This window comes from Paenibacillus sp. TCA20, from assembly GCF_000732325.1.
GTDB classification, from domain to species: domain Bacteria; phylum Bacillota; class Bacilli; order Paenibacillales; family Paenibacillaceae; genus Paenibacillus; species Paenibacillus urinalis.
On the sequence record NZ_BBIW01000001.1, the window covers coordinates 634388 to 692058 of the forward strand.

The 57671-nt window shown below is 44.9% G+C and carries 59 protein-coding genes and 1 other annotated feature (2 of these 60 running past the window's edge); of the genes, 16 read left to right on the forward strand and 43 right to left on the reverse strand.

Annotated elements, in window-relative coordinates:
* From TCA2_RS02950 to leuB, 3 genes are all read right to left on the reverse strand, one after another.
* Nucleotides 1-399 carry the 5' portion of a hypothetical protein gene (locus tag TCA2_RS02950; RefSeq protein WP_047910026.1) on the reverse strand. Its footprint begins 18 nt before the window's first position, so the window shows 399 of its 417 coding nt (coding positions 1-399); the start codon lies at nucleotides 397-399; its stop codon lies beyond the left edge, outside the window.
* Between the two features lie 298 nt (nucleotides 400-697).
* A complete protein-coding gene (locus TCA2_RS02955) occupies nucleotides 698-1237 on the reverse strand; it encodes a peroxiredoxin (RefSeq protein WP_047910027.1) in 540 nt (179 codons plus the stop codon).
* Nucleotides 1238-1529: 292 nt separating this feature from the next.
* A complete protein-coding gene (gene leuB / locus TCA2_RS02960; RefSeq protein WP_047910244.1) occupies nucleotides 1530-2609 on the reverse strand; it encodes a 3-isopropylmalate dehydrogenase in 1080 nt (359 codons plus the stop codon).
* A gap of 231 nt (nucleotides 2610-2840) precedes the next feature.
* On the opposite strand from leuB, the gene TCA2_RS02965 reads away from it, so the two are divergent.
* Nucleotides 2841-3821: an aldo/keto reductase gene (locus TCA2_RS02965; protein WP_047910028.1), complete on the forward strand. Its 981-nt coding sequence runs from the start codon at nucleotides 2841-2843 to the stop codon at nucleotides 3819-3821.
* Nucleotides 3822-3939: 118 nt separating this feature from the next.
* On the opposite strand, the gene ilvC is transcribed toward TCA2_RS02965, so the two are convergent.
* The 3 genes from ilvC to ilvB form a co-directional block, all read right to left on the reverse strand.
* Nucleotides 3940-4932: a ketol-acid reductoisomerase gene (gene ilvC / locus TCA2_RS02970; protein WP_047910029.1), complete on the reverse strand. Its 993-nt coding sequence runs from the start codon at nucleotides 4930-4932 to the stop codon at nucleotides 3940-3942.
* Between the two features lie 200 nt (nucleotides 4933-5132).
* Nucleotides 5133-5615 carry an acetolactate synthase small subunit gene (ilvN, locus tag TCA2_RS02975; protein WP_047910030.1) on the reverse strand — a complete coding sequence of 161 codons (483 nt, stop codon included), beginning with the start codon at nucleotides 5613-5615 and terminating at the stop codon, nucleotides 5133-5135.
* 3 nt (nucleotides 5616-5618) lie between these two features.
* A complete protein-coding gene (gene ilvB, locus TCA2_RS02980) occupies nucleotides 5619-7364 on the reverse strand; it encodes a biosynthetic-type acetolactate synthase large subunit (protein ID WP_047910031.1) in 1746 nt (581 codons plus the stop codon).
* A 638-nt stretch (nucleotides 7365-8002) separates the two neighbouring features.
* On the opposite strand from ilvB, the gene TCA2_RS02985 reads away from it, so the two are divergent.
* Entirely contained in the window at nucleotides 8003-8455 is a 453-nt protein-coding gene (locus tag TCA2_RS02985) for a GNAT family N-acetyltransferase (RefSeq protein ID WP_047910032.1), read from the forward strand.
* A 47-nt stretch (nucleotides 8456-8502) separates the two neighbouring features.
* Here TCA2_RS02985 and TCA2_RS02990 read toward each other — a convergent pair whose 3' ends face one another.
* The 9 genes from TCA2_RS02990 to TCA2_RS03030 all read right to left on the reverse strand — a co-directional run bounded on the left by TCA2_RS02990 (nucleotide 8503) and on the right by TCA2_RS03030 (nucleotide 16903).
* Entirely contained in the window at nucleotides 8503-8919 is a 417-nt protein-coding gene (locus TCA2_RS02990) for a hypothetical protein (RefSeq protein ID WP_047910033.1), read from the reverse strand.
* Nucleotides 8920-9061: 142 nt separating this feature from the next.
* A complete protein-coding gene (locus TCA2_RS02995; protein ID WP_047910034.1) occupies nucleotides 9062-10036 on the reverse strand; it encodes an ABC transporter permease in 975 nt (324 codons plus the stop codon).
* Between the two features lie 2 nt (nucleotides 10037-10038).
* Entirely contained in the window at nucleotides 10039-11118 is a 1080-nt protein-coding gene (locus TCA2_RS03000) for an ABC transporter permease (RefSeq protein ID WP_047910035.1), read from the reverse strand.
* Nucleotides 11111-12655, reverse strand: a complete 1545-nt coding sequence (locus TCA2_RS03005; RefSeq protein ID WP_047910036.1) for an ABC transporter ATP-binding protein — start codon at nucleotides 12653-12655, stop codon at nucleotides 11111-11113. The genes TCA2_RS03000 and TCA2_RS03005 overlap by 8 nt, the downstream gene beginning before the upstream one ends.
* Nucleotides 12656-12794: 139 nt before the next feature.
* Nucleotides 12795-13829: a BMP family protein gene (locus TCA2_RS03010; protein WP_047910037.1), complete on the reverse strand. Its 1035-nt coding sequence runs from the start codon at nucleotides 13827-13829 to the stop codon at nucleotides 12795-12797.
* A gap of 437 nt (nucleotides 13830-14266) precedes the next feature.
* On the reverse strand, nucleotides 14267-14626 hold the full coding sequence (rplT, locus tag TCA2_RS03015; protein WP_047910038.1) for a 50S ribosomal protein L20: 360 nt from the start codon (nucleotides 14624-14626) through the stop codon (nucleotides 14267-14269).
* Nucleotides 14627-14667: 41 nt separating this feature from the next.
* A complete protein-coding gene (rpmI, locus tag TCA2_RS03020) occupies nucleotides 14668-14868 on the reverse strand; it encodes a 50S ribosomal protein L35 (RefSeq protein ID WP_047910039.1) in 201 nt (66 codons plus the stop codon).
* 30 nt (nucleotides 14869-14898) lie between these two features.
* Entirely contained in the window at nucleotides 14899-15393 is a 495-nt protein-coding gene (gene infC, locus TCA2_RS03025; RefSeq protein WP_047910040.1) for a translation initiation factor IF-3, read from the reverse strand.
* 56 nt (nucleotides 15394-15449) lie between these two features.
* Nucleotides 15450-15592, reverse strand: a sequence feature (ribosomal protein L20 leader region).
* A gap of 72 nt (nucleotides 15593-15664) precedes the next feature.
* Nucleotides 15665-16903 carry a glycosyltransferase family 2 protein gene (locus TCA2_RS03030; protein WP_047910041.1) on the reverse strand — a complete coding sequence of 413 codons (1239 nt, stop codon included), beginning with the start codon at nucleotides 16901-16903 and terminating at the stop codon, nucleotides 15665-15667.
* 619 nt (nucleotides 16904-17522) lie between these two features.
* Between TCA2_RS03030 and TCA2_RS03035 the strand changes: the two genes are divergently transcribed.
* Nucleotides 17523-18050, forward strand: coding sequence for a phosphatase PAP2 family protein (locus tag TCA2_RS03035; RefSeq protein ID WP_047910042.1), 528 nt, complete (start codon nucleotides 17523-17525; stop codon nucleotides 18048-18050).
* A 53-nt stretch (nucleotides 18051-18103) separates the two neighbouring features.
* Entirely contained in the window at nucleotides 18104-19237 is a 1134-nt protein-coding gene (locus TCA2_RS03040) for a UDP-N-acetylglucosamine--LPS N-acetylglucosamine transferase (RefSeq protein ID WP_047910043.1), read from the forward strand.
* A 143-nt stretch (nucleotides 19238-19380) separates the two neighbouring features.
* Here the strand turns inward: TCA2_RS03040 and trmB are convergent, their stop codons facing one another.
* Together trmB and TCA2_RS03050 are read right to left on the reverse strand one after the other, a co-directional pair.
* Nucleotides 19381-20109: a tRNA (guanosine(46)-N7)-methyltransferase TrmB gene (gene trmB / locus TCA2_RS03045; protein WP_047910044.1), complete on the reverse strand. Its 729-nt coding sequence runs from the start codon at nucleotides 20107-20109 to the stop codon at nucleotides 19381-19383.
* 182 nt (nucleotides 20110-20291) lie between these two features.
* The gene (locus TCA2_RS03050; RefSeq protein ID WP_047910045.1) at nucleotides 20292-20489 is read right to left on the reverse strand and encodes a hypothetical protein; all 198 of its coding nucleotides are present in this window, start codon (nucleotides 20487-20489) and stop codon (nucleotides 20292-20294) included.
* A 300-nt stretch (nucleotides 20490-20789) separates the two neighbouring features.
* Between TCA2_RS03050 and TCA2_RS03055 the strand changes: the two genes are divergently transcribed.
* The 4 genes from TCA2_RS03055 to TCA2_RS03070 are packed head-to-tail and all read left to right on the forward strand — an operon-like array spanning nucleotide 20790 to nucleotide 24337.
* A complete protein-coding gene (locus TCA2_RS03055; RefSeq protein WP_047910046.1) occupies nucleotides 20790-21743 on the forward strand; it encodes a TIGR01212 family radical SAM protein in 954 nt (317 codons plus the stop codon).
* Nucleotide 21744: 1 nt separating this feature from the next.
* The gene (locus TCA2_RS03060; RefSeq protein ID WP_047910047.1) at nucleotides 21745-22329 is read left to right on the forward strand and encodes a class I SAM-dependent methyltransferase; all 585 of its coding nucleotides are present in this window, start codon (nucleotides 21745-21747) and stop codon (nucleotides 22327-22329) included.
* Between the two features lie 56 nt (nucleotides 22330-22385).
* Nucleotides 22386-23357 carry a type I phosphomannose isomerase catalytic subunit gene (locus TCA2_RS03065; RefSeq protein ID WP_047910048.1) on the forward strand — a complete coding sequence of 324 codons (972 nt, stop codon included), beginning with the start codon at nucleotides 22386-22388 and terminating at the stop codon, nucleotides 23355-23357.
* Nucleotides 23358-23401: 44 nt separating this feature from the next.
* Nucleotides 23402-24337 (forward strand): alpha/beta hydrolase, encoded by a 936-nt coding sequence (locus tag TCA2_RS03070; protein ID WP_047910049.1) that lies wholly within the window; start codon nucleotides 23402-23404, stop codon nucleotides 24335-24337.
* Between the two features lie 96 nt (nucleotides 24338-24433).
* On the opposite strand, the gene TCA2_RS03075 is transcribed toward TCA2_RS03070, so the two are convergent.
* The 4 genes from TCA2_RS03075 to TCA2_RS03090 all read right to left on the reverse strand — a co-directional run bounded on the left by TCA2_RS03075 (nucleotide 24434) and on the right by TCA2_RS03090 (nucleotide 31405).
* Nucleotides 24434-24961 carry a YfiT family bacillithiol transferase gene (locus TCA2_RS03075; protein ID WP_047910050.1) on the reverse strand — a complete coding sequence of 176 codons (528 nt, stop codon included), beginning with the start codon at nucleotides 24959-24961 and terminating at the stop codon, nucleotides 24434-24436.
* A 110-nt stretch (nucleotides 24962-25071) separates the two neighbouring features.
* Nucleotides 25072-26334, reverse strand: coding sequence for a 2-oxoglutarate dehydrogenase complex dihydrolipoyllysine-residue succinyltransferase (gene odhB, locus TCA2_RS03080; protein ID WP_047910051.1), 1263 nt, complete (start codon nucleotides 26332-26334; stop codon nucleotides 25072-25074).
* Between the two features lie 6 nt (nucleotides 26335-26340).
* Entirely contained in the window at nucleotides 26341-29253 is a 2913-nt protein-coding gene (locus TCA2_RS03085) for a 2-oxoglutarate dehydrogenase E1 component (RefSeq protein WP_047910052.1), read from the reverse strand.
* 430 nt (nucleotides 29254-29683) lie between these two features.
* A complete protein-coding gene (locus TCA2_RS03090) occupies nucleotides 29684-31405 on the reverse strand; it encodes an ABC transporter ATP-binding protein (protein ID WP_047910053.1) in 1722 nt (573 codons plus the stop codon).
* A gap of 328 nt (nucleotides 31406-31733) precedes the next feature.
* Between TCA2_RS03090 and TCA2_RS03095 the strand changes: the two genes are divergently transcribed.
* Both TCA2_RS03095 and TCA2_RS03100 read left to right on the forward strand, forming a co-directional pair.
* Complete coding sequence (locus tag TCA2_RS03095) at nucleotides 31734-32819, forward strand: Gfo/Idh/MocA family protein (RefSeq protein ID WP_047910054.1); 1086 nt, start codon at nucleotides 31734-31736, stop codon at nucleotides 32817-32819.
* 114 nt (nucleotides 32820-32933) lie between these two features.
* Nucleotides 32934-33476: a cysteine hydrolase family protein gene (locus TCA2_RS03100; protein WP_047910055.1), complete on the forward strand. Its 543-nt coding sequence runs from the start codon at nucleotides 32934-32936 to the stop codon at nucleotides 33474-33476.
* A 151-nt stretch (nucleotides 33477-33627) separates the two neighbouring features.
* Here TCA2_RS03100 and TCA2_RS03105 read toward each other — a convergent pair whose 3' ends face one another.
* The 4 genes from TCA2_RS03105 to TCA2_RS03120 form a co-directional block, all read right to left on the reverse strand.
* Nucleotides 33628-34080 carry an N-acetyltransferase gene (locus TCA2_RS03105; RefSeq protein WP_047910245.1) on the reverse strand — a complete coding sequence of 151 codons (453 nt, stop codon included), beginning with the start codon at nucleotides 34078-34080 and terminating at the stop codon, nucleotides 33628-33630.
* Between the two features lie 55 nt (nucleotides 34081-34135).
* Nucleotides 34136-34438: an antibiotic biosynthesis monooxygenase gene (locus TCA2_RS03110; RefSeq protein ID WP_047910056.1), complete on the reverse strand. Its 303-nt coding sequence runs from the start codon at nucleotides 34436-34438 to the stop codon at nucleotides 34136-34138.
* 34 nt (nucleotides 34439-34472) lie between these two features.
* A complete protein-coding gene (locus TCA2_RS03115; protein ID WP_052511696.1) occupies nucleotides 34473-34958 on the reverse strand; it encodes a DinB family protein in 486 nt (161 codons plus the stop codon).
* 86 nt (nucleotides 34959-35044) lie between these two features.
* Nucleotides 35045-36118, reverse strand: coding sequence for an undecaprenyldiphospho-muramoylpentapeptide beta-N-acetylglucosaminyltransferase (locus tag TCA2_RS03120; RefSeq protein ID WP_047910058.1), 1074 nt, complete (start codon nucleotides 36116-36118; stop codon nucleotides 35045-35047).
* A gap of 125 nt (nucleotides 36119-36243) precedes the next feature.
* Between TCA2_RS03120 and TCA2_RS03125 the strand changes: the two genes are divergently transcribed.
* The 4 genes from TCA2_RS03125 to TCA2_RS03140 all read left to right on the forward strand — a co-directional run bounded on the left by TCA2_RS03125 (nucleotide 36244) and on the right by TCA2_RS03140 (nucleotide 41378).
* Nucleotides 36244-37434, forward strand: coding sequence for a MalY/PatB family protein (locus TCA2_RS03125; protein WP_047910059.1), 1191 nt, complete (start codon nucleotides 36244-36246; stop codon nucleotides 37432-37434).
* Nucleotides 37435-37835: 401 nt separating this feature from the next.
* Nucleotides 37836-38798 carry a sugar ABC transporter permease gene (locus TCA2_RS03130; RefSeq protein ID WP_047910060.1) on the forward strand — a complete coding sequence of 321 codons (963 nt, stop codon included), beginning with the start codon at nucleotides 37836-37838 and terminating at the stop codon, nucleotides 38796-38798.
* A gap of 15 nt (nucleotides 38799-38813) precedes the next feature.
* Entirely contained in the window at nucleotides 38814-39683 is an 870-nt protein-coding gene (locus TCA2_RS03135; RefSeq protein ID WP_047910061.1) for a carbohydrate ABC transporter permease, read from the forward strand.
* 66 nt (nucleotides 39684-39749) lie between these two features.
* Nucleotides 39750-41378: an extracellular solute-binding protein gene (locus TCA2_RS03140; protein ID WP_047910062.1), complete on the forward strand. Its 1629-nt coding sequence runs from the start codon at nucleotides 39750-39752 to the stop codon at nucleotides 41376-41378.
* Nucleotides 41379-41449: 71 nt separating this feature from the next.
* Here TCA2_RS03140 and TCA2_RS03145 read toward each other — a convergent pair whose 3' ends face one another.
* The 3 genes from TCA2_RS03145 to TCA2_RS03155 form a co-directional block, all read right to left on the reverse strand.
* Entirely contained in the window at nucleotides 41450-42091 is a 642-nt protein-coding gene (locus TCA2_RS03145; RefSeq protein WP_047910063.1) for an alpha/beta hydrolase, read from the reverse strand.
* A gap of 158 nt (nucleotides 42092-42249) precedes the next feature.
* Nucleotides 42250-43716, reverse strand: coding sequence for an N-acetylmuramoyl-L-alanine amidase family protein (locus tag TCA2_RS03150; RefSeq protein ID WP_047910064.1), 1467 nt, complete (start codon nucleotides 43714-43716; stop codon nucleotides 42250-42252).
* Between the two features lie 157 nt (nucleotides 43717-43873).
* Nucleotides 43874-44296: a VanZ family protein gene (locus TCA2_RS03155; protein ID WP_052511700.1), complete on the reverse strand. Its 423-nt coding sequence runs from the start codon at nucleotides 44294-44296 to the stop codon at nucleotides 43874-43876.
* A 242-nt stretch (nucleotides 44297-44538) separates the two neighbouring features.
* Between TCA2_RS03155 and TCA2_RS03160 the strand changes: the two genes are divergently transcribed.
* Nucleotides 44539-45981: an amino acid permease gene (locus TCA2_RS03160; protein ID WP_047910065.1), complete on the forward strand. Its 1443-nt coding sequence runs from the start codon at nucleotides 44539-44541 to the stop codon at nucleotides 45979-45981.
* A 24-nt stretch (nucleotides 45982-46005) separates the two neighbouring features.
* On the opposite strand, the gene TCA2_RS03165 is transcribed toward TCA2_RS03160, so the two are convergent.
* The 15 genes from TCA2_RS03165 to TCA2_RS03235 form a co-directional block, all read right to left on the reverse strand.
* The gene (locus tag TCA2_RS03165) at nucleotides 46006-46494 is read right to left on the reverse strand and encodes an NUDIX hydrolase (protein ID WP_047910066.1); all 489 of its coding nucleotides are present in this window, start codon (nucleotides 46492-46494) and stop codon (nucleotides 46006-46008) included.
* Between the two features lie 24 nt (nucleotides 46495-46518).
* On the reverse strand, nucleotides 46519-46947 hold the full coding sequence (locus TCA2_RS03170) for a hypothetical protein (RefSeq protein WP_047910067.1): 429 nt from the start codon (nucleotides 46945-46947) through the stop codon (nucleotides 46519-46521).
* A gap of 206 nt (nucleotides 46948-47153) precedes the next feature.
* Complete coding sequence (locus tag TCA2_RS03175; protein WP_047910068.1) at nucleotides 47154-47936, reverse strand: Cof-type HAD-IIB family hydrolase; 783 nt, start codon at nucleotides 47934-47936, stop codon at nucleotides 47154-47156.
* 92 nt (nucleotides 47937-48028) lie between these two features.
* Nucleotides 48029-48676, reverse strand: coding sequence for a ribonuclease H (gene rnhA, locus TCA2_RS03180; protein WP_047910069.1), 648 nt, complete (start codon nucleotides 48674-48676; stop codon nucleotides 48029-48031).
* A gap of 123 nt (nucleotides 48677-48799) precedes the next feature.
* Nucleotides 48800-49420, reverse strand: coding sequence for a class I SAM-dependent methyltransferase (locus TCA2_RS03185; protein WP_238546266.1), 621 nt, complete (start codon nucleotides 49418-49420; stop codon nucleotides 48800-48802).
* A 76-nt stretch (nucleotides 49421-49496) separates the two neighbouring features.
* Complete coding sequence (locus TCA2_RS27070) at nucleotides 49497-49973, reverse strand: NUDIX domain-containing protein (RefSeq protein WP_047910071.1); 477 nt, start codon at nucleotides 49971-49973, stop codon at nucleotides 49497-49499.
* Between the two features lie 262 nt (nucleotides 49974-50235).
* A complete protein-coding gene (locus TCA2_RS03195) occupies nucleotides 50236-50877 on the reverse strand; it encodes a histidine phosphatase family protein (protein WP_047910072.1) in 642 nt (213 codons plus the stop codon).
* A gap of 13 nt (nucleotides 50878-50890) precedes the next feature.
* Entirely contained in the window at nucleotides 50891-51235 is a 345-nt protein-coding gene (locus TCA2_RS03200) for an SdpI family protein (protein ID WP_047910073.1), read from the reverse strand.
* 113 nt (nucleotides 51236-51348) lie between these two features.
* Complete coding sequence (locus TCA2_RS03205; protein ID WP_047910074.1) at nucleotides 51349-52194, reverse strand: nucleotidyltransferase domain-containing protein; 846 nt, start codon at nucleotides 52192-52194, stop codon at nucleotides 51349-51351.
* A gap of 24 nt (nucleotides 52195-52218) precedes the next feature.
* Nucleotides 52219-52644: a GNAT family N-acetyltransferase gene (locus tag TCA2_RS03210; RefSeq protein WP_047910075.1), complete on the reverse strand. Its 426-nt coding sequence runs from the start codon at nucleotides 52642-52644 to the stop codon at nucleotides 52219-52221.
* Between the two features lies 1 nt (nucleotide 52645).
* Nucleotides 52646-53374, reverse strand: coding sequence for an FAD-dependent thymidylate synthase (thyX, locus tag TCA2_RS03215; RefSeq protein ID WP_047910076.1), 729 nt, complete (start codon nucleotides 53372-53374; stop codon nucleotides 52646-52648).
* A gap of 190 nt (nucleotides 53375-53564) precedes the next feature.
* On the reverse strand, nucleotides 53565-54026 hold the full coding sequence (locus TCA2_RS03220) for a DinB family protein (RefSeq protein WP_047910247.1): 462 nt from the start codon (nucleotides 54024-54026) through the stop codon (nucleotides 53565-53567).
* 28 nt (nucleotides 54027-54054) lie between these two features.
* Nucleotides 54055-54636 (reverse strand): DJ-1/PfpI family protein, encoded by a 582-nt coding sequence (locus TCA2_RS03225; protein WP_047910077.1) that lies wholly within the window; start codon nucleotides 54634-54636, stop codon nucleotides 54055-54057.
* A 408-nt stretch (nucleotides 54637-55044) separates the two neighbouring features.
* Nucleotides 55045-55326, reverse strand: a complete 282-nt coding sequence (locus TCA2_RS03230) for a DUF6171 family protein (protein WP_047910078.1) — start codon at nucleotides 55324-55326, stop codon at nucleotides 55045-55047.
* Between the two features lie 18 nt (nucleotides 55327-55344).
* Complete coding sequence (locus tag TCA2_RS03235; protein WP_047910079.1) at nucleotides 55345-56826, reverse strand: alpha-N-arabinofuranosidase; 1482 nt, start codon at nucleotides 56824-56826, stop codon at nucleotides 55345-55347.
* Nucleotides 56827-57155: 329 nt separating this feature from the next.
* On the opposite strand from TCA2_RS03235, the gene TCA2_RS03240 reads away from it, so the two are divergent.
* A protein-coding gene (locus TCA2_RS03240) for an ABC transporter ATP-binding protein (protein ID WP_047910080.1) crosses the window boundary here: on the forward strand, nucleotides 57156-57671 show its beginning. The gene runs 1221 nt beyond the window's last position; 516 of the gene's 1737 nt are visible here — the first part of the coding sequence; its start codon is at nucleotides 57156-57158; the stop codon falls past the right edge of the window.

The following is a 57671-nucleotide window of genomic DNA, read 5'->3' on the forward strand; positions in this document are numbered from 1 at the left end:
TGGCTTGATCTTGGATCGTCTCTTGCTCATGACAGCAAGTCTTCGTTTAAGCTCACTTTCCCATTTATGATCTTCGATGCTCTTAGCAATAGATAGCAAATCCAATGAAGTATCGATCTGACGCTGTATAATTTCTAGAGGATCTTCGTTCTCCCGGTTTACGCAGTTCTCATAAATCGTATCTTCATCTTCCATAACATAATCCTGAAAATCAATCTCTGAAGCACCATCACCATGTGCATACTCAGCCAATATTTCATACTCATTCTCAACCTTATAGTGAACCTCCACCCGATTACATACCGGACAAAAGAGCAGGGGAACATTGTGGACTTGCGTTCGGTAATGCTTTAATGTTCCCTTAGTTCCGATCATACTTGCTCCACAACAAAAACTCATTTTGCTCACCCTCCTTGTAGACACAAAACCGGAAGCATTGTATACATTATGTTCAATAGCGTATTCTTTTACCCTATTCGTTATGACAATCCTAATTCCTCTTTCTTAATCGAATCTCCATAAAAAAAGGGCCTCACTCGTTATAACACGAAAAAAACGCACTTTAAACGCTATATAGTTAAGAAAATCGTAATAATCCTTATATAAACATGACCATATAAGTCTATACGGTGAAAAAAGCCCTCTCAGCGGAAATATCCGCTTTGAGGGCTCACTTAACTTAAAACCGATTCACGATTTACAGGTTGTTGTCGCCTGGCTTCCAGTTCATTGCGCACAATCCGCCGGATTGCAGAGCTTGAAGCACACGAAGTGTTTCTTCTACAGAACGACCCACATCGTTGTGGTTAACAACTTGATATTTCAACTCGCCTTCAGGATCAATGATGAAGAGACCGCGCAGTGCTACGCCTTCTTCTTCGATCAATACACCGTAGTCACGAGCAACTTGCTTCGTAATGTCGGAAGCGAGCGGGAAGTTGATTTGACCCAAGCCGCCGCTGTCTTTTGGAGTGTTGATCCAAGCTTTGTGGCTATGGATCGAGTCTACACTCACACCAAGAATTTCTGTATCCAAAATTTTGAAATCATTATAAGCATCGCTAAGTGCTGTAATCTCAGTTGGGCATACAAATGTGAAATCTAGCGGGTAGAAGAAAAATACCAGCCATTTACCGCGATAGTCAGACAATTGAACCTTACCAAAATCTTGACCATCACCAGTTACGGTCTCCATTACGAAATCCGGAGCTGTTTTTCCAACCAAACGTTCTGCCATAATAAAAGTCCTCCTTCTCCTATGTAACCAAAATCGTTTTCTCTTTAGATTGTGAAGAGTATGTGAAACTCTTAAAATAAATGAAGAGTTTATGAAACTCTCAAAAAGAGCACATTTAAAATCCTATCATCGCCAAGTTTCAAAGTCAATATTATAAACCTTATTTGTTGATAATTATTATAATTAAGAAGAAAAGGAGCACAGTGTGGCCGTTAACCTCTCCTACTGTACTCCTGATCTATCATTGTAAATTTAACTTCTCTTCATCTTGTAAAGCTTTGATGAAAAACTATTATTTGACAATCGCCGCTACAATCAGGTCTCCCATCTCGGAGGTGCTGATGGCAGTGCTCTTATCTACAGCAATATCACTGGTCCGATGTCCTGCATCCAGCACCTGTGCTACAGCTCTCTCAATCGCATCAGCTGCATCGCTGTAACCAAATGTCAAACGGAACATCAAGGCAACCGACAAAATCGTCGCAATCGGATTCGCTAAGCCCTGACCAGCGATATCCGGAGCTGATCCGTGTACGGGTTCATATAGACCAAAGCTTCCCTCACCCATAGACGCGGATGCCAGCATTCCGATCGAGCCTGTAAGCATAGCCGCTTCGTCACTTAGAATGTCACCAAACATATTTTCCGTAACAATGACATCAAAGCTAGATGGACGGCGCAGCAGCTGCATTGCACAGTTATCTACGAGTACATGCTCAACTTCAACATCTGGGTATTCGGGAGCGACCCGGTTGACCACTTCACGCCATAAGCGGGAGGTTTCAAGCACATTAGCTTTATCAACTGAAGCCAATTTCTTTCTGCGTTTTTGTGCAATTTCAAAAGCTTGTCGAACAATCCGCTCTACTTCTGCTACATTATATACGCAGGTATCTACCGCTTCTTCTCCATGCTCTCCCTCTCTGCGGAACTTCTCTCCAAAATAGATTCCGCCTGTCAGCTCTCTAACGACCATTAGATCCGTGCCCTCAAGCACTTCCGGCTTTAGTGTAGAAGCATCTTTGAGACAATCGAACACCACCGCAGGTCTCAGGTTGGAGAATAATCCGAGTGCTTTGCGAATCCCCAGCAATCCTGTTTCTGGCCGAAGCTCCTTGGCATTGTTATCCCATTTCGGACCACCAACCGCTCCAAGCAGTACTGCATCCGCACTTTGACATACCTCCAGTGTTTCTTTCGGCAAAGGGGTTCCTGTCTCATCAATCGCAATTCCGCCAAACAAAGCGTGTTTCGTTTCAAAAGTGTATCCGAACACTTCCTCGGTTCGTTTCAACACTCTCTCCGCTTCTGCAACAACCTCTGGTCCAATGCCATCTCCTGCAATGACGGCGATTTTTTTGACTTCTGACATGACTGCACGCTCCATTCTAAATAATATCTGCTATATATCTTTGTAACATAATCACGGTAGATTTGACCAAGATATAGAAGCTATCGAGTCTATAGGTATAGGCTATAAGACCACTTTTAACTCTACCGATCCTTACTATCTACGGGAATGAAGTTGAAAGAGATGGATGAATCCGATTACAATAGACTTGTGATGATGGTTCAATTTCCCTGAATGAGAGGATGATAGTGGGTGCAGTATACGTATTTAGGAAGATCAGGACTCAAGGTAAGCCGTCTGTGTCTGGGTACGATGAACTTTGGACCAGCAACAGATGAGAAGGAAGCATTTCGCATTATGGATGCTGCCGTTGATGCAGGCCTCAATTTTTTTGACACAGCAAACATCTATGGATGGGGTGAAAATGCAGGACTGACAGAAACGATCATCGGTAAATGGTTTAAGCAAGGCGGCGGACGCAGAGAAAAAGTCGTACTTGCCACCAAAGTATACGGATCCATGCATGACAGCAACGATGGACCCAATGATGAAGCAGGCTTGTCAGCCTACAAAATCCGTCGTCATCTTGAAGGCTCACTTCAACGTCTTCAAACCGATCATATTGAGCTCTATCAAATGCACCACGTCGATCCTAATGTCTCCTGGGAAGAATTATGGGGAGCTTTTGAGGTTGGAATTCATCAGGGAAAAATCGGCTATGTCGGCTCAAGCAATTTTGCTGGGTGGCAGATAGCACTCGCTCAAATGGAAGCCAAGAACCGTAATTTTGTGGGGCTTGTATCAGAGCAGCATAAATACAGCCTGAATTGCCGGCTTCCTGAGCTCGAAGTGCTACCTGCAGCACATAAGCTTGGACTTGGCATCATTCCTTGGAGTCCCCTTGATGGTGGTCTGCTCGGAAGAAATGCACTCAAGAAGATCGAAGGAACTCGCAGTGGTGGAATTGCCGAGCGTGTGGAGCAGCATCGCACTCAGTTGGAAGAATTCGCCGCGCTCTGCCGTGAGCTTGGAGAACCACAGGATAATGTCGCTCTGGCTTGGCTCCTTGCGAACCCTGCGGTTACCGCCCCAATTATTGGTCCTCGCACACTCGAGCAATTCGAGAACACACTGGATGCACTGGAGATCCAGCTGAACGAGTCTGTTCTCAAACGACTGGATGAAATATTCCCTGGTCCAGGCGGTCAGGCACCGAACGCTTACGCGTGGTAATAAATTTTTAACTCTATCACAGCATTCAAATACAGCAGCAAAAAAGCGGCCTAAGCTATTACAGCTTGGCCGCCTTTTGTTATTGGCATAACGATTCTTAGAGAATAGAGAGCTATGCTTATTTATGAGTCCAGTGCATCATTTCACGCAATTGTGCGCCGACAACCTCGATTGGATGATTCGCTTCATTACGGCGAGTCGCTGTCAGGAATGCACGTCCGGATTGATTCTCCAGGATGAAGTCGCGTGCGAATTTACCTTGCTGAATATCGCTGAGGACCGCTTTCATTGCGATCTTCGTATCCTCAGTTACAACGCGTGGTCCAGTAACGTAGTCACCGTATTCCGCTGTATTACTGATGGAATCACGCATGCTGGCAAGTCCGCCTTCATACATCAAGTCAACGATCAGCTTCAGCTCATGCAAGCATTCAAAGTAAGCCATTTCTGGAGCATAACCAGCTTCTGTCAATGTTTCGAAACCGGCTTTTACAAGTGCGCTTACACCACCGCACAGTACGGCTTGTTCACCAAACAGATCTGTTTCTGTTTCTTCACGGAAGGAAGTTTCAATAACACCAGCACGTGTACAACCGATCCCTTTTGCATAAGCCAGACCAATTTCTTTGGCTTGACCCGTAGCATCCTGCTCAATCGCGATCAGTCCAGGCACGCCGAAGCCTTCTACATATGTACGGCGAACCATATGACCAGGGGATTTAGGAGCTACCAGCATAACATCACTATCTTTAGGAGCAACGATTTGTCCAAAATGAACATTGAAGCCGTGGGAGAACATCAGAGTTGCACCTTTTTTCAGGTTAGGCTCAATTTCATTTTTGTAAACGGAAGCTTGTGTTTCATCTGGCATCAGGATTTGCACAACATCAGCACGGCGAGTTGCTTCTGCAACCGGCAATACTTCGAAGCCGTCATTTTTCGCTGTCTCAAATGATTTACCTTCACGCAATCCGATAACTACGTTTAGACCACTGTCACGCAAGTTTTGTGCCTGAGCATGTCCTTGACTTCCATAACCGATAACGGCGATGGTTTTACCTTTCAATACACTAAGATCTGCATCCTGTTCATAATAAGTTGTAACTGCCATTGTTAAAGCCCTCCTTTGTATTGTAAAGAAAACCCTGCATGAATGAGCGGGTGTTTCAAGGGACTGCAGAACCGTTCGTTAATCTAAGCCTCTGGTCCCCTCAAACCCCCGCTCATTCTTCAAGACTGCAAATTCCTGTCGCGGTAAATGACTAAAATGTGATGTTAAGACAGGCTGGCTAATGAATACGAAAAGTATATTTATACGTTTCCTCGGATCATTGCCGTTACACCTGTTCTGGATAATTCCCTGATACCATATGGCTTAATGAGCTCGATCATCGCGTCAATCTTATCTGTATCTCCTACAACCTGAATCATCAGGCTAGAGTTGCCGATATCGACAACCGAAGCACGGAAAGTTTCGACGAGACCCATAATTTCCGGACGAACCGACGGCTCTGCTTTGATCTTGATCAGTGCGAGCTCGCGCGCAACCATTGGATTGGAGCTCAAATTAACGACCTTGATAACGTCAATTAATTTGTACAGCTGCTTCTCAATCTGCTCAAGAAGATGTTCATCGCCAAGTGTCACAATAACCATTCGGGATAATCCGGCTTCCTCAGACTGACCAACCGTGATACTTTCAATGTTAAAGCCGCGGCGACCGAACAGACCTGATACCCGTTGAAGTACTCCTGGCTGATCATTTACCAGTACGGCAATCGTATGTCTATTCATGATTTATGCATCCCCCATCAGCATTTGATCAATGGTCGATCCCTGCATTACCATCGGATATACATTTTCTTCCTTGTTAACAACAAACTCAACAAGAACCGGACCGTCTGTTTCGAGCGCTTCTGACCAAATCTTCTGCGCTTCTTCCTTATTCGTGGCACGAAGACCTTTGACACCGTATGCCTCTGCCAGTTTGACAAAGTCAGGACTACCCGCTAGATCAATGTGACTATATCGATTATCATAGATCAGCTCTTGCCATTGTCTTACCATCCCAAGCACCTGGTTGTTGATAACCACAATCTTAACCGGAATGTTGTTAATTGCACAGATGGCAAGCTCTTGAGAACACATCTGCATTCCACCGTCTCCGTTAATAGAGATAACGAGGCGATCCGGATGTGCCATCTGAGCACCGATCGCTGAAGGGAAGCCGAAGCCCATCGTTCCAAGTCCCCCGGAAGTAACCCATGAGCGAGGTTGATTAAACTTGTAATACTGAGCTGCCCACATCTGATGCTGACCTACGTCCGTAGTTACAATGGCGTTGCCTTCCGTCGTGTCATTCAGCATCTCAATAACCCATTGCGGTTTGAGTACTTCATCTGAATCCTTGTAGTTGTACAATCGATCGCCTTTCCACGCCCGAATCTGGTTCCGCCACTCATCTGCCTGATCTGCACGTTCAGCTTCATGATTGAGCAATTCAAGTACGGTCTTCACATCCCCTACAATCGGAATGTCTGTCGGTACGTTTTTGCCAATCTCTGCAGGATCAATATCAATATGCACGATCTTCGCTCTCGGAGCAAAACCGTCCAGCTTACCTGTTACCCGATCATCAAATCTTGCACCAAAGTTGATCAACAAATCAGATTGCTGAATAGCTTGATTCGCGGTATACGTACCGTGCATTCCCGGCATTCCCATCCAGAGCTCATGACCGCTTGGGAATCCACCTAGACCAAGTAATGTGGTCGTTATCGGAATCTCTGTTTTCTTCACAAATTCGAACAGTGCTTCATGCGCTCCAGCGTATACGATTCCGCCGCCGGCCAGAATTACCGGCCTTTCTGCTTGCTTAATCGCTTGATGCAGCTTATCAAGCTGCAGCTTGTTAGGCGTAACTGTTGGATTGTAGCCTCGCATATTAACAGGTTCTGTCTGCGGAATGAACAGCGTCTTATTAGCGGATACATCCTTAGGAATATCGATCAATACCGGACCTTTGCGTCCCGTGTTCGCAATATGAAACGCCTCATGAATCACTCTCGGCAAATCCTCTACTGAGCGAACCAGATAGCTGTGCTTGGTGATCGGCATCGTAATCCCTGTAATATCTGCTTCTTGGAAAGCATCCGTACCAATCAAGCTCGAAACAACATTCCCCGTAATGACAACAAGTGGTACTGAATCCATGTAGGCAGTTGCAATGCCCGTTACCAGGTTAGTTGCACCTGGACCAGAAGTAGCGATACATACGCCTACTTTGCCGCTTGCCCGAGCATATCCATCGGCTGCGTGAATGGCGCCTTGCTCATGCCTTGTAAGCAAATGCTTGAAATCTTCAAATCCATACATTGCATCGTAGATGTATAGGACGGCGCCCCCCGGGTAGCCAAAGACGCATTCAACACCTTCTAACAGCAAGCTTCGAAGCAGAATATCCGAGCCTGTAATGACTTCCGGTTTCATCCATTTCTCACGTAGTTGATCAGTTGATCGCATTTCAGGATTATGCGCATTCATGAAGATCTCCCCCTTCTTAAGGATTACATTAATCTGACATGTTAGAAAGAACTAAAGTAAGGATTATCTGTGTGTGATGATCCTTGATTCATCTTGCTTTTACAACAAAAAAACCTTCCATCCCTGCGGACATAAAATATGCCTCGCGAGGGACGAAAGGTTGCTGCTTCCGTGGTACCACCCAGGTTTGTCAAATTCCTCACGGAACCTGACCTTAGCAAGTAGTAAGAAATGTGGTCAACAAGACCTAACCATTCTTCATACCTGTCGTCTGTAACGTAGACTTACGATTTTCCCTAATAGGCAAGATCCTTGCTTTTCAGGAAAACAGCTCCGAGGTGAGCTCGTACTTAAGGGATTATGGTGGTACTTTCAGCTAAAACTGTCCACTCTCTGCACATAAGTGCCCTTAAAACTTCGTCCTCATCATTGCCGATAAACTATAGCGGTTAAATGTTAGGAACATTATAAGATTCATTTGTAGAAATAGTCAACACTTTATTTTTCAATATTTAGTCAATCCTTATACAAACCTTGCTGTATCAACTGTTTTTTGTCCGAAAAGCCGAACATGACCAAGCTCCTTAGGCATATAATGCCCCATCCATACCGTATGCCCCAAAAAAGGAGGGTTATCCATGATTCGCAATCGCAGACCTAAGCAAGATGATCCAGCTATCATGGAATTGATTCATAGCCAGCTTGTGCCTATTTCACATTTGAGCAAGCAAGAGATCAACCTGATCATTCAGGATATTCCAAGCCGCTTAGCCCGAGGGATTACTTTGGTATCCTCTGCTAATTATGAATCCAACATTTGTGGTTTTGTACATTTTATGATGCATGGTTCTTTACTATACATTGACATGATGGCCGTTTCTCCAAAGGAACAGCGCAAACAGCATGGCAAAGAATTACTGATCAAAGCGGAACAATTTGCGGTTTCACGTGGCTGTAGGAAGTCGAAGGTTATGGTGGATGAAGGAAACAAAAAGGGACTAAATTTTTACCAAAAGATGGGATATAAGATGCTTCGATATGTTGATATCGGACGATGCTTCGAATTGGAAAAAGTATTGAGCAATGGCTAGAATATTAAAAAGATGAACACATAATATTATCATTGTTATAAAAATATTTAATAGAAAAATTTATTTTTGAAGCCATATCCTCCATAACCTTGCCCTGGTCCGTAACCTGGCCCCGGTCCATATCCAGGTCCAGGTCCATAACCAGGGAAACCTCCATATCCGCCTCCAGGTCCTTTGCCTCCGTATCCATAACCGCCAGGATATCCTCCAGGGCCGAATCCGCCTCCGAAGCCTCCGCCGAATCCGCCAGCGAATGGCAAGGTTCCGATTGCCAATAGATCAAATAGGACAAGCGGGATGAGTGCCCGTGTACCTGCATCTTTTCCCTCAGTAGGCTGAAGCATAATTTTATTCCCGGCTACATTAACCAGCTTTCCGCTCACTTTTGTTCCATCTTTGCGAACGGCGACAATATGCTGCCCAATCAAATTTTTCGCATCATTCAGACGAACAGAATTATTCATTCTTTTCCCTCCTTCTTCACGTAGGATTCAGAATCATCTTATTCGTATGTCGGCATAAATGTATGTTTTAATGTCCTGCATGTACAAAAAAAGGTGATGCCTGCATCTTGAGCAAGCATCACCTAATGTGGATGAATCTTATTTATCGTTTGCCTGGATCATATGGCTGTCCCAGTGCAGCAGGTGCTGCTGAACGCCCGACGGCTGCTACGAGTACGATGACTGTGAGCAGATACGGCAGCATGAAAATAATTTCCTGGGGAATAGCCTGAGCCCATTCAAACATTTGAATATAGTTGCGGACTGCTTGGGACAACCCGAAGAAGAGAGCTGCACCGAACGCCCCGATCGGATTCCATTTACCGAAGATCATGGCAGCAATCGCAATATAACCTTGTCCGGAAATTGTGTTGTGTGCGAACACATTTGTCGTCGTCAGCGTAAGAACAGCACCGCCGATACCCGCGAGCGCACCACTGACCATAACAGCCAGATATCTGTATTTCGTTACATTAATCCCCATCGTATCCGCAGCACTTGGATGCTCCCCGACAGAACGGAGACGCAGTCCGAATGGCGTTTTGTATAGGAACAAGAAGGTCAATATTACAAACAGCACAGCTAGGAATGTAGATGGATAATGATGAATAAACACATTACCAAAGAACGGAATTTCAGCTAGCTTTACTCCAAATAATTCTGGATTCCATTTTTTGAATCCATCAATAAGCGGAGTTTCCCCTGACCCGTCAAACAGAAGCTTAACCATATACAAGGTGCTTCCTGCAGCCAAGAAGTTAATGACGATACCACTTATGATCTGGTCTGCTTTGAAAGTGATAGAGGCTACAGCGTGAATCAAGGAAACAACCAAGCCTAATACACCCGCTGTAACCAGACCAACCCAAGCCGCTTGCCCACCTGTCATCCCCGCTTCTTGAGCATAATGAGCAGATACGCCTGCAGCAAAAGCACCAAAGATCATAAATCCTTCAATCCCCAGATTCGTTACACCGGAACGCTCTGAGAATATCCCACCAAGTGCAGCAAATACAAGAGCTGTTGCAAAGACAAGTGTCGTATTAATCAGCTGTCCGGAGAGCGTTATGAAATCCATAATTACAACACCTTCTCTTTCTTGCGCTTCGCATAGAAGGGCTTAAGCACCCAGCGCACGATACCTTGTGCAGCAATGAAGAATATAATGGAGCCAATTACGATACGAATCAATTCCGGTGGAACATCTGCTGCGAAGCTCATTCCGGCAGAACCGTATGTCAATCCTCCAAATAGGAAGGCTCCTAGGATTACACCAAACGGATGATTCATACCAATTAGTGCTACCGCAATACCATCAAATCCAGTACCCGGTGATCCTTGAAGAATCGTTTGATAGCCGAACACACCGAGAATTTGAAAGGCACCGCCAAGGCCTGCCAAAATACCACTGATAAACATGGCTTTGACAATGTTGCGATTCACCTTCATCCCTGCATATTCAGCGGCATGATGGTTATGGCCTACTGCGCGAAGCTCGAAGCCTTGCTTTGTTTTCCACATGAATACATAGAACACTACCGCTGCGAGAATCGCAATCAGCGTCCCCCAGTGAACACGCGAGTTACTCATAAGCTCAGACAACCATCCAATCGCAATAGAAGCAGATGGTTGAATCTCTTCGGAACGATTCTCACCCGGCATAAGCATGAATTGTCTTACGACGAGATTGCCCAAATAGAGAGCAACCCAGTTCATCATAATGCTGGTAATTACTTCATTAACCCCGCGTGCTGCCTTGAGATAACCAGCGATAGCAGCCCACAGACCGCCGGCCAGAGCCCCTGCAATTAATGCGAGCGGTGCATGGATAATCATAGGTAATCCCGTAAGTTTAATTCCGACAAATGCCGAAGCTGTCATCCCTACGATAAACTGTCCTTCAGCACCGATATTAAATAGTCCTGCACGGGAAGCAAAAGCAAATGCCAGACCCGTCATAATGAGCGGAGTCATTTCACGCAATGTTTCCCCAATGTTATACGTATTTCCAAATACTTTCTCGACTAGTGCTCCGTATGCCGTTATCGGATTATAACCGCCAATGAGCATAACGACTGCACCCAATAGAAGACCCATAATAATAGCAACGACTGGATATATAATAGAATCTTTAGTGAACCATTTTAATACGCTACTCACTAGATGCACCTCTCTTCACGGTGCTACCTGCCATCATCAGACCCAGCTCTTGATCATTGGTCTCTTCTGGAAGCACTTCACCTACAATATGTCCCTCATAAATAACCGCGATCCGGTCCGAGACATTCATAATTTCATCGAGTTCGAAGGAAATCAACAGTACAGCTTTACCTTGGTCACGTTGAGCGATCAATTGCTTCTGAACGAATTCAATAGCCCCTACATCTAGACCGCGTGTAGGCTGGGCAGCAATAAGCAGATCCGGATTTTTGTTCACCTCTCTGGCGATGATCGCCTTCTGCTGGTTACCTCCGGATAAGGCACGTGATAACGTATCAATGCTTGGCGTTCTTACATCAAAAGCCTGAACCAGCTTCTTTGTGTGCTCCTGTATCGCCTTGAAATTCAAGAACCCTTTCTTCGAATACGGCTCCTTGTAATAAGATTCAAGCACCATGTTCTCGCTCACAGAGAAGTCCAGCACAAGACCATGCTTATGACGGTCCTCTGGAATATGCCCGACTCCCGCTTCCGAAACTTTACGAGGCGGCTCATTCGTAATATCGTTGTTATTCAATGTGATTTTGCCTGAATTTACCTTACGCAAACCGGTAATCGCTTCAATCAGCTCACTCTGACCATTCCCGTCTACTCCAGCGATTCCGACAATTTCACCTGCACGTACTTGCAGATTCAGCTTGTCCAGTACGGCCATGCCTTCTTTATTTTTCGCGGTTAATTCATGGATATCGAGTACGGTTTCCTTAGGTTCAGCCGGCTTCTTGTCCACTTTAAAAGTAACGTTGCGCCCAACCATCTTCTCAGCGAGCTCGTTAGGAGTCGTCTCTGACGTTTTCACCGTATCAATTACTTTTCCTCGGCGAATGATCGTTACCGTATCGGATATTTCCATGATTTCTTTCAGTTTATGAGTAATAAGAATGATGGATTTGCCTTCAGCGACCAGCTTCTTCATGATCACCATCAATTCTGAAATTTCTTGAGGAGTCAATACCGCTGTCGGTTCATCAAAAATCAAGATTTCTGCGCCTCTGTAAAGGGTTTTCAATATTTCGACACGCTGCTGCATTCCTACAGAGATCTCTTCAATTTTTGCATTAGGGTCGACCTTAAGTCCATATAGCTCAGATAACCGTTTTACTTCTGCCACTGCCTTTTTATAGTTAATATTGAGGCCCAGCATTTTCTTAGGCTCTGAACCCAATATAATATTCTCTGCTACTGTAAATGGCTGTACCAATTTAAAATGCTGATGCACCATTCCAATACCTAGCTCGATGGCTTTATTCGGACTGTCAATAATTACAGGCTGTCCACTAACTTCAATTCCGCCTTCATCAGGCTGATATAGACCAAATACAATATTCATCAGCGTCGATTTTCCGGCGCCGTTCTCGCCTAGCAGTGCATGAATCTCTCCCTTATGCAGCTGCAAGCTTATAGAGTCATTAGCGACAATGCCCGGGAAGCGTTTAGTAATTTGCTTCAACTCAACGACAGGAGTTGCTGCACCCATGAGATCACCCTTATAAATTTGATTTGATGGTATTAACCCTAGACGTAAGAACAAGGCTAGTTATATAAACCAGCCTTGTTTTACATCATAACATGTAAAATTCAGTATTATTCTCACACTAAACAATCCATTGCAGTCATTACTCAGCAGGAATTGTGATTTCACCGCTAATGATTTTTTCTTTGTATTCGTCAACCAGCTCAAGTACATCCGCTGGTACGTTTGCTGTAGAAGTCTCAGCTACGCCAACACCGTTAGCAGCCAGATCCAATACTTCTAATCCTGGTTCAAAAGTTCCGTTAACCACATCCAGAGATACTTTCTTAACCGCTTCGTCTACTTTCTTGATCATAGAAGTCAGAGTAATCTCATCACCGAACTCAAGTGATTGGTCTTTGTCTACACCGATAACCCATACATCTTGTCCGGAATCTTTACGGGACTTCGCTTCGTTAAATACACCTGTTCCTGTTGCGCCTGATGCATGGAAGATAATATCTACACCTTCATTGTACATCGTTGCAGCAGCAGTTTTACCCAGGTCAGGCTTGTCAAATGCACCCGTATAGTTAGGAACGAACTGAGCATCCGGATTTACGGCCTTCACGCCTTCTCTAAATCCAATTTCGAACTTCTTAATCAGCGGGCTTTCCATTCCGCCAACAAAACCAACCTTGTTTGTCTTCGTCATTTTACCTGCAATAACACCGACAAGGAAGGAACCTTGGTCTTCGGCGAACATTACAGACTTAACGTTTGGAGCATCTACTTCACTATCGATGATCGCAAGCTTGGCTTCAGGGTTCTGTTCAGCGACTGTCTTGATTGCTTCAGCCAGCTGGAATCCAATTCCCCAAGTCAAAGAGTACTGGTCCTTAACAAAAGTGTTCAAGTTTGTGTTGTAATCAGCATCGGACTTACTTTGAAGATACTTAACCTGTGCGCCTGTTTCTGCTTCGACTGCTTCGAGCGCTTCCCAAGCAGATTGGTTAAAGGATTTATCGTTAACTCCGCCGACGTCAGTAACCATTCCGATTTTTGCAGTGGATTCAGCTGTGCTGCCGCCTCCTTCACCGCTGCCTTGCGAGCTGCTGTCATTGTCATTGCCGCATCCAGCTAGAGCAACGGAAGCTGCAAGAATCATGCTTAAAGACAAACTTAGTACTTTCTTCATCTTGGAATTGTTCCCCCTTAAAATATTCCCTATCTGATATCATACTTTGTTCTTCAGATTCCCGGATTATACGCTAGCCCAGCAATCCATATCTATAAGTACAATTTCAATAGGACTGTCCTACTAGAGGTGATTATACAATCAACCCATGTTAAAATCCAGCAGTTTCATGACTTATTTTCGAGTTTTTTTAAAAATGTTCATAATTGTAAGCGCTTTATCATTTATACTTCACATATTCAGGTTGATTATATGTAATATATACTGACATTTACTTAACATAAAGCAACTTATTTTGCTTTTTCATTTGCATTTTTTGTAATATGTAATTCGACTTGCATCAGTCTTTTTTAAGGCTAGAGACCCAGCAAGCTCTTCATTTTATTTATTTCCCATAAAAAAGCCGCCTATGCGGCGGCTCTCATCACTTAAAGAAATTAAGCATTAATTTTTTCTTTAGCTACAACAGCCAAAGAGTTAAATGCATTAATATCGTTGACTGCAAGATCAGCAAGCATTTTACGGTTCATGTCAACTCCAGCGAGTTTCAGACCGTGCATGAATTTGTTGTAAGACAATCCGTTCATGCGAGCTGCTGCGTTAATACGAACGATCCACAATTTGCGGAAGTTACGTTTTGTTGTACGACGATCACGGTATGCATATACCATGGATTTCATAACTTGTTCGTTAGCTGTTTTGAAGATACGGTGTTTAGAACCGAAATAACCTTTAGCAAGTTTCAATACTTTTTTATGACGACGACGAACAACGAATCCGCCCTTTACTCTTGCCATATCAAAGACCTCCCAGAAAATATATGTTAGTAATCAGTGGACTATTTCAGGTTAGCCAAACCTTGTTTCAGACGCTTAACGTCACCAGGTGCCATAACTGGGCTGCCTGCAAGAACACGCTTAGTGCGTTTCGATTTGTGGGAAAGCAAATGGTTTCTGTATGCTTTGTAACGTTTCACTTTACCAGTACCAGTAACTTTGAAACGACCCTTCAGGCTGCTGTGAGTTTTCATTTTAGGCATTGTGTATTTCCTCCTCCAAGTTTATCTGACTCAGGCTTTAGGAGCCAAAATCATAATCATGCTACGGCCTTCAAGTTTAGGTTGACGTTCGATGCTGCTGAGTTCAGCAACTTCCACTTTCACACGTTCCAAAATCTTTTGACCGATATCCGCATGGGCGATTTCACGTCCGCGGAAGCGGACGGAGCACTTCACTTTGTCGCCTTCCTTCAGGAACTTGACAACATTGCGAAGCTTGGTTTGGTAATCATGTTCCTCAATGTTGGAACGGAACCATACTTCCTTGATGTCCACAACCTTTTGATTCTTACGTGCTTCTTTTTCTTTCTTTTGCTGTTCGTAACGGAACTTACCGTAATCCATGATACGACACACCGGCGGTTTCGCCTGCGGCGCCACATTAACCAGGTCAAGATTAAGATCTGCAGCCATCTGCAACGCTTCGCGAATAGGCTTAATGCCGATCTGTTCTCCTTCAGCTCCGACCAAACGAACTTCCTTCGACCGAATTTCATCATTAATCATGTGTTCTTTACTAATAACTGTCCACCTCCAGATCGTTATCGATAATCCCTATACAGATAAAAAATAAAGGGATGCCGGTACGCTACCGACATCCCTGAACAATCAACAATTCTTCATGAAATTCATTCACAAATCATTGGATCGTTACCAGTCAGCTTAATGCCGATCAGGTGAGAAGTCGGACCTTCTACTTTTGAATCCATATTTCAAAAACAATCACCTAAACAATATTACATGTTCATAACTGTTTTGTCAACAGCCAATTCATTGTTTATCCTTGTTTACTCTGAACCTCTTCCAATCGAACGACACGGGTATGCTTCGTGTGGCTCCATTGCTTATTGTTCTGCGTAAAGAAGGCATACAGCGTAATTGGATACCAGGATAACAGATAAATCGGGAACAAGATAAGTGAAGTGTACACTTTCTTGAAGCGGACCTTCTCCAAAGCGAGAGACAACAGGAACGTAACCACGTTCGCCGCAATCGCCAGGAATCCAACCCATATCGGCAGATATCCGTAAATATTAGTGATGTTCGGTCCATTGAACAAGATAATATCCACGAAGCTGATTGCTGTCATGATAAAGGTCAGCAATACCACATAAACGTTAGCACTATATACGGCAAGGTCAAATTTCACCAAGCTGCCTTGCTTGATACTTTTCCAGATCAATGGGAAGAAGTATCTTCTGGCTACGGTGAAGTGCCCCTGCATCCAGCGAAGACGTTGTCTCGCCGACGCTTTAAAAGATAACGGCTTCTCATCAAATACCTTCGCATCATAGTTGAACACCGGATATACATCACGGTCTACAGCACGCATTGTAAACTCCAGGTCCTCAACCAGAGACGTAGCTCCCCAGCCCATGTCTTTAAGCAGCTTGCTCTCAAAGCACATCCCTGTGCCGCCAAGGAAGTTAGCCATATTGAGATTATGACGGGACAGCTGCCACAAGCGGTTAATGTACCAGTAGGAAATACCGTAAGCCGCTGTGATCCAGGAATCCTCTGGATTCTTCGTATCGATATAGCCTTGAATGACTTTAGCTCCTCTGTTCAGGTCATTGTTCATCTCCTGAAGGAAGTTCTTCGCGGCTAGATTATCGGCGTCAAACATAACAACTGCATCATATTGCTTCGGCATGCTCCAGAGCTCTTTAAGCATCCATTCAATCGCATAACCTTTACCGCGCTGATCCGCATTTGTTCTTACACATGCATTCATACCGTGTGCACGAACGATCTCGGCCGTATTATCTGTACAATTATCACAAATGACGAATACATCGTACAGTTCTTTGGGATAATCCAATTTCTTTAAATTTTCCAGCAAAGCTCCAATGACTTCTGCCTCATTGTGAGCAGCAACCAATACAGCAAAAGACTTGTTCGGCGGAAACTGTTGTTTCTTCTTCTTCTTAATCAAGCCGAACAGAGAAAAACCGAACTGATACACAGCCAGGAACGCCAAGATTACTTGAAACGTTACAAATATCGCATTAAACATTTGTTCTCTGCTACCCCCTCTTTAAATGTGAGCATCTCTTTTTTTTAACACACATTTCTTTTTAAAATTCATGACCCTTTTTTTGTTTCGTTTCTATCTTTGCCACTTATTCTTTACTGCCTACTCGATTTTGTATGCTTTCTTTAATTTTGTCAAAATCGCCAAAAGTCGTCTTCGAGCGAAGAAAACGTTCTTTTGGACTGAATTCATGACAGAAACCACGGTAAGTCTTTCTTTCACAGCGGTTTGTTCTTATTTTCATCCATTTTCACGATTTTTATTTGGATGCTCTCTTTATTTCTTATCTTCTTCAGGGAAGCACACACCTTCGAATTCCATAAAGAGGACAAACTTCTATATCTTAAACGGATCAAAGAACAAAAAAGTTTGAGTTTTTAAAACTCAATTTTTTTTAAACCATCTCAAGCAGCTTGAATCATTTTATATTTTTTTGAACCTCAAAGTCAAAACTCTCGTTTTTTTGTATAATACACATGGGTTATTCTTGATAAGGACATGATTAAAAAATATGATAAACTTAGGTTTACACGGGGCAAGTCGGTAAATTACCAGCCTGCTGACTCCTATGTGGACAGTACATCAAGCAGGGGGACTTATAATGGACCGTCTTTTCGTACGACTTCAGGCGATGGAGCAAAAAATTTTCATATGGATTAACGGGCGTCTCCATAACCGTTTTCTCAACTTCTGGCTGTATTATCTAACTCATCTTGGTGGAGCCACCTTTACGATCACAGCTTCCTTGTTAATCGGCTTTATGGCACCTGAACCATGGGGACAAGCCGGTTACATGGCATTCACCGCACTGGCTATAAGTCATATTCCAGTTGCTGCGGCGAAGAAGCTGTATCCTAGAATCAGACCCTATCTAGCCATGCCGGAAACGAATACGTTTCGCAATCCATTATCCGATCATTCATTTCCATCAGGTCATACAACGGCAATCTTTTCTGTAACGATGCCTTTTATGTTTACGTTTCCTGAAGTGACCCTTTTGTTGCTTCCTGTCGCTTGCATCGTCGGTTTTTCCCGAATTTACTTAGGGCTGCATTATCCTTCTGATGTCCTAGCCGGGGCAATCATTGGTACTTCAGTCGCATTCGGCACGGTTGCATTGTGGCCCTAACCTAGAGTATCTTTGAATGACAGAAATCAGAGCAAGGAACAGGTGAACAGAGAGTGAGCAAAAAAAGAGTGTTGTTATTATCTGAAGGATTCGGAGCTGGACATACTCAAGCCGCATACGCACTCTCGAGCAGTTTAAGAAAACTCTCATCTGATGTGCAGACGAAAGTGCTTGAACTTGGGAGTTTTCTTAATCCCCATGTTGCTCCACTGATCATAAATGCATACAAAAAAACCGTAACTAATCAACCTAGGCTCGTCGCACTAATGTATAAGAGTCAGTATAAGAAACCGATCAACCGCTTTACGACTCTTGCTCTGCACAGGCTGTTCTATACACATACTCGAAGCATCATACGGCAGTTAAAACCGGATATCATCGTATGTACCCACCCCATTCCCAGCGCAGTCATAGCCAGATTGAAGAGATTGGGATTAGAGGTGCCGTTATGTACCGTCATAACCGATTATGATGTACACGGAACCTGGATTAGTCCCGAGGTGAATCGATATTTGGTCTCTACTTCGGATGTATTGGATAAGCTGACCCAGCGGGGTGTTGCCATGGAGAAGATCCAAGTGACCGGGATCCCGGTTCACCCTAATTTTTGGGAGCATCCAAGCCATGATGAGATTAGACAGAAGTTTAATCTGAAACCTATGCCAACTGTTCTCGTCATGGGTGGAGGCTGGGGACTGATGACGGATGAAATTGTCAACGAATACTTAGCGAAGTGGCATAAGGATATTCAATTCATCTATGTTCTGGGGAACAATGAGAAATCACGAATTGCCATGGAACGTAACCCCATTTATCAGCAGCCGAATATTCATGTAATGGGATTTACACGAGAGGTCGACAAGCTAATGGAAGTATCGGATCTTCTGGTGACCAAGCCCGGAGGTATGACCTGCTCAGAGGGTCTGGCGAAAGGCATCCCAATGCTCTTCCATAATCCGCTTCCAGGCCAAGAGCAAGAAAATTGTCAGTATTTCACAGGTCTAGGGCTTGGAGAGCCCATAAGCTCGCTTCAAGTGGTTGAAAAATGGATGAACAAGCTTCTGAATAATTATTCTGATATCGTTCAAAGGCGAAGACAGCATATTCGCGAAATCGAAAAGTTCCATCCTATGCAGAGCGCTAGAAGCATTATTGAATTGGTTGACTCAGAAAGGGTGCCCACATGAGGCACCTTTTTTATATTTATGAGGACAAGCTAAAAAAATTCCACCAATTGATTTTATTTTTCATCTGGATCATTTCTGCCAACGTAAAAAACACCCTCTCTTATATGAAGAAAAGGTGTTTAGCATTGAATCAACTTCTTTAATTATACAGTTGGTTCCTGATAACGATATTTCTTAAGGCGAATCTCTTGATATTCCTTAAGTGCATCCTCACCAATCAAAACCTCGACACGGTGAATGTTCATCCCTTTACCCATGAACTTCTGCTCGTACTCTGTCATGACATGCTCCTCGTTCAGCCCGTCCCGGTGCAAGTTCAGGGAGATATTTGTCATTTGGAGACCGTAATCCGCAAACGAATTTAACGAGAACTCGAACAAAGTCTCAGAATCTGTTTTGAAATGAATTTGACCTTGGCTGTTCAGCACTTCCTTATACTTGTCCAGGAAACGCGGATGCGTCAGTCGTCTCCGTGCATGCTTAGACTTAGGCCATGGATCACTAAAGTTAAGATAGATTCGTTCCACTTCCCCTTGTTCAAACACATCCAGGATGTTCTCAATATTGGCCAGAGCCAGCTTCAAATTAGGAGGCGTCTCGACCTCTTCCTCAGCCCAAGCTATTCTAGCCTTATCGCTGGCACGACGAACGAGCTCATCGTACATATCAATACCGATATAATTCACTTCTTGATTGCGGTAACTCATTTGACTAATGAACTGTCCTTTACCCATTCCAAACTCAACATGGATCGGCTTTCCGTTGCCAAACAAGTCAGCCCATTTGCCTTTATATTCTTCTGGATTCAATATAACCAGATCCGTTTGACTTTCCAGACTTTCGCGAATCCCTTTTCTGCCGCGTAAACGCATGTCTCTCCTCCGATTTTTCAGTAAAATGTTCCGGCATTAATTGTGCCTAAATATTATTCAAATGTAAAGTCTTTATATACGATTGAAATTGTAACCATTTGAAAAGGAAAAAGGAATCGCACGCTGCACATAGAGTGCACAGCACGATCCCTTCTTCAAATATATTTGGAATTGGGGTCCAACTACTTTAACAGTTCATAGTCTACCTTATCTTGGGTGGAAAAATCAAATGTCTTTTCAAAAGCATTTCTTATTTTTTTCTTAGCAATCGCTTCTACCTGTGGGTTTCCGTTAAATTTAACGCCAGTTAGCGCCAATGCTTCATCTGCAGTAAGCTCGACAGAGATTTTGTGCCCGCTTGATTTTAGACTTGAATTCATGTTAATCACCTCACGAATAGTATGGCCGAGACGAAAAAAATGTATGAATTCTGCGAAAAATTAGTGTGTTTTTCAAGGTCTGACCTCAACTAAAATATAACATAACTGTGTAATGTTTTGCAAGAGGTAAGCGCTATCTTTTTTGCCCTTTTTATCCTTGTTTTTTGCTGTCCTGTACAGGAAAATTCCCAATTACGAGCGCTTTTTGTTACAATAGAAAAAGTGGAAAAAGGAGTTTGAGTGTCCCTCACTTTTCATTCACCTGTATTGAGTTTGATGAATCAACAAAGGAGTTTCCTAATGAATATGCCAGTTTCAACTCCTCCGCTGCTCTGGGGAGATAAGCGATTTCACACTTGGAATCATGAGATGCGTGAGCAGTTTGATAATAAAGTATTTAAAGTCATGCTGGATGCTGGATTTACGTGTCCCAATCGGGACGGCTCCATAGCCAAAGGCGGTTGTACTTTCTGCAGCGCACGTGGTTCCGGTGATTTTGCCGGTTCGAGACGTGATGATCTAATTACCCAATTCAACACGATCAGAGACCGACAGCATCAAAAATGGCCAAACGCCCAGTATATTGGATATTTCCAGGCTTATACCAATACTTATGCGCCTGTTCAGCAGCTTCGCGAGTATTACGAAGTGATTCTCAAGCAGCCTGGTGTCGTTGGGTTGTCCATCGCTACAAGGCCGGACTGTCTGCCGGATGATGTTGTAGACTATCTGGCTGAGCTTAATGAACGTACTTATCTATGGGTTGAAATGGGGCTTCAAACCATTCATGAATCCACCTCCCAGCTCATTAACCGTGCTCATGATACGAAGTGTTATGAGGAAGCGGTGGAGAAACTGAGAAAACGAAACATTCGGGTATGCACCCACATCATTCACGGTCTCCCTCAAGAGACACATGAAATGATGCTGGAGACGACGCGTGCGGTGGCCCATATGGACGTGCAGGGCATCAAGATCCATTTACTCCATCTCATGAAGAAGACACCTATGGTTAAGCAATACGAGGCCGGTTTGCTTCGGTTCATGGAACAGGAGGAGTACATTAAGCTGATCGTGGATTCCCTGGAGATTTTGCCTCCAGAAATGATCGTCCACCGTTTAACCGGGGATGCTCCTAGAAATCTGCTGATCGGACCCCTGTGGTCCATGAAAAAATGGGAAGTGTTAAACGGAATTGATGCTGAGCTCCGTGCACGTGATACATGGCAGGGTAAATATTGGAGGAGAGCTTGATATGGGTTTTATTTCGGTACTCAGCTGTGCCCATCAATGGATCGCAGCCCGACTGCGTTCCGGCGATTATGCAATAGATGCAACACTAGGGACAGGATCAGATGCCTTGTTCCTGGCTCAGACCGTAGGTGCAAAAGGCCACGTCTATGGTTTCGATATTCAGGAGGAGGCCATCCGCTTGTCTTCCGCCAAGCTGAACAACGCAGCGAACATGGACAAGCTTGCTCCCTTCTCCCTCTTCTGCTGCAGCCATGCAGATATGAAAGAGATCATTCCGACGGACAAACATGGACAGATTGGTGCCGTGATGTTCAATTTGGGCTATCTTCCCGTAGAGCATGCCGATCATAGCGTAATTACTGAAACCTCGAGCACCATCACGGCTGTGACAGCCGCTCTGGAACTTCTCAGACCCAAAGGCATATTAACAGTAGTTCTTTACCCAGGGCACCACGGTGGAGATGAAGAAGCGACCAGCGTCTCTAAGTGGGCATCTCAATTGCCTACAGACGTTGGACAAGCGGTCATATATAGACAGCTGCAGCGAGAAACATCTCCATATCTTATTGCCATTGAGAAAAAGTAATCTCAAGGTTCCCGGGTAAAATCATTATAAACTTCATATGTTAAGGAGAGGACAGTATGACAGCACCATACCCATTGCAATTTGAACCTGAATTTAAAGAGAGAGTCTGGGGAGGACGCGCTCTAGAGCAATTCGGTTTATCTCTTCCCGAGGGGCATATTGGCGAAGGCTGGATGATCGCCGACCATCCAAATGGAACAACCAAAGTCATGAATGGCGAGCTTGCTGGCACAGGACTTGACGAGATTCGAGAGCAATACGGTAATTCATGGCTCGGCACAAAAGGCGTTTCTGAAAAGGGCGGCCGATTCCCGCTGCTCATTAAACTGCTCGACTGTAATGATGATCTGTCTGTCCAAGTGCATCCGACTGATGATTATGAAGGACTGCCCGAGGGAGAGCTTGGAAAGACGGAAATGTGGTATGTACTTGATGCCAAGCCAGGTGCCAAGATCATATACGGGCTCAAAGAACAAGTAACCTACGATCAGCTCCGCACTGCCCTGAATAACGGCACGGTAATGGATACACTGCAGGAGGTCTCGGTTGAGGCAGGCGATTCCTTCTTTATACCAGCAGGTACGGTCCATGCCCTATGCGCTGGAGTCGTCGTCGCCGAAATTCAGCAGAATTCAGACACCACGTACCGTATATATGATTACAATCGACCAGGACTCGACGGTAAGCCCCGGGAACTACATATTGAAGATTCACTGAATGTAACGAAGTTTGAATCTACAGGGGCAACATCCATGAAGACGAATCATGCCGTTCCAGGAGAGTGGCTTACTCTTGCTTCATGTCCTTATTTTGTGGTGGAGAAAGGCATTGTCTCGGGAACATGGAATCTAAATACGACCGAGGACAGCTTCACTATACTCGTCGTATGTGACGGAACTGGCAGTCTTGCATGGAATGACGGAGCAAGTCTTGCCCTTACAGCGGGTCAATGTTACTTGATTCCTTCCAGCCTCGGGAGCTACCAACTATCTGGTGAAGCTACGGTGCTGCGCTCTTATCTTCCGTAAAATAGGGCTGGAACAAGCCAATCATCAAGGAGGGCTACTCGGTCATGCAGGAATACACGTTTCAATTGCTGGATAGTGACGAAGTCAATATCTTTGTATATCGCTGGACTCCGGAGGATCATATACCGGTCAAAGGGATCGTACAAATTGCTCACGGTATGTGTGAAACAGCGAAGCGTTATGAAGAGCTGGCCAGTACATTGACGGACCATGGATATATCGTCTACGGTAACGATCATCGCGGTCACGGTCTAACAGGCATGGCACAAGGCATGCTGGGCGACGGCGGTCCGGATGTGTTCAACTGGATGGTAAAGGATGTTGCTGAACTTGGTGAATTTATACGCAAAGAACAGCCTGAATTGCCGCTATTTCTGTTAGGACACAGTATGGGGTCATTTATTACTCAGAAACTGATGTATGCACATCCTGATCTGTTTGATGGCTACATCCTGTCAGGAACGAATGGCAAACGGGGTCTTCTCAAATTTGGTCAAAGGCTGGCTGCCCTACAAGCCGGCTTACAGGGGCAAGAGCATCGCAGTCTTCTCTTGAACGCAATTATTTTTGGCGGATACAACCGCGCCTTTCGTCCTGCAGCCACCCCTTTTGACTGGTTATCCAATGATAAAGAGGAAGTTAAAAAATTCGTTGAGGATCCGATGTGCGGGGCGATATGTACCACTCGTTTTTTCCGGTGCTTCTTCGATCTGTTAATGGAGATCCATCTGCCCAAACATATGAGCAAGATCCCCAAGGATAAGCCAGTGTATATCTTCTCGGGTCAGCGGGATCCGGTGGGCATGTATGGCAAAGGGGTTATGAGTCTGGTTGAGACTTATCGGGAGCTGCAATTTGCCGATCTGCAATATCGGCTCTATCCTGATGGAAGACACGAAATGCTGCACGAGGTGAACCGCAAGGAAGTGGAGCAGCATATCGTAGATTGGCTGGAGCAGCATATGCAGCAGCGAGCATAGCTTCTAGCCGTTAGAGAGTATTCCCGCCGTGTATCAAAAATAGCCTTTCTGCCAATGCCGTCCAAACGTTGCATTGAGCAGAAGGGCTATTCTTCTTTACCAATTCATACGTTCGCGCAGCGATGTGATGTGCGCCGTATGATGCAGACTATGCCATGAGTACAATCTCGCACACTCTCCCAGAGTCAGCTTCTTCTGTAATCCAGGATGATAGAAAGTACGATCGTATTGCTCAGCACTCATGGACTCCAGTAGAGCGGTCCAACGCGAATGCAGGCCTTCTAGAATCGACAAGGAAGCGTTTATCTGCACATTGGATACATCAGTTGTCTCCGCCCATAAAGACTCTTCATAGGGTTTAATAACGGGGTCATTCTCGGTAAGCGCAAGCTTGAAACGAATAAAGCTGTTCATATGACTGTCTGCAACATGATGAACGACTTGATGAACTGTCCAGCCTTCAGGCCGATACGGCGTAGCGAGCTGTTCATCCGATAATCCTGATACTGCCTCTTGCAGTCTCGCTGGAAGCATTCTAATGTTGTCTATCCACATCCTGCGGTTCTCTTCAGTAGGTGAATCTTCTACTTCCAAACCAATCGGATACCTCAGATCATTGTTCATTTCCAATCTCCCCCTTGAAATATTTCTCATTGAACTCCATCACGGTATAAAAAAAGACAGGCGCAGCAAACGTTGCGGCCTGTCCTTATTTATTCAAGAGAACCTTGGCATTATCCTTCTAGCAGAAGGGATTCCGGATCTTCAAGCAATTCTTTCACAGTAACCAAGAATCGAACTGCATCACTTCCATCAATGATTCGATGATCATAAGACAGCGCGATATACATCATAGGTCTGTTCTCCATACGCTCATCATCAATCGCTACAGGGCGCACTTGAATTTTGTGCATACCGAGAATACCAACCTGCGGTGAGTTCAATATTGGTGTAGAGAGCAATGATCCGAAGATTCCACCATTCGTAATTGTGAATGTTCCGCCTTGCAGCTCATTAAGAGACAAGGAGTTACTACGTGCTTTGGAAGCCAGCTCTCCGATATTCCGTTCAATTTCAGCAAAGCTGAGGCGATCTGCGTCGCGTACCACTGGTACGACAAGCCCTTCCTTCGCGGATACCGCAATACCGATATCATAGAACTTCTTCACGACAATGTCGTCCCCGTCGATCTCAGCATTAACAAGCGGGAATTGTTTAAGGGCACCTACAACCGCTTTGGTAAAGAAAGACATAAAGCCGAGTCCGACATCATGCTTTTCTTTGAATTTGTCTTTGCGACGTTTACGTACATCCAGGATAGCGGTCATATCAACTTCGTTAAAAGTAGTAAGCATCGCCGCCGTCTGTTGAGCTGCAACCAAGCGTTTAGCGATGGTCGCACGTCGACGAGACATTTTGGAGCGCTCAACCGATTTCCCAGGGTTTACTTCTGCTGCTGGGGCAGGTGCACTAGCAGGCTTGCTTGGAGCTGCTGCTGGAGCAGCCGGTACAGAACCATGAGATTTTACGTCATCAGAATGGATGCGTCCGATCGGATCCCGGGTTTGCACTTGGTCGAGATCGATTCCGCGTTCACGCGCTAATTTACGAGCAGAAGGCGTGGCTGTATAGCCATTGGCACCTTCTTCCTCTGCTTTGGGAGCGGGCTCATTCTTCACAGGTGCCGAGACCGGTGGTGCTTCTGAAGCTTGTGGCGCCGGAGCCGGTGGTGCAGAAGCCGCAGCTGATTCTTTGGCTCCTGCTCCTGCTTCTAACTGTGCAATCGTCTCACCAATCTGTACCGTGTCCCCTTCTTGATGAAGGATGCTTGTAATGACTCCGCTCTCTTCCGCACTGATCTCAATGTTGACCTTATCCGTCTCTACTTCAAGCAGTACATCTCCTTGATTGACGGTATCCCCTTCTTTAACGATCCATCTGGATATTGTTCCCTCCGTGATGGATTCTCCCATAGCCGGTACTTTAATTTCGCTCACAGCAAGCTACCTCCCCAGTGGAATATTTTTCTTTGAACTTTGCTTCAATACTTTGGACAAAATTTGCTGTTGCTCCACGACATGTACATGTTGGAAGCCGGTCGCCGGACTGGAACGCTCAGGACGGCCTGCATAATCAAGTTTAACACCTGCAGGTAATAGATCACGAAGTCTTGGCTCCATATATGTCCAAGCTCCCATATTCTTCGGCTCTTCCTGTGTCCAGACGATTTCCTTCACATTACGGAATCTGGCGAGGAAGCGACGTATTTCTTGTTCAGGGAAAGGATACAATTGTTCCACCCGCAAGATGTGCAGCCAGGACCAATCCTCACCTTTTTCCTTATCAATTGCCTCTTCAAGATCGATCGCGATCTTGCCGCTGCAGAGAAGGATACGCTCCACCTTATCAGGAGCTGCTCCAAGAATCGGCTCTTCGAGCACCGAGTGGAAGCTGCCTTCGCTAAACTCTTTAGCTGGAGAAGCTACACGCGGGTTACGGATCAGACTCTTCGGCGACATCAGCACGAGCGGTCTCGCATCATCTGTCTCCGTTAGTGCAGCCTGACGGCGAAGCAGGTGGAAGTACTGCGCGCTGCTGGACAGATTCGCAACAATCCAGTTATCATCTGCACACATTTGCAGGAAGCGCTCCAGTCTTGCGCTCGTATGCTCCGGTCCCTGGCCTTCACTTGCGTGAGGCAAGAGCATCACCAGGCTTGAGTTCTGGGACCATTTTGAACGTCCAGAAGATACAAATTGGTCGAACAATACTTGAGCACAGTTGGCAAAATCACCGAATTGTGCTTCCCATATGACCAGCGTCTCAGGTGCATAAACGTTGTATCCATACTCAAAGCCTACCACAGATTCCTCTGACAAAGGACTGTTATATAGAGCAAAGGAAGCCTTGGCTTGCGGCAAACGATGAAGTACATTGTAGGAATCGCCCGTCTCGGAGTCATGCAGCACCAGATTGCGATGAGCAAATGTAGCCCGCTGGGAATCCTGCCCTGACATCCGAATTGGCTTACCATCAGCCAGAATGGTAGCAAAAGCGAGTGTTTCCGCCAAGCTCCAATCCACTTTTTCACCTTCGTTAAGAGCATTCTGGCGTCGCTGCAGAATACGCTGTAGCTTAGGATATACCTTGAAGCCTTCCGGCCACTTAAGCAGCTCAGCATTAATCTCGCGCAGCTTCTCGATCGGAACTGCCGTTTGCGCATTAGTCAGCCGCTCCGGTCTTTGCAGCTCGGTGCTGCCGGCATCGACCTTGTCATGTACTTCCTCATGGCTTACAGTTCCTTGCTTCACTTCATCATAGGCCTGCTTCAGCTGGTTCTGAGCCGCATTTCTTAGATTCGTCAACAGCTCCTTCTCACCAGCTCCCGACTGAACCAGAACCTCCGCATACAACTCACATACGGTTGGATGATTCTTCACTTTACTGTACACGAGTGGTTGAGTTGTTTCCGGATCATCGGTCTCGTTATGTCCATAACGGCGATATCCGATCAAGTCGATCAGGAAGTCTTTGTTAAATTTGTTACGATATTCGCTCGCAAGGCGGATTGCTGCCATACACGCATCAGGGTTGTCTGCATTCACATGTATGATTGGGATCTCATATCCCTTAGCCAAGTCACTGGAGTACATCGTTGAACGTGATGCATCACTGTTTGTCGTGAACCCGATCCGATTGTTTACGATAATATGAATCGTGCCGCCATTTTGGTATCCCTTCAGCGATTTCAGGTTCAGAGATTCGGCAACGATTCCTTCTCCCGGGAATGCAGCATCTCCATGCATTATAATCGTTGCTGCCTTAGTAACGTCCTGCTTCGGATATCCTGCCTGTCCTCGGTCATCCTGAGCTGCCCGTGCAAAGCCTTGAACCACAGGATTCACATATTCAAGATGACTCGGGTTATTCGCCATCGTAATCTTGGCTTGAACGACCTCGCCTTTTTTCACATAGCGCGTTGCACCCAGATGGTACTTCACGTCTCCCGTCCATCCGTAATTAACGCCAGATGAGCTCTCCGAAGGAACAAGATCTTTATTGTTCGCCTGGTGGAATTTCGAGAAGATCTTGCCATATGGTTTGCCGAGTACATGCGCAAGCACATTCAGCCGTCCACGATGGGCCATACCCATCAGAATATGACTGGATCCTGCTTCAGCCATGATCTCTATAATTTTATCAAGCATCGGAACGAGCACATCGTTCCCTTCAATAGAGAACCACTTCTGCCCTACAAAATTCTTGTGCAGGAACTGTTCGAACTGTTCCACTTCCACAAGTCTGGCCAGGAGCGACTTACGCTCATCCGAGGTCAGCTGAGCAGCCTGAGCACCTGACTCAATGCTCTGATACAGCCAGTTACGCTCTTCTTCATCTTGAATATGATTGAACTCGTAAGCCAGTGGCCCTGTATATATATCGCGCAATCGCTGAATTGCGTCTAATCCAGTCATGGTCTGTGAATCTGCATTCTCCCAAATGATTGAGGCAGGAATAGCTCGTAGATCTTGCTCGCTAAGCCCCAGTTTGGATGGTGTGAGCAGGCTCTCTTCTGTCTTGACATCCAGCTGGAGCGGATCGATATCAGCAACCAAATGTCCGAATCTTCGGATATTTTGAACTAACTTCCCCGCTGTAACCGCTTTCTGTAACAGCTGTAGATCTACAACTCCCGAACTTGCACTACTCCCTGTACCTGATGAAGCAAGTCCGTGATTGTGATCGGTACCAACATCCATAGGAGGCGGTCCCCAATCTTTAAAAAGCGTGCGGAATTCAGCATCAACTGCCTCGGGGTCAGCACTATAAATCTCAAACTGTTCTTGTACGTAACCGAAGTTTGGTCCGTAGTATGTTTTCCATGGGCTTTGCATATTGCCATCTTCGTTAGCCATTTAACGTTCCCTCCGTCAAAATATTTGGTTTGTGCCAGGACGGAAAATCATTCTTAATTTCTAAAATTAAACTCAATCTCTGATTATAAAGCAATTTGCCGAAGAAAACATCTATCGCTGTTTTCTCCAGAGTTTCCTCCGAGCTAGAGGATTTTGTGAATAATGCTTCTAAGCTGTAAGATTCTACCCTTATTCTATAAACTATTGCTGCTGAGAGCATTTCCAATTTTAAAGGTAATCAATGCATTTTTTAGATGAATCACTTCAAACCCCTGCTATACCAGCAAATAATGATTCTATCAAAATGTCATGAGGATGACAAAAAAATAAAGCCCTTTCATTTAAGAAACAAATTTGTTTTGAAATGTGGGCTTTATTTTGTAAAATTTGTCTTCTCTTCAATCTTAACTAACTTAAAAAGTTTTTATACTCAGCTAAGCTCGCTGAATTGTGCCGTATGCAGGCGGCTGTATACTCCGCTTCTCGCTACCAGCTCCTCGTGACTTCCTTCCTCTTCAATTCCATTCGGCGTAACTACGATAATGCGATCTGCATTTTTGATCGTAGCCAGTCGATGGGCAATGACGAGTGTGGTTCTTCCTTGTGACAGCTCGGCAAGGGACTGCTGGATCGCCGCTTCTGTTTCTGTATCCAGTGCCGAAGTCGCTTCGTCGAGAATAAGGATCTTCGGATTTTTTAAGAACATTCGTGCGATGGCAATCCGCTGCTTCTGTCCTCCTGATAATTTCACGCCTCTCTCCCCGATTACGGTCTCCATTCCTTCCGGCATCGCTTCAATTGTTGGTGCCAGCTGTGCAAGTCTCGCTGCTGTCCATATCTCCTCATCACTTGCATCAAGCTTGCCATAGGCAATATTCTCCCGGACCGTACCTGCAAATAGAAATACATCCTGTTGGACGATGCCAATCTGTTTGCGGAGGGAGGCTAGAGTGATCTTGGACGTATCCGCGCCATCAATGGTGATCCTCCCTTCTGATGCCTCATAGAATCTCGGAAGCAGACTGCAAATTGTCGTCTTGCCCGCGCCCGAGGGACCTACAAAAGCGACGGTCTCTCCTGCTTTAATGCTGAGATTGATCTTATTGAGTACTTTGGAGCCGTCATCGTAACTGAACGAGACATTCTCATAATGAATATTGCCTTCAAAATCCGGTGCTTCCCTAGCATCCTTACTGTCCTTAACATCCGGCTCCGTATCCAGCAGTTCGATGTATCTCTGAAATCCGGCAATGCCTTTTGGATAGCTCTCAATAATCGCATTAATCTTGTCGATTGGACGGAAGAACACATTGGTCAGCAATAAGAAGGCAGCAAACTGTCCATAGGTTAACTCCCCTTGTAAAATAAACCATGTTCCACAGATCAGCACAAACAAGTTGATGCTCCTGGTCAGCATGTAGCTGATCGTAATATTCTGGGCCATAATCTTGTAGCTGAACAGCTTGGTCAGCCTGAACTCACGATTATCCTGCTCAAAGCGCTTCTTCTCAAAACCCTCGTTCGCAAATGCTTGTACAACACGAATTCCGCCAATTGTATTCTCTACACGGGAATTGAAGTTAGCAATGTTGCCGTAGAGCTTGCGGAAGGCCTTGGTCATCTTGGTATTGAAGTACAGGGCCAGCCATATGACGATGGGTACAATAATAAAAGTAAGCACTGCAAGCTTCCAGTTGATGCCGAGCATGAGCAGAAATGCACCGATTAAGGTCATAACCGCGATAAATAAATCCTCTGGGCCATGATGAGCCATCTCCCCGATATCCATCAAATCATTCGTGATGCGTGACATAAGATGCCCTGTCTTATTGTTGTCGAAGAATCGGAAGCCAAGCTTCTGTAGGTGATCAAACATCCGGCTCCTCATATCGGTCTCGATATTAATACCGAGCATGTGGCCCCAATAGGTCACTATAAAATGAAGAAACGCAGTAATAACATAGACTGCAAGCAAACCGGTACAGGCCACGATGATGCTCTCAAAATCACCTGAAGGGAGCAGCTCGTCCACCACATAATTGACGGCGAGAGGAAATCCGAGCTCCATTAGTCCAGCGATAACTGCGCACATAAAATCAATGGTAAAAAGAAGCCGGTACGGCCTGTAGTAGGAGAAAAATCTGCGAAGCAAACCCATCACTCTTTTCAGTATTTATTAGGTGTGTATTAATACTTACAGTAAAAGAGTTTTAAGACACGCCTTAGTTGACTCGAATATTACAAATTTTACTATAGCTTTTCACTTCATTAAAGAAAAATATGATAAATCGCCATACGGCTAAGAATCTGACTGCATATTTTAAATAGGTAAGTGGAGAATAATAGAACCAATTTATTGACATCCATTACTCACTGCAAATAAATAATAGCAGCGAATTAGCAAGGATTTTTATTGTAAACATCCAGATTAGGTTTCAATTCGTTTCGTGGTGGTAAGGAGCATAAAGGAGGAATGATGCTTGAATCGTATAATTAAAATAGGCATTATTGGGAGCGGCGGAATTGCCAGAGCCCACGCAGAAGCCTATAAACAGCTTGATTATGTTGAAGTAGTAGCCGTAGCCGATATTATCCCTGGAAAAGCCGCACTGTTTATTGAACAGACCAACCTTCCAACAGCAAAGGCTTTCGACGATCATCAGCATCTGCTCGAGCTGGATCTTGACGGAGTCAGCATATGCACACCTAATTTTTCGCATCACAGCATTACTATTGACGCATTAAATGCGGGCAAGCATGTCATGGTAGAGAAGCCAATGTCGGTCACACTAGACCAAGGTATTGAAATGGTGGAAACCGCACAGCGCACGGGAAAAATGCTGTCCGTCGGGTTCCAGCCTCGTTATGACCCTAATATGCAAGCGATTCGCAGCCTGATACAGGACGGTCAGCTTGGTAAAGTGTATTATGCCGAAGCGGGCGGCGGCAGAAGACGTGGGATGCCGGGCGGTACCTTCATACGAAAGGATCTGGCCGGAGCAGGAGCCATGGCCGATATTGGCTGCTATTCGCTTGATATGGTCCTTCATGCTCTCGGGTACCCTAAGCCGCTGACCGTGTCAGCTTACACCTCCAATTATTTTGGCACGAACCCCAAATATCATCCGGAGTCCCACATCTTTAACGTTGAGGATTTTGGTGCAGCCATGGTTAGACTTGAAGGCGATATTCTGCTCAGCTACAAAATTTCCTGGGCTATGCATATGGACACTCTAGGCCCTACAATGTTTCTCGGGACGGACGCCGGGCTTAAAGTGACACCAGCCGGGAGCGGGCCCTGGAGTGGCGGCTGGGAAGGACGTGTCGGCAGCATGACCTTGTATCACGATATCGCCGGCCATCATACAGAGAGCCCGATTCCAATACAGCATCACCAGATCAACCTGTTCCATGCCAAAGTGTTTGATTACGCGGAGGCGATCCAGAAACGACTGCCTGCGCCCATTCCAGGCGAGCAAATCCTATACAATCAGGCGATTATTGATGGAGTGCTGCGTTCTTCTGCTGCCAAAAAAGAAGTCGAAATCGTCATACCGGATTTTTAATCCACAGAGCCTTGTTCTCATTTAGAGAAGGAGGCTTTTTTTCTTCCCATATTATGCGCTTTGTTATATTCTTGAATAATGATTATTCATTGACACCAAAGGAGAGAGTAACTGATGACTTCCACCGCCTTAATGATCGTTGATGTCCAGAATGCCATGTTTGCTGATCCCGAACTCCCCTTACATAATGGAGAACAAGTGCTGAACAATATCCAGCGTCTCCTTCAAAAAGCCCGTGAGGACGGATTGCCTGTCATCTATATACAGCATACTAGTAAATCAGATGACGAATTTAGCGAAGGCAAACCAACCTGGCACATTCATCCAAGCATTGCCCCCCAGCCGAATGAAAGTGTGGTCAGAAAATCCAGCTGGGACGCCTTCTATCAAACAGAGCTCTTAAATAAGCTTCAAGAACTGAACATTCAAAAACTCGTTATTTGCGGAATGCAGACTGAATTCTGTCTAGATACCACGTCACGTGGCGCATACAGTCTAGGCTATCATCATAATGTGCTGATCTCCGATGCACACAGCACATTTGACAGTAAAGTCCTTCCTGCCGCAGATATCATCAAGCACCATAATCAAATGCTGGGTGGACGTTTTGTTCAATTGATCAAGACGGAAGACATCCTTGCCAAAGGATTCAATTAATCTAGTCAGAACTCATTTACTTTGGACATGAAAAACTCCCCTTTAGGTAAACAGGTTTTATTATTTCACCTGTCTACCTAAGGGGAGCATATCAAACTGGGACGGCTCTTTTTCGCTGCCGCTTTATTCTTATTACTGGATAACTTCGTAACTACAGCTCCATCGCCAGCCGGATCATATCCACACAGGGAATGCCGTTCTCCACAATCTTCTCCTCATAGTGCCTAGTGAAGAAATCACGGTCAATACCCGTCATTCGGAAACCCATACGCTGGTAGAGACCTAATTGAGTGAGACTCGAATTTCCAGTTCCAATCTCAAGCGTAGACGCCCCTTGCTGCCTGCCTTGAAATACCGCATGCTGAAGCAAGGCTTTGCCAATACCTCTGCTCTGCCACTCTTCTGCAACAGCAATATTCACAATCTCGATCGTACCCGGTCTCGTATCCAGCAGAACCATTACACCAACGATTGTCTGAACGATTACAGCAACGTATACTTGGCCGCGGTCAATATATGTATCCACCACAGTCCGTGACGGATCGGCTAATAACAGCATGGAATACGGAATCGGCTCGTTCGGTTGCAGCCCGCGAATGTTGATATCCAAGTTGCTCTTCAAAACGGTTCCCCCTTGATGTAAGCCGCCATCTTCCATTTTATACTTGGTTCAAATTAACTCTCTGGAAATGCTCCACCACTGGAAAAGGCTCGTAATAATGATGAAGCAGCTGTTTCCACTCTAGATATTCAGCGGACCCTCTGAATCCGATCGTATGATCCTCAAGGCTGTTCCATCTGACATGTAATAGATATTGATGATCCGACTCCATACATTTATACAATTCATGACCGAGATAACCCGACATGCTGGAAATAATAGCGGAAGCTTTGGCAAAATCCTGTTCAAAATCGCTCTCTAATCCTGCTCTGATGTATAGCATTGCACTTTCAAGAATCATAATCCCGTATCCCTCCGATGTAATCTAAACCGTGTTATGCCTCAAGCTGCTGCATCGATTCAAGCTGTTTCATATGATGCCTGTCATGCCATATAAAATCCTCTACATAACTCTGTAATGTAAAGGGGTTACCGTCCAGCCCTTTATAGGGATAAGACCAATCTTCATCCACAAGCTCGTATAAGCTTCTAATGATCAGCTCTCTATATTTCAGCGTTTCCTGCATTAGCTCCTCTGTTGATATCTTACGGGCATATTCACGCGCAGCTTCATTAAACAAATCATAGTCCAGATGCTGAATCTGAATCTGCTCCTTCTCCCCCGACGCAATGATGGATATCGCGCCCTCCCAAAAATAACGGTCCCATCTCATCATATGACACACCATCTCACGAGCGGTCCACTTGCCTTCTGCAATCGGCTGATCCCAAGGTGCATTCTGCTGCATGCTCCATCTGCGGATCCAATCATGCCATTCATGAAATGAAGCAATCAACGAATTCTTCTGCACTCTATTCACGGCTTTCATCTCCTCTTCTAGAGAATTCAGTCATTAATCAATCTTGTAAGAGTGGATATTCGTCAAAAAGTGCGAGGTTCCTGCTTTTATTTTACTTCTGCCTGCTGAATCACCTTAATTATATTCGTCATCGCATCGGATGTACGATAAGCACGCATATTCTGAATGTATTTCTCTTGGTTCCGATCAAGATCATGGATGGCATTCAGCAAACTGGATGCCGTCAGATCCTCAGCAAGTAAGACACGGGCATAACCTGAAGCCTCAAACGACCGAGCGTTAATGATCTGATCTCCGCGGCTGACTTTATCGGAAAGAGGGATCAGGAGCATCGGCTTATGAAGCGCCAGAAATTCGAAGATAGAATTCGAACCGGCTCTCGAAATGACCAAATCCGCTGCCGCCATCAGATCAGGCAGTTCCTCCTGCACATATTCAAACACGTGATATCCTTCAGTGACTGGAGCCCCCGTCTGCTGTCCTTTACCGCAAATATGAATAATTTGATAATCAGGGATTAAATCAGGAATGATATGGTATAGAGCTTCATTCAAGTTCTTCGCGCCCAAGCTTCCTCCCATAAAGAGCAGTACGGGCTTATCATCAGAGAAACCGAGCCGGCTTCTCCCGCGCTGACGATTACCTTCTCTCAGCTCCTGTCTTATCATAGCCCCTACATGAACGACATTTGATCTTCTAAGCTGCGTTGCTGCTTCCTGAAAGGTCGTGCATACATAATCTGCCCAGGGAAGTGCAATGCGGTTAGCAAGCCCCGGAGTGAGATCCGATTCGTGAATGACAAGAGGAATACGCAGTATCCGCGCAGCAAGCACCACGGGTACGGATACGAATCCCCCTTTGGAGAACACGACCCCAGGCTTGATTTTCTTCAAATATTGATAGGCTTCTCTTACACCCTTGAGCACACGTAAGGAATCTTTTGCAATCTCGACACTGAAGTATCGGCGAAGCTTCCCTGTCGCGATTCCCTTGTATTTCACACCTTCCATTCTGCCGATCAGCTCAGCTTCAATCCCTTGTCTTGAACCAATATAATGAACACTGTAGCCTTGTTCCTGGTAATACGGAATCAGCGCCAGATTAACCGTGACATGACCCGTAGATCCCCCGCCGGTAAATACAATTTTCTTAGACTTCATGAACAACTCTCCTGTCACATTGCGTTAGCCCGCTGTTTATTAGATAATATTCACAACTGGACACCCATATCCTTTAATCGTTACATATACAATCAAACCGTTTTGGAGAAAGCAGGTACAACCACATGCAAAACAAGGATACGAATCATCCACTCGATCAAAGAATAGATCGTAAGAATTCAAGCTCTGTCAAATGGAACGGTCTTCAGCCCCTCTTCAGCGCACCCGATGCCATCCCGCTATGGGTTGCCGATATGGACTTTACTGCACCTGAGCCTGTGCTCAAGGCGCTTCGCAATATCGTAGATCATGGCATACTTGGATATGCTATGCCTGCTCCATCATTTAATGAAGCTATTGCTGCCTGGATGGACAAGCGACATAGCTGGAAAATTGAACCGGAATGGCTCGTATATACACCCGGTATTGTCCCGGCTCTGAATATAGCGGTTGAAGCCTTTACTGAACCAGGCGACAAAATTATTATACAGCCTCCAGTATACGGTCCTTTCCATAAACTTGCCAAAACACATGGCAGAGAGCTGGTAGAGAATCCGCTGATTCACGAGCAGGGTGAGTATAGAATGGATCTTACGCATCTCGAACAGGCTGCCTCACAGGATGGAGTCAAGCTGATCGTTCTATGCAGCCCGCATAACCCCGTAGGCCGGGTATGGAGTCGTGAAGAACTGAATGCCGTGATGGAGATCGCGGTGAAGCACGATATTATCGTGATCTCGGATGAGATTCATTCCGATCTCGTATTTGAATCAGGGAAGCATATCCCCTATGCTGTACTATCTGAAGAAGCCAAGATGCACTCGATCATCTGCACTGCTGCCAGCAAGACCTTCAATATCGCAGGTCTGCATACGTCCAGTGTGGTAATTGCCAACAAAGAGCTGCGTTTGAAATTCAAGAATATGATTGATAAACGTTCGATGGGCTCCATGAATCTCTTCGGAATTGCCGCTACAGAAGCTGCTTACCGGGAAGGCGAGCCCTGGCTTGAGAGCACACTTGAATATATCCATGGAAACCTTGAATACGTGATCAACTACTTTAAGACGAACATTCCAGAATGCCAGGTTTCCATGCCGGAAGCTACGTATTTGCTATGGATTGATTTCCGCAGTTTAGGAATGGAGCACAAGGAGCTGTTTGACTTCCTCGTGACGAAGGCGGGACTCGTGTTTAGCAGCGGAACAGACTTTGGCAAGGAAGGCGAAGGCTTTATGCGAATGAATGTGGCTTGTCCTCGAAGCATGCTGGAAGAGGCCATGCAGCAGCTGCACGAGGCCATGCTTAATCGATAATCAGCTAGTGAAGTGATAGAGAGCGTCATGACCGACACAGGTCATCGGCGCTCTCTTTTTATACGTCTTTATATGCGGCATCATGCTAGCATTTATTTTAAACAAGCATATACCGAATCAACGTTCATCATTTGAGAGTTATGAATATAAATTCTCAAGAACACAATTTTGCTCATATATCACTTTTTTGCAGCCACTTTTTCTCTGAGAAACACCTCAATTCCTTAAATAGTAGAATATTACGCTCATTTCAGACGATCCCGCAAATATTTACATTAAGTTTATTTAAAACAAAATATTGACAATGTAAGCGCTTGAATTTAGTATCTATTTACATCGAGCCTGTTCATTAAGGTTCATTTGTGTTTGATGTCGTACATTACTAGGGGAGGAATTGAACCATGGGAATGAACAATCCCTTGGCGGTGAAACAAACCGTACAAACCAAGAGCAAGTTTCACTTTTTAAAAAGAGAGATTATACGTAACAAATATGTATATCTGATGCTTGTTCCCGTTCTCTTGTTCTACCTTATTTTCTGTTACGGACCTATGTACGGAATCCTGCTGTCCTTCCAGAGCGGCTATAGTCCTGCTAAAGGGATCATGGGCGGTAATTGGATTGGATTTGAGAATTTCACGATGTTTTTTGAGAGCTATAATTTTTGGAGACTGATGGGCAACACCTTGATCCTGAGCGTACTAAGTCTGGTGATCGGTTTCCCCGCTCCGATTATTCTTGCACTGTTACTGAATGAGGTTCGTAATCGCTACTTCAAGAGTGCAGTGCAGACGGTCAGTTATTTACCTCACTTCATATCCGTTGTCGTTGTCGTTGGTATGCTCAAGACCTTCTCCTCTCTGGACGGCGGCTTATTTAACATCATCCGCGGCTTCTTTGGTTTTGAACCTATTATGTTCTTCACAGATAAGGACATGTTCAGACCATTGTACATTCTGTCTAATGTATGGCAGGGCGCAGGATGGGCATCGATTCTCTTCCTTGCAGCACTAGCCGGAATCAACTCTCAGCTGTATGAAGCAGCCAAGATGGACGGTGCCAACCGCTGGAGACAGCTCCTGCACATCACGCTGCCAGGTATTATGCCAACCATTGTCGTGCTCCTCATCCTGCGTATGGGCAGCATTATGAATGCGGACTTTCAGAAAATTCTATTAATGCAGACGGCAGCCACTTATGAGACCTCTGATGTTATATCGACGTTTGTTTACAGACAAGGGATGCTGCTTGGGGATCAAGCCTACTCCACTGCTATAGGTTTGTTTAACTCAATCATTAACTTTGCCCTCTTGCTCGGCGCGAACTATATCAGCCGCAAAGCTAATGAAACCAGTCTGTGGTAGAGAGGTGTGCATACGATGAAAAAATCATTTGGAGAACATATATTTGACAGCATCAACTATATCTTGCTCATTCTGATTATGCTGCTGTGCGCTTATCCGATGCTCTACATCTTCAACTCTTCCATTAGTGATCCAGAACAGCTGCTTGCCAGCCGCTCACTTATGCTGATTCCTGAAGGCTTATCTTTTGAGGCCTACACTAAAGTCTTCCAGAATCCCAAGATCTATAGCGGTTATTTAAATACATTGTTCTATGTAATTGTCGGTACCGCCCTTAACCTGGTGATGACAACACTCGCAGCTTATGCGCTGTCGAGACCTGACTTATACGGACGCAGCTTCTTCATGAAGCTGATTACATTCACTATGTTTTTCAGCGGCGGAATGATTCCAACCTTCCTGCTTGTTCAAAATTTAGGTCTGCTGGATACAAGATGGGCAATGATCCTTCCCGCAGCGATTAATACGTTCAACTTTATCATCATGCGTACGAATTTTATGAACATTCCGCTTGGACTGATCGAATCCGCCAAAATTGACGGAGCAAATGACTTCAGAATTCTTCTGCAAATTGTCGTTCCCTTATCTAAACCGATCCTTGCTGTAATGACCCTGTATTATGCGGTAGACCACTGGAATGATTTTATGGGTCCGCTTCTCTATCTAAGATCACAGGAGCTGTATCCGATTCAAATTGTGCTGAGGGATATTTTGCTCAGTAACAGCACGGAAGCCATGGGTTCTGCCAACGATACCGGATTTGCAATCGGTGAGAATATCAAGTATGCAACGATTATTATTTCTACACTTCCTATTCTGATGATCTATCCTTTCATCCAGAAATATTTTGTGCAAGGAGCACTCATCGGAGCCATTAAAGAATAAAGCTGGCGCATACTCCTAGCCTATTTGCTGCCCGCTTTAATCTATAGATAATCAAGGAGGGTTCATATGAAAAAGTTCTTGTCCTTAATGTTAACTGCGGTGATGACTACGGGACTGTTAGCCGGCTGCGGAGGGTCCGAGAGTGCAGAGGGCCCTGCACCGGAGGAAGGCGAGCAAGCGATTACGGAAATACCGCTTCCGATTGTTGAAGAGCCGATGACAATTAACTATTGGCGTGCCAATGATGCCAAGATTGCTTCAGGCAACGGATTCACGGATGTGAAGGCTTATCAGGAGAAAGAGAAAAGAACCGGCATCAAAGTTAACTTCACGCATCCACCACTTGGACAGCAAAAGGACCAGTTCAACCTGCTCGTTACAGGAAATGAGCTGCCTGACGTAATCTATTACAACTGGGCAGACGTATCAGGAGGACCAGAGAAGCTGCTCGCAGACGGCAGAATTATCAAGCTGAATGAATATATTGATCTCTATGCTCCTAACTTGAAGAAGATTATTGAAGAGGATGAGGTTGTCCGTAAACAAATCTCACTGGATGACGGAACCATCTTCATGTTCCCCTATCTTCGTACGGATGCAGTGAAGCTGAATGCAACGACAGGTATTGTGCTTCGTAAAGACTGGCTTGAGAAGCTCAATTTGAAAACGCCTACAACGATTGATGAATGGTACACAGTGCTGAAGGCTTTCCGGGAAGAAGATCCAAATGGCAACGGCAAGAAGGATGAGCTTCCCTTCACAGCGAATTGGGGTCCCGGCAATATGAGTAAATTGTATGACTTTGCTCCTTCCTTCGGGGTCCTGGGCGGTTTCCAGCTTAATGGAGATACGATTGAATACGGTCCAATTCAGCCAGGGTTTAAAAACTTCCTTGAGACGATGCAGAAATGGTATGCGGAAGGTTTAATTGATCCTGAAATTATGACCAATGACGGTAAAGCATTTGACTATAAAATAACCAATCATCAAGCAGGAGCCTATTATGGTGGTGTATTCAGCGGTATGGCCAAGTATCTCAACCTAATGGCTGATGATCCGGAATTCGACCTTGTTGGAGCTCCTTGGCCTAAAGATACTGAAGGGATCTCTCGCAGTACCTTCCGTTTCGATACCAAGGTCCTTACGTATGGAGAAGCCATTACAACTTCTGCGGATGAAGACAAGATTAAAGCCATCGTCCAGTGGATGGACTACAATTACAGTCCTGAAGGTCACGATCTGTTTAACTTCGGTATTGAAGGCGAGAGCTATACTGTCGAGGGTGACAGCATTCAGTTTACCGATACCATTCTTAAAAATCCGGATGGATTGACTTATGATCAAGCACTAGCTGGCTACGCGCTGTCCATTATGGACGGACCGATGAACCAGGATACACGTTATTTGGATGGTCTGATGGCATTTGAGCAGCAGCAGGAAGCGAATAAGGTCTGGATGGAAGCCGATTACTCCATGGCACTTCCAACGCTGCGCAAAACAGAGGAAGAGGCTCGAAAAGAAGCGCAGATTATGGGTCAGGTAACCACTTATCTGGATGAAATGATGACCAAGTTCATCTTGGGTGACGAACCTCTCACGAACTTTGATCAGTTTGTAGAAACGATTAAGGGTATGGGAATCGAAGAGGTCATCAAGATCAACCAAGATGCATACGAACGCTATCAAGCACGTTAATGAACATTGAGTTAGCTTTACCAAAGGGAGCAGCCGGAATTCCGGCTGCTCCCTCTTATCATTACTTCTATTTATAAATAAGCTGAATTCTTAATCGTATCAAAGAAATTCGAATAGGCTCCTGCCAGCTGGCTTAAGTGCTCTACAGACCTTCGAACGTCTGTTACCTCCAAGCCATGGCCCGCATCTGCAATTTTAATAATATCCAATTGATCCGAGGCATGTGCCTCCAGCTTCGCTCTGCTCTCTTCACTGAACAATGAATCCTTTGTTCCGTAAATAACCAGTCCGGAAGAACGCAGAATGTAATCCAGCGTACCGTCAAGCGGGGTAAGATATAAATGCGAAAGGTGCGGAGCTTCAATATGCTGTGAGACATAACCTGCCAACAGTGTTCCCAGACTCTTGCTTACAAATACCAGCTTGTCGTAACCTTCACTGTAGTGCTGTACGGTCTCAAATACTTCCTCCTCAAGAATAGATCGCTGCTCACGCTCTAGAGCAACGCGCGCGCTTTGAAATCCGTATTCCATTAACAAGACGTCCAATCCTTGTTCAATTGCGCTCTGAACAGCATAATGCAGAACGGGTAGTTCACAGGAGTAGTTCTGTCCAGGAAGAAATACAACAAGTGTGTCTGAGCCCTGTGTCGTTTGTCTGATCCGTACATCTGTACCCCAATATGATTCTTCATAAAAAGTATGATGCTCCACGAACTACACCTCGCTTTCCACAATATCACAACCCATTATATCGTAAACTGGAAAATAATAGAATCCATTTTTATTAAACAACGTAAAAGAAATCATCAAATGCAAAAGAGGCATCTGCTTCGTGAGCAGATGCCTCCTGTTAACCTAGGATATATTAATTATAATTTCAAATACTCTTTAATTCCGTCCACAATACTTTTCGCAACTCTGTCCTGGAAATCTTCGTTGAATAAGGTTGCTTCCTCTGCTTTATTCGATAAGAAACCGACCTCGAGTAGGGCTGCAGGCATATCTGTGTTTCGCAGTACGGACAGATTCGCTGATTTTACTTTTCGATCCTTAAGTCCCGTTGCTTTGCTCATATGCTTATGAATAATATCGGCCAGTGCTTTATCTTCACTTTTCTTATAATAAGTCTCGGTGCCGCTTGCGGAAGGAGATCCCGCCACCGAATTCGCATGCACTGAAATGAAAATATCTGCATTCGCATTATTCGCTATCTTGGCCCGCTCCACAAGCTCCGGATAAGTATCACCATCTCTAGTCATGATGACTTCGATATTCGGGTTATTCTGGAGCAGAGCTTCAATCTTTAAGCTAAGTGACAAGGTAAAATCTTTTTCAAGTTTACCTGTGATTCCAACTGCTCCCCCATCATGCGCTCCATGTCCCGCATCCAGAACAACAATTTTTTTGCCTGAACCTGTATTATTACCTGTTCCCGTACCTGGTGTCTCAGGCAATGGCGTCTCCGGTATTACCGGGTCTGGAAGATTCGTATCGTGATTCAGATCGACGATCAGAAGGCTTGTCCCCTCTTGTGTTACCTTATATCCGGTAGTCTCGTTCATATCCATTACGATCCGAACGGTTGAAGGATCTGTGCTGAATAGAGCGTATCGAATCTGTGATACCATCGGATAATCCGTCACTTGGATGGAGCCCGATGCTTGTGCATTAAGATCGTTACCAAAGTTTGCAGCAAATTCCGTATTCGGAAGATCGACTACAATGCGATCCGGTCCACTCATAGTAAATACTCGCGGGGTAACCGTGCTGCTAGTTGCTACGAGCAGCCTGTTCTCGCTAAAACTAATCCCGGATATCTGTGCCAGTCCTTGATCGATATTCCCCTCTTCGCCCTGACCCGCATTGCCCGATCCTGCTGGAGGCTGACTTCCTCCTCCTGAACCGGTAATTTGCTTCAAGCTTGCTGTCTTCGTCTGGTTATCCCAGCTCACATGCAGTCCAAACTGTTCTCCAACGAAGCGCAGCGGCACAAGCGTCGTCTTGCTCTTAATGCCAGGTGCATTATCAAGAACAACCGACTGGTTGTCCACCAGAGCGTTCTTGTCATTGATGACCATCTTGATGACGGTGCCATTTTGCTGTATTGTGACCGTTCCTGTCTTCTGCTCCCAACCGACTGTGTATCCCATTTCTTCAGCGACCATACGGATTGGAATCATAACTGATTTGTTAATGATCTCAATCTTGGAACTGTCTGAACCCCCGAGCTTCTTATCATTTAGATAGATACTCGCTTGTCCATCCTCCGCATGACTTAAACCAGGAAGCACCCACAACCCTACAAAAAACAACATAAACAGCAAAATCCTCTTCAAACTCTCACACATCCTTTTGGTCGTCTTGTAATATCACCAGCATCCTGCACCTTTTACATCATCTACTATTAAAAACGCGATTTAGCATAATTTGTTGCATGATCCGTTCTTTATTTTTCGAAGTTTAGAAAGACGAAGTAAATACTACATTTATCGGTTAAATACCGGCATTTGTGAAGAGACGATAGATTCCATAACCGATCGATCCGCCTATGACGTTTAAGAACAGATCATCAACGTCCCCTGTTCCAACTCTGAGCAGCATCTGGGCGGTCTCCAGCACGATAATAAGTGCAGTAAATAATAATAGAAATTTGATGAAGCTCCACCTGCTCGGAAAGGCAGCGGGGATTAAATATCCAAAAGGAATGAACACGGCGACATTGCCGACTAAATTAATAAGTGTGTCTAATAGATTACGTGCTGACACATTCGCCAAATATTTCGATATGGTATGAAAAGGGACCATATTATAGCGATAATCGATATGGACCGAGCGATTAAAGCCTGCAAACATGAAGTATAGAAGCAGCAAACTGTATGTTATAAGAAGAATACGTACCATGGTTGTCCGTTGCACGATGCCGCACCTCTTGACAGTATAAGATTTAACGACAACATTCCCGAAAAATACTGAATTTCCCTGCCTATGTTCTATCATAGACGAATTACAATATTTTGCCAATTGGTTCAGGTCATTTTTTCAATCGAATTTCGAGAAATTTAGACATGAAACAAATACATGTATCATTTCTCGTCATCAACACCATATTAAAACACGATTGAGAAAAGATATGTGACACAGAGGAGGAAGCTTCTTAAATGAGCAGTTGCAAAGAGAGCGCAAACGATCAAGTCAAGAGCGGGCAAAACCTCAAATGGTGGCAGCTGTCTCTGCTTGGAGTGGCTTGTACCATTGGTACGGGATATTTTCTCGGCTCCGCACTTGCCATTGAAATCGGAGGTCCTTCAGTTCTCCTGACTTTTCTGCTGGCCGCTGCAGGTACATACTGTGTATTCGATGTGCTCGCACAAATGACTGCCAAGTCCCCGGAACAGGGGTCTTTCCGATCTTATGCCAAAAAAGCCTACGGGCGCTGGGCAGGATTTAGCAGCGGCTGGGCTTATTGGTGCTCCGAGCTGCTCATTATGGGCAGTCAGTTGACTGCACTCTCCCTGTTCTCCCGTTTCTGGTTTCCTCAAATTCCGGTATGGATGTTCGCTGCTGGATTCGCGATATTGGGTCTGATTGTAGTGATCATTGGTAACAAGCTGTTTGATCCACTGGAAAGTGTAGCAGCCGTTATCAAAATCGCGGCGATCCTCATGTTCATCGTGCTGGGATCTGCAGCCTTATTTGGGTGGCTGTCGGGGGGCATAGAACCGCAAATGCCGGTATCTGCCCTGGATTTATTCCCTAACGGTTTGACGGGCGCATGGGCAGCACTTCTATTTTCATTCTATGCTTTTGGCGGAATTGAGGTCATGGGGCTCATGGCCCTCCGATTACAGGAGCCTAAGGAAGCGCAAAAAGCCGGCAGAACGATGATCCTTCTGCTGGGGGTCATATACATGATCTCCTTGTTCCTAGTCGTATCCATCGCGCCTTGGCGCGGATTTGGTACAAAGGAAAGTCCTTTTATCCAAGCTCTGAACACATATAATCTTCCTTATGTACCGCATATCATGAATGGAGTTCTGATTGTTGCTGGATTCTCTACGATGGTTGCGTCCTTATATGCGGTAACGACCATGCTGATCACGCTTGCACAAGACAAAGACGCCCCTCCTCTTTTTGCCAAAAAGGTGAAGAAGCGTTTCCCGGTTTACTCCTTTGGAATGACTGCAGCGGCACTATGTGCATCCATCGTTCTGGCACTGCTGCTTCCAGGCACACTGTACGAATATGTTACGACGGCCGCTGGCCTGATGCTTTTATTCAATTGGACTTTTATCTTGATCACCGCAGGTAAGCTTCTAAAGCTTACTGCATTTGGACAGATCAAGAGATACGGCTCCATCCTTCTTATCCTGCTAGCTATAACAGGAACACTGTTCCACAGCACGAGTCGGCCTGGTTTCTGGATCAGCTTCTTGTTCATCGCGTGTATTGGGTTGATTACTTGGTTTATGCACAGCAAGATCTGGAGTAAGGAAGGAAAAAGGAATCAGACACATAAGACGGATAAGCATCTTATTGAACAGCTAAAGAAAGATCGGCATCGCTTCCCTGCCCGTGTCAGAAAAGCAAAGCACAATAAATAAAAATCGATCAGATTTAGTCGTCAGTCAATCACGAACGACTCTATGCTTCAGATAGAACATCAAGGCTGCCCGGTCGATATCCGAAAACTGAAGAGGATTCTGCTCCATCATGGAGGCTATATGCTTTACGTTGACCCAGGCCGGGTTCAGCGATTCATCTCCTGCTTCGAGGAGTTTTCCTTCCGCTTTGCATATAAAATACATTCCTATCGAATCAATAGGGCCCTTTGTTGTTTGATGAGCACAGAAGGGCTCAACAACCTCTACTTCAAAGTCAGGGTTAATACCGGTCGTGTCGATTCGCTTGGAAGCGCCCTCAATGCGAGTCACCTTAAGTCCTGTCTCCTCTTCCACTTCTCTGATCAGCGCTTGATATATCGGTTCGTACAGCTCGATTCTGCCTCCAGGGAGTTCAAGACATTCCTGCCCCGGTTTGTTCCGGCTCTGAATAACAAGCTCAGTTCCTTGCTTGCTGTCCCGCTCAACAAAAGCTCTTGCGTTGACGTAGAACATAGTCATCCTCCTTCTCGAGATAATCTAATCATCCAGCTTCCACAGCTTAGAATCTTCATTCTGTATAAATACCGCATTCTTCTGCTTGATGGCTTGCTCATACAAGCCCGTCTCAAAGTCCCCGGCTGAACGTGGCAGCTCGATATAACGTATTGCTGTGTTATTACGGACAAAGACGAGTAGTGTCATGGAGTCTAAATATTGAATACCATCAGGCACTTCATCCATATTACGAACATCAATTGACAAAGGATCTAGATAAGGACCGAATATGTACAGCTCTTCCCAAGAAAATGGGGTTAGTTCTTCTAATTCAATGCGATCTCCGGCTTGAGCTTCGGTTAGCTTGCTCACCATTGCAGCATCGTCGAACGGACGCGGGCGATCAATCCAATCCCATAAGAACAGGAATAAGGTTACCAACAATAATAACATATATATCCACTTTTTCATGTAATGGTTCTCCCCTTGTATGTAAATTTTTTAGTAAAAACGCAAACACACCTGCTGTCATGTTGTAATGAAATAGAGTTTGCTCATAAGACTTGTGTAACCTGAAATAAATAGCAATAATGATTTTTCACGTGAAAGAAAATACAAAAAAAGACGGATCCTTGTTCGGATCCATCTTCTGCTCACTTCAACATAATAAGGTTAGATTAAAGCAACCCTGCATGCTCCAGGCCTCTGCGAATGCCCTTCTCGTCTACCGAGCTTGTCACATGGTTCGCATAGGATTTAACCTCATCATTCGCATTTCCCATAGCAATCCCAAGTCCGACATAAGACAGCATTTCCACATCATTCAAGCCATCGCCAAAAGCAACAACCTCATCCTTGGATCGTCCGATATGCTTAAGGACCGCCTCAATTCCCTTAGCCTTTGAGCCACCTGCCGGAATAACATCCATTGCATACTTATGCCATCTAACAAAATGAAGATCGTCATAACCCGCTTCCTTCGCCGTGTACAGATGCTCTTCATGCTCCTGGCAGTACAGGAGTGCTTGGTAGATTGGAGCTTCCTTCCAGTAACCCGTCTTGTAACCCGGTACTTCAACTTGAAGCGTTTGGAAGGACGCCGCTATGAACTCGTGAAGCTCCATATTGGAGAATCCAGCCTCAGCTCCCTGCATGACAATGGGATGATTGTACGACAGAGCGCTGTTCTCCAATCTCTCAAGTGTGTTCGTGTGTATAGGATGCGAATATATCATCTCGCCTTTATAGACAACATAAGAACCATTAAGACTTATGAAAGAATCAATACCCAGCTGGGACATGTATTTTGTAAAATAATACGGTGCTCTTCCGGTAGCAATAAAGACGTCAGTCCCTTTTGCCTTCAATTCGTTGATCGCCTCGATCGTATCTTGTGGAATTACTTTCTCATCATTGACTAATGTTCCATCGATATCAAAAAATACTACTCTATAGGTCATGGTTGTAACATCCTCCATCGCTGCTGTGTTGTTGTGTGTGTTAAGTACAATTTTCGCTTGTTATCGCGAGGTGCAAGGCAAATGCAGCATGTTTATTTTCTCCCGTAATCAGCCTTGATTTCTCCCCATGCTTTGGTTTCCCACTTTAATATTTTATTATTGTAAGTATGGGTGGCAAGCCATTTCTCTGCCCGATCAATCATATCCCAAATCTGCTGGGTGGAAGCATCCCGCTTCAAGGTCGTTGCCGCCTTCTTCTGTCTGACCCACTTCATTGCATTCACAGAATCACTGTAAATGGTCTTGCTGCTGCCCTGCTGCTGTAAATACGCCAGAGCATGTACAATGGCGAGGAACTCTCCAATATTATTGGTCCCATTCGGAATAGGCCCCACACTAAACAAGACATCTCCTGTCCGGGTGTCTACACCCTTATACTCCATCGGTCCGGGATTGCCTCTTGTTCCTACGTCCACAGAAATACTATCGTAATCGATTTCAGAGGCAGATATCGAAGCGGATGCTCCCTTATGGAAGCCACTGCCTTGAGATTTGCCTGCGGTGTTTCCCCATATGCCTTTCCATCCGCTGGCATAAGCTTTTTCAGCCTCTGCTCTGGATTCAAAAGCTTTATATTTTGCACCGGTCACTCCGTTCACCTGCTGCTGGCATGCTGGCCAGCTGGTATAGATCCCGGGTGTTTTTCCTTCCCATACCACATAATACTTTTGCTTCGCCATATTTCCCTCCATATGATTCCCTAACGCGCGTTATTATCTACAATACCTTCTTACGGCCCTGGATGCAAAAAAGAACACCTAAGTTCCAGAAGTTATTGAACTCAAGTGTCCTTATATAACCTATCACCTAGATAATTTAAGCATTTGGTTCGCTCCACGCTGAAATTCGTAAGATACATTAACTAGCTCACTCGCCCATCCTTCTCTATCTACATATGAAAGGACTTCATCTAGTAATGGATATCTCCTTCCATCCAGCTGAATAATGGGATAAATCCGAATTTCCTCTTCAGCCACTCTCATCATCTCTTGTAATGTATCTAGATGAAATTGAAGAGACAAACGCTCACCATACATGAACAAAAAATGTGCACTTAATATCAGATCAAACTGCTTATCTTGAAAGGGTAACTGAGGAAGTGCCGCCTCTATGTAATTCTCTGGATTTGCTCGCCTATCTGTTGTACTTAAGTCAAGAGCATGGGTTCGATGGTCTAAGAGATCGGCCAAATTAGAAAAATAATTCCATTTGTACTGATCCTGAGCCTTAGACATTTGCTCCATCGCATGTTTGATATCTTCTTTGCCTTTGGCATACAGGATATCCCATGAATAAGCATAGGCAATGTCCACGGATTTCGCCTTACCTCCACGTTGATTGGCAACAGCCGTAAAGGAACAAGCTCCGCCTGGACAATCCAAAATACGCTTTGATACAATGTCATCGTTAGAAATTTGAAACATGTGTTCATATTCTTCATATGAACGCCCAATAAATATAATACGATTCAAGTCTAGGCCACTGTTCTTCATACTTCGCTCAGCTCACGATATGTTTGATGCCATTGGCAGTATTAATATCTTTCAACTCAGGAACAACAAATTCAGGTACAACCCAATGCCGCTCTAATTCATTCAGCGGAATCCATTTATACACGTAATCTTTGTTCGTTCCTGCAAACTCGCATGTTTTCTTGAAGATTGGATGCTGAAGGGGAAGCTCTAAAAGGAAAAACATTCCTGACTCATGAATTTGTATCGTCGGCGAGATCGGCAATTCAATTATATTCTCGATCAGCCATACCTGCTGTTCACTGATGACAGGCACACCAAGCCAATCATATATCATCTTACCAATCGTGTACTCCGGAGAATCCTCAGCCTCTACGCTGCCTCCAGGCAAAAACCAATAAGGCTGGTTTCGTTCTCTTTGCAGCAACACTTTGCCTTCGTGAATGATTATTCCCCCTGTTGTTGTGTGATATTGAATCGATTCATGTTCATAGGATATCATCATCACTATTCCTCCTTAAATACAAAGCGACTGAATGAAAATCGGTGTCCGTTTGTTCCACAACATACATAGCTTCTCTCAAACCCGTTCTATCCATGCCTACAGTAAAAGACATTCGTAAATATAATAACAAGCCTGATCAGGGAATAGTTTGATTTTTCAAAAATTTATTTTTATTTTTTTATGTAATTGCTTGAATCAATTTCATAATACCTTGAGATACAAAATAAAAAGAAGCAGTGCACTATTGCATCTGCTCCTTTAACTAGGTACCATTCATTCCGGCGGTCTCAGGATAATGTGAAATATCCGCATGAAGCACAACTTCCGGCTTGTTCTCTTCATTAAATACAATCTTGCACAAGGAAGCAGGATGAATATAAGGCAAATCCCATAACGTATCAAGCGAGCGTTGCTCGATCCATGTCATCAGTAGTTTAACCACGACTGTGTGCGTTACGATAAGCACCGACTTTCCCCGATTTACGTTAAGAATATGCTTCAGTTCTTGCTGCGCTCTGGTCATCGTTTCGATGTAGGTTTCTCCACCGTCTGCAGCGAACAATTCCGGTTCCTCCCAATATTGCTGATACTTCACCGGCTCCTCTAATTTCAGCTCGTCTCCGGTCCGGCCTTCCCATAGCCCCAGATTCATTTCCCTCAAGTTATCCGTTAAGGTCACGGGTATGTCCCGGCTGCAGCGGATCAGCTCTGCAGTATGAACTGCTCTGCCGCTAGAGCTTGTGTAGATTGCATCAATTGGCTTCTCATCGAGCGCTTCACCAAGCCACCTAGCTTGACGAATACCAAGATCCGTTAGCGGAGAATCTTGATGTCCCTGCATCTTGCCCAGTACGTTCCATTCCGTTTGTCCGTGCCTTACGATATATATCGTCGTAACTGACATGTTGTTCCTCCCTTTAGTAGGTTCGATCTTCCATTTCCTTCAGTCTGCGTTCGACGACCACAAACAGGAGCAGATTGAACATCAGCATAAGTCCGACCAGAATGCCAAAGCCCTCCATACCGCGAACAAACCTGGATACAAATAAACCGATAATAATATAGAAGAGACCTATTCCGACCATCCAGGCTGCACTATAACGATTAGCTTCCTTCCACATGCGTTCACTCTTCATCGAACGATTCGTCCGGTAACCATAAATGTGGTTCATTCGTTTAGGAGGTCTGATTCGCATGAATAGTCCTAGAATGATAAATACAACCCCAACAAAGCTGAACACCACAAGATTCTCCACATCCATAGGCACCCTCCTTTTCACTGCTTAAGTTAGAGGAGCTCTTTGCTGAACTTTGCCGTCAATGATCTACTGGATAACCGCATAGGCGATAACTCCATTTTATCATGAAGCTGCCATTACCAGAACCTCTGGTACTCATTAATAATGCTTGTTATATCTATATCGGGCATTTGTAGTCTAATTAAATCCAATGTTTCGTAGATGAGCTCCGACAGCAGCTCAATGGACTCTTCCATAGGCAGCTGCCACACCATATTCATCCGATGTTCCAAGTTTATTGGTTTGATGCTCATCTGCTCATAAATTTGCCCCACACTTTTCCACTTCCCCGGATGATACATTCGGTTTAAACCGCATAAAATGGACAGCAGCTTATCTTGGTTTCGAAGCTTCCCTTCTATTACGTATAAATGATCACTTCGTTCCATATAGGATGCTTTAAGCACTGGCTCGGGGAAAAAATCGAGATTAGCTTTAATTAATGAAGTAGCAAGCTCATCAGGATATTGACTCAGTCTATCTTTCCAGCCACTGATCAAGCCTGCTGGATCATATAATGTTCTTGCCTTAAGGATGCCAGTCGCAACCGTATGGGTGTTCAAGCTAATATCATAATCTTTTAGCAATGAATCCAGCTTACGACAAGCAAGTCTTTCTGAGAAATATACGACCTCACATTTGGTCTGTTGTAACCAATAATTGACGGCCAGGGCCTCCTCCGTTATAGCTATGATCTTGCCCTGGCTGATCTGAAGATCTTGTTCTACATACTGCCTTAACGAATCAGAAATAGACCCTTCTACATAGGCGATAATATCAATATCTGATGAAGGATAGACAATCCCGGAAGCCACGGAGCCTGTAACAGCAATTGCTTTTACATCAGTTACATGATTCTTTATGCTCTCTGACTTTTCTAGTGCTATGGCAAACAAACAACTATGTAAATCCGATCGATTCATACTGCAGGCCTCCTGTCAGCAGCATTATTCTACATCCGTGTCAGAGGAACGAAGAAGAACATCGTCACGCCCGGTCCAGCCCATCCGAGACCAGAATGCCTTTCCCGTCTCATTCGAGTCAAGCACCATAATATGCGCACGCTGTATGCCTGCTTCCCGCAGTAATGCTATAGCATGGCGGACTAAATTTTTGGCAATGGACTGTCCCCGAAATTCAGGCTCCACTGCCAGATGATACAGATATCCTCTTCTTCCGTCATGACCGGAGAGCAGTGTTCCTATGACCCTTCCACTGTAGACCGCTACCTGACTGAAGCCTTGATTCCGTTCGAGGTACAGCTGTATCGACTCTCTGGAATCCGCACTACTGAGTCCCATCCCTTCCGTCTTATTCCAGAGAGCGAAGCTCTCTTCGTAATCTTCTATTACCATTTCACGAAATTCAATCATGTTAAGCTTCCTCCACTGTTATGCTGCCCAGCTCGACCATCTCTTTAAGTGCATACGGAAAAAGGGATTCACTTAAGTTCAAAATGGCTTTGGCATACAGCTGTATTTCTTTCTGCGCATCATGCATCAGACGCTGGTTCAGGAAATGACAAACGGACTGGAGAGACGCCGTCCAATACCAACGGATGTACATTCCGTATGAAGGCAAAAACAATCTGGCCTGTTCAGCACACACTCCCCTCTGAAGTGCTTCCTCATATTTCTGTACACCCAGCTCTATGTAATCGATTAACTCCTGAGTCAGCTTCGTTCCTTCTTCCATGGATAGCGGCGCTCCACTGCCTTGCTTTGAATTCTCCGGTGCACTTCTCCACTCATGATGCTGTGGGATATAGAATTCCGGCTCTTCTGTTATGTACCTGCGGCTGGATTCATTCCAGGCCTCCATACTATCGCCTGTTCCCTCCATATGACTTGATCCAATGACATATTTCCACCACTGTCTGGCTACCATGAGCGGAGCATAAACCTCAAACTGAAGCACTACATGACGAAACGGAGAGGTATGTCCCTCTCTTGCCAGGAACTGAATAAGCCGGATATCTCGATCCGATAGTGTGGTAGACTCCTTCGCATAGGATACTCTGGCCGCGTTGACAATGGTCAGGTCAGAGCCCATATGATTCACCAGCCTGACATAGCCTTTGTCCAGCACTTGTTCAAATGACATGGATATACCTTCTTTCTCTGATTCATTCTCACTATTTTACTGGATTTTCCAGTGCGGTACCAGCTAACTTTTTCATAAAAAAACACCTCTTTTTCTTATACAAAAGAGGTGTTTAATCTGAGCATAAGAGCATTTATTACAGACTTATCTCTTGTCATTCTCAAATGGCAGGAGGCGGTCTAAGTTAATTCTAGTTGGCTGATCCATCCAAGCTTAGGCCCCTCAATATTAAATTTGCAGTTATCGGAGGAAGTCCCATCTGACGTGACCATACCGATAATTGGCCTACATGGTGAATTTCGTGTACTGCCACATGACGGATAACCTCGGCATATGAGAATGAAAAAAACATCTTACGATCCATTTCATCAGACCATTGCTTTACAATCGTTTCAACCTGAGGGCGACAGCGCTGTGACAGCGCTTTTATTTCTTCTAACGAAGAATAGTCCTCGTAAGTATAATGAAACTCCGGAACGCCTTGAAGTCCATTTATCCACGCTTGCTCAATATCTACGATATGAAAAAGGGTTCGCAAAATGCTGCCCAGGCCTCCTTCCCGTTCCCTCACCAGTTCCTCTTCAGAGATCCGACTGCACCAGTCGAACCACTCTTCACGTACCTGCCAATTATATTCGAACAGCATTTGCATCATCACTCAGCTCCATTTAAATGAAATGCTAAGCAGTTACAATATCGCGTTGTCTATATGGGTAATCCATTTGCTTTCTAATCTGTTGAACCTGTTCATCTGGAACAAAGAGACCGAGCACATACAGACCAAGATCAATTGAAGCGGCTACCCCTCCGCCAGTAATGACATGTCCATCCCGCACAAGCCGGGATTTAACGACTTCCTTGCAATAAGGAGCAAGCAAATCATAATGGAAAGGATGTGTTGTCGCTCTCTTATCTGTCAGAAACCCAGCGGCACCGAGCAGTAACGAACCAGTACATGCAGACACTTTGAATTTCGTGCCAGCGGCTCCTTTAAACCAGTTCATAAACTCATCATCGGATTGAAGGGTTCGTGTTCCTGATCCTCCGGGGACAAATACCATATCATAATCCTTTAAATCGGGCTTTACTCTCGTTACCTTCACCATCATCCCATGCTCGTCACTAACTTCCTCGTGAATTCCGCATATGTCCCATGTAGTGTCATTCATTTCTGTACAAGATTTTAACCTGGCAATGACATCATAAAATCCGATAAAATCCAAAAAAGTCATGCCATTAAACACTACCATTGCTATCTTCACATCGAACACCTCTCTCGATAAATGATCTTGAAAAGGCACTACACCCTTATTATAGGTTAATTTGTATTTTTTGTATCCATTTCATTACTCATCAGCAGGTGATTTTGAAACCTATTCAATGTACATTCACCAATGATGAGGAGCAAGAATCACCCGGCCAAAATGATCAAACCCAAGCATTCGTTGATGGAGCCTTCTACAGCAGGTCCAACTCAAAATAAAAAGGTCCGAACTCTGCTTCGCCAAGCAATGCAGTATCGGACCTATTTACTCTCCCCTACTTCCTCGGATAGGTGGGGGCACCCTTTCTTGCCGGCTCATATGCGAAGGAAACGAAATGCTTAGAGGTTGTCTTGTCCAGTTCAAGCACTTCTCCTGCCTTTTTTCAATTCTGTCCTCCCTCAGATCCTACCTCTCCCACTTAGGCTCAAACGGATATGGACATGTCGCCTCCAGCACCTTCGCCTTCAATGGAATGAGACAGCCGCAATATCGGCAGGTCGTCCCATACATGAAGCCGTCACAGCTCCTGCATACAGCCAGGCGCTCTCGGTATAGCTCACGGCTGGCTTCCTCCTTACCTGTATTGCTCTCGGTATAAGCCTCCTCCAGCTGCTCCAGTTCAGATTCACTGACATGAACGCTTGCAGTACAGCCCTTGCAGAGCTCCGTTTCAGATCTCGTCGCCATCTTGGAAGTCACCCTTTCTTAAGAAACGATCTTAATCACCGCCACGGAAGCCGCAGGAAGTGAGAATCGCACTGAGTTCTGTTCTACAGTGATTCCTTCCAATGCTTTTGGCGCTACTTGCTCTGGGCTGCCAAAGGAATTGTGAGCATCAAGCTCACTTGCCGTCAGTACTTGACCACTGATCTCTACTCCGCTTAAGCCTACCAGATCCAAATCTACCGTAAGGGAATCCGCATGGCTGAGATTACAAGCAGAGACATGAATATGTCCGTTCTCATCAACCGATGAGGAGATGCTCAGCTGCGGAATCTCATCTGTTCCATTGGAATAGGAAGGGCTCACATAATGGGTTTGCAGCAGATGTGCATCCTGATGCACCTTAAACATGTTAAACACATGATACGTCGGTGTGAGTACCATATTTGCACCTTCTGTCAGAATCATCGCCTGAAGCACGTTAACGATCTGAGCAATGTTCGTCATTTGGACGCGATCAGAATGCTCATGGAACAGGTTAAGGTTAATACCTGCAACAAGCGCATCGCGCAGTGTATTTTGCTGATACAAGAAGCCTGGGTTCGTCCCTGGTTCAACCTCAAACCATGTGCCCCACTCATCGATGATGAGACCTACCTTTTTCTCAGGATCATATTTATCCATAATGGCAGAATGCTTAACAATGAGCTCTTCCATATATAATGTAGCTTTTAAAGTCGTAAACCAATCCTCTGCCGTAAATCCGGTTGCACTGCCCTTCTTCTCCCAGATGCCTGTGCCTGTTGTGTAATAATGAAGACTCAGCCCATTCATAAATTTACCCGCTTCCCGCATGAGCACTTCTGTCCAGTGGTAGTCGGCTGTATTCGGTCCGCAAGCGATTTTGTAAACAGACTCGGAAGTGTAGTTACGTACATACGTCGCATAACGACGATACAGATCCGCGTAGTATTCCGGTCTCATATTACCGCCGCAGCCCCAGCTTTCATTGCCGACACCAAAATACTTCACATTCCAAGGCTCTTCTCTTCCGTTCTGTGCCCGCAGACTCGCCATCGGGGATTGACCACCGTTGTTCATGTATTCCACCCATTGCTGCATTTCATAGACGGTCCCGCTTCCGACATTGCCGCAAATGTAAGGCTCGGCTCCGATCAGCTCGCACAAACGCATGAACTCATGGGTACCAAAATGATTATTCTCTTCTACTCCACCCCAATGCGTATTCAGCATCCGAGGACGAGTCTCATAAGGACCGATTCCATCCTGCCAGTGATATTCGTCTGCAAAGCAGCCACCCGGCCAGCGAAGGACAGGTACCTGTAATTCCTTAAGTGCGCCAATCACATCATTGCGAATCCCATCCGTATTCGGTATCGGTGAATCGTAACCGACCCAGATGCCCTCATATACACAGCGTCCCAGATGCTCCGAGAATTGACCATAGATATTTTTGTTAATCTGACTCTTTCGAACATCCGTATGTACAACAACTTTAACCATAACGATTACCTCCAATTGAATTAATAAAATAATAAATTCATAAAAGTAAATCACCTAACTATGTATCCATAATAAACCTAATCTTACTGCCGTGTAAACGCTTATTTAATTATTTTAGAAATTACAATTTTATTAATCCAACACACTATTCTCCATACATATTACTTGAAGACATATCCCCATTCTGATTCTGGATTTGAACGGATGGACCTTGTAAATTAAAAACCGGAAAGAGTCAATTGACAAATAACGATATATCGTATAAGTTAACAGCAGTTCATTATATTTAGAAAAATATAACTATAAAAACATGTTGAAAGGTGAACTTTATGTCCAGACTGCTTCCATTTTTGAAGCCTTATCTTGCGGCCAGCATCCTTGCTCCGCTGCTTATGCTGCTTGAAGTGTGCATGGATCTTCTCCAGCCGCGACTGATGGCGAGCATCGTTGATGAAGGCATCATGAAAAATGATCTTGCCCATATCCGGGATACGGGACTGCTGATGATTGGAGTAGCACTGATCGGGCTGATTGGCGGCGCGGGGTGCAGCATATTTTCCAGTATCGCTTCCCAGAGCTTTGGCAAGGATCTGAGAATTAAACTGTTTGAACGCATTCAATCCTTCTCATTTCTTAATCTGGATGTGCTGAAGACAGGCTCACTTATTACCCGTCTGACGAATGACGTTGTTCAGCTCCAAACTTTTGTGCAAATGATCCTTCGTACTTTTGTCCGGACGCCGTTGCTGCTGATAGGCAGCCTTGTAATGGCGATACTGCTCAGTCCAAGCTTGACCACGATATTGTTCGTATCCGTACCTGCACTCTTTCTCATTCTTTTTATA

Bases quoted from the DNA above. Each gene is read 5' to 3' on its own strand.
- TCA2_RS03205 (WP_047910074.1), bottom strand. From the start codon at position 52,194: ATGAATCGATCGGATTTACATAGTTGTTTGTTTGCCATAGCACTAGAA.
- thyX (WP_047910076.1), bottom strand. From the start codon at position 53,374: ATGTCATTTGAACAAGTGCTGGACAAAGGCTATGTCAGGCTGGTGAAT.
- TCA2_RS03165 (WP_047910066.1), bottom strand. From the start codon at position 46,494: ATGTTCTACGTCAACGCAAGAGCTTTTGTTGAGCGGGACAGCAAGCAA.
- trmB (WP_047910044.1), bottom strand. From the start codon at position 20,109: ATGCGTTTACGCGGCAGAAAAGGGATTCGCGAAAGTCTGGAAAGTCAA.
- TCA2_RS03075 (WP_047910050.1), bottom strand. From the start codon at position 24,961: ATGAACAATGATCTGAGGTATCCGATTGGTTTGGAAGTAGAAGATTCA.
- TCA2_RS03135 (WP_047910061.1), top strand. From the start codon at position 38,814: ATGAAAAAATCATTTGGAGAACATATATTTGACAGCATCAACTATATC.
- rnhA (WP_047910069.1), bottom strand. From the start codon at position 48,676: ATGGCGAAGCAAAAGTATTATGTGGTATGGGAAGGAAAAACACCCGGG.
- TCA2_RS03140 (WP_047910062.1), top strand. From the start codon at position 39,750: ATGAAAAAGTTCTTGTCCTTAATGTTAACTGCGGTGATGACTACGGGA.
- TCA2_RS03035 (WP_047910042.1), top strand. From the start codon at position 17,523: ATGGACCGTCTTTTCGTACGACTTCAGGCGATGGAGCAAAAAATTTTC.
- TCA2_RS03110 (WP_047910056.1), bottom strand. From the start codon at position 34,438: ATGATTCTTGAAAGTGCAATGCTATACATCAGAGCAGGATTAGAGAGC.
- rplT (WP_047910038.1), bottom strand. From the start codon at position 14,626: ATGGCAAGAGTAAAGGGCGGATTCGTTGTTCGTCGTCGTCATAAAAAA.
- ilvN (WP_047910030.1), bottom strand. From the start codon at position 5,615: ATGAATAGACATACGATTGCCGTACTGGTAAATGATCAGCCAGGAGTA.
- TCA2_RS03005 (WP_047910036.1), bottom strand. From the start codon at position 12,655: ATGGGTGCAGCAACTCCTGTCGTTGAGTTGAAGCAAATTACTAAACGC.
- TCA2_RS27070 (WP_047910071.1), bottom strand. From the start codon at position 49,973: ATGATGATATCCTATGAACATGAATCGATTCAATATCACACAACAACA.
- infC (WP_047910040.1), bottom strand. From the start codon at position 15,393: ATGATTAATGATGAAATTCGGTCGAAGGAAGTTCGTTTGGTCGGAGCT.
- TCA2_RS03220 (WP_047910247.1), bottom strand. From the start codon at position 54,026: ATGCAAATGCTGTTCGAATATAATTGGCAGGTACGTGAAGAGTGGTTC.
- TCA2_RS03010 (WP_047910037.1), bottom strand. From the start codon at position 13,829: ATGAAGAAAGTACTAAGTTTGTCTTTAAGCATGATTCTTGCAGCTTCC.
- TCA2_RS03055 (WP_047910046.1), top strand. From the start codon at position 20,790: ATGAATATGCCAGTTTCAACTCCTCCGCTGCTCTGGGGAGATAAGCGA.
- TCA2_RS03125 (WP_047910059.1), top strand. From the start codon at position 36,244: ATGCAAAACAAGGATACGAATCATCCACTCGATCAAAGAATAGATCGT.
- TCA2_RS03175 (WP_047910068.1), bottom strand. From the start codon at position 47,936: ATGACCTATAGAGTAGTATTTTTTGATATCGATGGAACATTAGTCAAT.
- TCA2_RS03100 (WP_047910055.1), top strand. From the start codon at position 32,934: ATGACTTCCACCGCCTTAATGATCGTTGATGTCCAGAATGCCATGTTT.
- TCA2_RS03200 (WP_047910073.1), bottom strand. From the start codon at position 51,235: ATGGATGTGGAGAATCTTGTGGTGTTCAGCTTTGTTGGGGTTGTATTT.
- TCA2_RS03130 (WP_047910060.1), top strand. From the start codon at position 37,836: ATGGGAATGAACAATCCCTTGGCGGTGAAACAAACCGTACAAACCAAG.
- TCA2_RS03070 (WP_047910049.1), top strand. From the start codon at position 23,402: ATGCAGGAATACACGTTTCAATTGCTGGATAGTGACGAAGTCAATATC.
- ilvC (WP_047910029.1), bottom strand. From the start codon at position 4,932: ATGGCAGTTACAACTTATTATGAACAGGATGCAGATCTTAGTGTATTG.
- TCA2_RS03060 (WP_047910047.1), top strand. From the start codon at position 21,745: ATGGGTTTTATTTCGGTACTCAGCTGTGCCCATCAATGGATCGCAGCC.
- TCA2_RS03050 (WP_047910045.1), bottom strand. From the start codon at position 20,489: ATGAATTCAAGTCTAAAATCAAGCGGGCACAAAATCTCTGTCGAGCTT.
- TCA2_RS03185 (WP_238546266.1), bottom strand. From the start codon at position 49,420: ATGTTTCAAATTTCTAACGATGACATTGTATCAAAGCGTATTTTGGAT.
- TCA2_RS03210 (WP_047910075.1), bottom strand. From the start codon at position 52,644: ATGATTGAATTTCGTGAAATGGTAATAGAAGATTACGAAGAGAGCTTC.
- TCA2_RS02955 (WP_047910027.1), bottom strand. From the start codon at position 1,237: ATGGCAGAACGTTTGGTTGGAAAAACAGCTCCGGATTTCGTAATGGAG.
- TCA2_RS02995 (WP_047910034.1), bottom strand. From the start codon at position 10,036: ATGGATTTCATAACGCTCTCCGGACAGCTGATTAATACGACACTTGTC.
- TCA2_RS03065 (WP_047910048.1), top strand. From the start codon at position 22,386: ATGACAGCACCATACCCATTGCAATTTGAACCTGAATTTAAAGAGAGA.
- TCA2_RS02985 (WP_047910032.1), top strand. From the start codon at position 8,003: ATGATTCGCAATCGCAGACCTAAGCAAGATGATCCAGCTATCATGGAA.
- TCA2_RS03235 (WP_047910079.1), bottom strand. From the start codon at position 56,826: ATGGTTAAAGTTGTTGTACATACGGATGTTCGAAAGAGTCAGATTAAC.
- ilvB (WP_047910031.1), bottom strand. From the start codon at position 7,364: ATGAATGCGCATAATCCTGAAATGCGATCAACTGATCAACTACGTGAG.
- TCA2_RS03085 (WP_047910052.1), bottom strand. From the start codon at position 29,253: ATGGCTAACGAAGATGGCAATATGCAAAGCCCATGGAAAACATACTAC.
- TCA2_RS02990 (WP_047910033.1), bottom strand. From the start codon at position 8,919: ATGAATAATTCTGTTCGTCTGAATGATGCGAAAAATTTGATTGGGCAG.
- TCA2_RS03030 (WP_047910041.1), bottom strand. From the start codon at position 16,903: ATGTTTAATGCGATATTTGTAACGTTTCAAGTAATCTTGGCGTTCCTG.
- TCA2_RS03230 (WP_047910078.1), bottom strand. From the start codon at position 55,326: ATGGCGACGAGATCTGAAACGGAGCTCTGCAAGGGCTGTACTGCAAGC.
- rpmI (WP_047910039.1), bottom strand. From the start codon at position 14,868: ATGCCTAAAATGAAAACTCACAGCAGCCTGAAGGGTCGTTTCAAAGTT.
- TCA2_RS03195 (WP_047910072.1), bottom strand. From the start codon at position 50,877: ATGTCAGTTACGACGATATATATCGTAAGGCACGGACAAACGGAATGG.
- TCA2_RS03120 (WP_047910058.1), bottom strand. From the start codon at position 36,118: ATGAAGTCTAAGAAAATTGTATTTACCGGCGGGGGATCTACGGGTCAT.
- TCA2_RS03160 (WP_047910065.1), top strand. From the start codon at position 44,539: ATGAGCAGTTGCAAAGAGAGCGCAAACGATCAAGTCAAGAGCGGGCAA.
- TCA2_RS03170 (WP_047910067.1), bottom strand. From the start codon at position 46,947: ATGAAAAAGTGGATATATATGTTATTATTGTTGGTAACCTTATTCCTG.
- leuB (WP_047910244.1), bottom strand. From the start codon at position 2,609: ATGTCAGAAGTCAAAAAAATCGCCGTCATTGCAGGAGATGGCATTGGA.